The sequence below is a fragment of the Desulfovibrionales bacterium genome, assembly GCA_028715605.1.
In the GTDB taxonomy this organism is placed as follows: Bacteria; Desulfobacterota; QYQD01; order QYQD01; family QYQD01; genus QYQD01.
This window is the reverse complement of sequence record JAQURM010000007.1, coordinates 57672-115342: the sequence shown is the minus strand read 5'-3', so window position 1 is coordinate 115342 and position 57671 is coordinate 57672. Positions and strand designations below refer to the sequence as shown.

Annotated in this window: 58 protein-coding genes (1 of these 58 only partly in view); 17 read left to right on the top strand and 41 right to left on the bottom strand. The window is 51.0% G+C overall.

Annotated features, from left to right (window positions below):
• The 3 genes from fusA to PHT49_08705 form a co-directional block, all read left to right on the top strand.
• A protein-coding gene (gene fusA / locus PHT49_08715) for an elongation factor G (protein ID MDD5451959.1) crosses the window boundary here: on the top strand, nucleotides 1–1830 show its 3' portion. The gene continues 255 nt to the left of window position 1, outside the view; 1830 of the gene's 2085 nt are visible here — the last part of the coding sequence; its start codon lies off the left edge, out of view; its stop codon occupies nucleotides 1828–1830.
• Between the two features lie 101 nt (nucleotides 1831–1931).
• The gene (locus PHT49_08710) at nucleotides 1932–2369 is read left to right on the top strand and encodes a hypothetical protein (protein MDD5451958.1); all 438 of its coding nucleotides are present in this window, start codon (nucleotides 1932–1934) and stop codon (nucleotides 2367–2369) included.
• Nucleotides 2370–2425: 56 nt separating this feature from the next.
• The gene (locus PHT49_08705; protein MDD5451957.1) at nucleotides 2426–2914 is read left to right on the top strand and encodes a MogA/MoaB family molybdenum cofactor biosynthesis protein; all 489 of its coding nucleotides are present in this window, start codon (nucleotides 2426–2428) and stop codon (nucleotides 2912–2914) included.
• Between the two features lie 692 nt (nucleotides 2915–3606).
• On the opposite strand, the gene holA is transcribed toward PHT49_08705, so the two are convergent.
• The 5 genes from holA to PHT49_08680 form a co-directional block, all read right to left on the bottom strand.
• The gene (gene holA / locus PHT49_08700; GenBank protein ID MDD5451956.1) at nucleotides 3607–5010 is read right to left on the bottom strand and encodes a DNA polymerase III subunit delta; all 1404 of its coding nucleotides are present in this window, start codon (nucleotides 5008–5010) and stop codon (nucleotides 3607–3609) included.
• Nucleotides 5011–5098: 88 nt separating this feature from the next.
• Nucleotides 5099–5899, bottom strand: a complete 801-nt coding sequence (locus PHT49_08695; GenBank protein MDD5451955.1) for a L,D-transpeptidase — start codon at nucleotides 5897–5899, stop codon at nucleotides 5099–5101.
• The gene (locus tag PHT49_08690) at nucleotides 5896–6477 is read right to left on the bottom strand and encodes a DUF882 domain-containing protein (GenBank protein MDD5451954.1); all 582 of its coding nucleotides are present in this window, start codon (nucleotides 6475–6477) and stop codon (nucleotides 5896–5898) included. The genes PHT49_08695 and PHT49_08690 overlap by 4 nt, the downstream gene beginning before the upstream one ends.
• 212 nt (nucleotides 6478–6689) lie before the next feature.
• Entirely contained in the window at nucleotides 6690–7175 is a 486-nt protein-coding gene (locus tag PHT49_08685) for a DUF3124 domain-containing protein (GenBank protein ID MDD5451953.1), read from the bottom strand.
• 54 nt (nucleotides 7176–7229) lie between these two features.
• Nucleotides 7230–9197 carry a cation:proton antiporter gene (locus tag PHT49_08680; protein ID MDD5451952.1) on the bottom strand — a complete coding sequence of 656 codons (1968 nt, stop codon included), beginning with the start codon at nucleotides 9195–9197 and terminating at the stop codon, nucleotides 7230–7232.
• A gap of 657 nt (nucleotides 9198–9854) precedes the next feature.
• Between PHT49_08680 and PHT49_08675 the strand changes: the two genes are divergently transcribed.
• Both PHT49_08675 and PHT49_08670 read left to right on the top strand, forming a co-directional pair.
• Nucleotides 9855–10835: a hypothetical protein gene (locus tag PHT49_08675; GenBank protein ID MDD5451951.1), complete on the top strand. Its 981-nt coding sequence runs from the start codon at nucleotides 9855–9857 to the stop codon at nucleotides 10833–10835.
• A 59-nt stretch (nucleotides 10836–10894) separates the two neighbouring features.
• Complete coding sequence (locus PHT49_08670) at nucleotides 10895–11107, top strand: hypothetical protein (protein ID MDD5451950.1); 213 nt, start codon at nucleotides 10895–10897, stop codon at nucleotides 11105–11107.
• A gap of 112 nt (nucleotides 11108–11219) precedes the next feature.
• Here the strand turns inward: PHT49_08670 and PHT49_08665 are convergent, their stop codons facing one another.
• From PHT49_08665 to PHT49_08650, 4 genes are all read right to left on the bottom strand, one after another.
• Nucleotides 11220–11603: a type II toxin-antitoxin system VapC family toxin gene (locus PHT49_08665; protein ID MDD5451949.1), complete on the bottom strand. Its 384-nt coding sequence runs from the start codon at nucleotides 11601–11603 to the stop codon at nucleotides 11220–11222.
• Entirely contained in the window at nucleotides 11600–11824 is a 225-nt protein-coding gene (locus PHT49_08660; protein ID MDD5451948.1) for a type II toxin-antitoxin system Phd/YefM family antitoxin, read from the bottom strand. Before PHT49_08660 ends, PHT49_08665 begins: the two co-directional genes overlap by 4 nt.
• Before the next feature lie 239 nt (nucleotides 11825–12063).
• The gene (locus PHT49_08655) at nucleotides 12064–12249 is read right to left on the bottom strand and encodes a hypothetical protein (GenBank protein ID MDD5451947.1); all 186 of its coding nucleotides are present in this window, start codon (nucleotides 12247–12249) and stop codon (nucleotides 12064–12066) included.
• A 128-nt stretch (nucleotides 12250–12377) separates the two neighbouring features.
• Nucleotides 12378–13301, bottom strand: coding sequence for a bile acid:sodium symporter family protein (locus PHT49_08650; GenBank protein MDD5451946.1), 924 nt, complete (start codon nucleotides 13299–13301; stop codon nucleotides 12378–12380).
• A 561-nt stretch (nucleotides 13302–13862) separates the two neighbouring features.
• On the opposite strand from PHT49_08650, the gene PHT49_08645 reads away from it, so the two are divergent.
• Together PHT49_08645 and PHT49_08640 are read left to right on the top strand one after the other, a co-directional pair.
• Nucleotides 13863–15026, top strand: a complete 1164-nt coding sequence (locus PHT49_08645) for an SPFH domain-containing protein (protein MDD5451945.1) — start codon at nucleotides 13863–13865, stop codon at nucleotides 15024–15026.
• Nucleotides 15027–15210: 184 nt separating this feature from the next.
• Nucleotides 15211–16287, top strand: a complete 1077-nt coding sequence (locus PHT49_08640) for a hypothetical protein (GenBank protein ID MDD5451944.1) — start codon at nucleotides 15211–15213, stop codon at nucleotides 16285–16287.
• A gap of 30 nt (nucleotides 16288–16317) precedes the next feature.
• Here PHT49_08640 and PHT49_08635 read toward each other — a convergent pair whose 3' ends face one another.
• The gene (locus PHT49_08635) at nucleotides 16318–17250 is read right to left on the bottom strand and encodes a DUF1566 domain-containing protein (protein MDD5451943.1); all 933 of its coding nucleotides are present in this window, start codon (nucleotides 17248–17250) and stop codon (nucleotides 16318–16320) included.
• A gap of 433 nt (nucleotides 17251–17683) precedes the next feature.
• Here PHT49_08635 and PHT49_08630 point away from each other — a divergent pair, with 433 nt between their 5' ends.
• Entirely contained in the window at nucleotides 17684–19372 is a 1689-nt protein-coding gene (locus PHT49_08630) for a glutamine--tRNA ligase/YqeY domain fusion protein (protein ID MDD5451942.1), read from the top strand.
• A 29-nt stretch (nucleotides 19373–19401) separates the two neighbouring features.
• Here the strand turns inward: PHT49_08630 and PHT49_08625 are convergent, their stop codons facing one another.
• The 15 genes from PHT49_08625 to PHT49_08555 form a co-directional block, all read right to left on the bottom strand.
• Nucleotides 19402–19728, bottom strand: coding sequence for a type II toxin-antitoxin system RelE/ParE family toxin (locus PHT49_08625; GenBank protein ID MDD5451941.1), 327 nt, complete (start codon nucleotides 19726–19728; stop codon nucleotides 19402–19404).
• Nucleotides 19728–20057 (bottom strand): type II toxin-antitoxin system Phd/YefM family antitoxin, encoded by a 330-nt coding sequence (locus PHT49_08620; GenBank protein MDD5451940.1) that lies wholly within the window; start codon nucleotides 20055–20057, stop codon nucleotides 19728–19730. The genes PHT49_08625 and PHT49_08620 overlap by 1 nt, the downstream gene beginning before the upstream one ends.
• Before the next feature lie 313 nt (nucleotides 20058–20370).
• Nucleotides 20371–20649 (bottom strand): hypothetical protein, encoded by a 279-nt coding sequence (locus PHT49_08615; GenBank protein ID MDD5451939.1) that lies wholly within the window; start codon nucleotides 20647–20649, stop codon nucleotides 20371–20373.
• Nucleotide 20650: 1 nt separating this feature from the next.
• Nucleotides 20651–20935 carry a BrnT family toxin gene (locus PHT49_08610; protein ID MDD5451938.1) on the bottom strand — a complete coding sequence of 95 codons (285 nt, stop codon included), beginning with the start codon at nucleotides 20933–20935 and terminating at the stop codon, nucleotides 20651–20653.
• 80 nt (nucleotides 20936–21015) lie between these two features.
• Nucleotides 21016–21252, bottom strand: a complete 237-nt coding sequence (locus PHT49_08605) for a hypothetical protein (protein MDD5451937.1) — start codon at nucleotides 21250–21252, stop codon at nucleotides 21016–21018.
• A gap of 283 nt (nucleotides 21253–21535) precedes the next feature.
• Nucleotides 21536–21844, bottom strand: a complete 309-nt coding sequence (locus PHT49_08600) for an antitoxin (GenBank protein MDD5451936.1) — start codon at nucleotides 21842–21844, stop codon at nucleotides 21536–21538.
• Nucleotides 21845–21846: 2 nt separating this feature from the next.
• Nucleotides 21847–22119, bottom strand: coding sequence for a BrnT family toxin (locus PHT49_08595; GenBank protein ID MDD5451935.1), 273 nt, complete (start codon nucleotides 22117–22119; stop codon nucleotides 21847–21849).
• A gap of 164 nt (nucleotides 22120–22283) precedes the next feature.
• The gene (locus PHT49_08590) at nucleotides 22284–22619 is read right to left on the bottom strand and encodes a HigA family addiction module antitoxin (GenBank protein ID MDD5451934.1); all 336 of its coding nucleotides are present in this window, start codon (nucleotides 22617–22619) and stop codon (nucleotides 22284–22286) included.
• A gap of 12 nt (nucleotides 22620–22631) precedes the next feature.
• Nucleotides 22632–22910 (bottom strand): type II toxin-antitoxin system RelE/ParE family toxin, encoded by a 279-nt coding sequence (locus PHT49_08585; protein MDD5451933.1) that lies wholly within the window; start codon nucleotides 22908–22910, stop codon nucleotides 22632–22634.
• 225 nt (nucleotides 22911–23135) lie between these two features.
• Entirely contained in the window at nucleotides 23136–23390 is a 255-nt protein-coding gene (locus PHT49_08580; GenBank protein ID MDD5451932.1) for a hypothetical protein, read from the bottom strand.
• Nucleotides 23391–23503: 113 nt separating this feature from the next.
• On the bottom strand, nucleotides 23504–23791 hold the full coding sequence (locus PHT49_08575) for a hypothetical protein (GenBank protein MDD5451931.1): 288 nt from the start codon (nucleotides 23789–23791) through the stop codon (nucleotides 23504–23506).
• A 1-nt stretch (nucleotide 23792) separates the two neighbouring features.
• On the bottom strand, nucleotides 23793–24077 hold the full coding sequence (locus tag PHT49_08570) for a BrnT family toxin (GenBank protein MDD5451930.1): 285 nt from the start codon (nucleotides 24075–24077) through the stop codon (nucleotides 23793–23795).
• A gap of 127 nt (nucleotides 24078–24204) precedes the next feature.
• Entirely contained in the window at nucleotides 24205–25248 is a 1044-nt protein-coding gene (locus tag PHT49_08565; GenBank protein ID MDD5451929.1) for a rod shape-determining protein, read from the bottom strand.
• Nucleotides 25249–25593: 345 nt separating this feature from the next.
• Nucleotides 25594–26010, bottom strand: coding sequence for a nucleoside diphosphate kinase regulator (gene rnk, locus PHT49_08560; GenBank protein MDD5451928.1), 417 nt, complete (start codon nucleotides 26008–26010; stop codon nucleotides 25594–25596).
• A gap of 225 nt (nucleotides 26011–26235) precedes the next feature.
• The gene (locus PHT49_08555) at nucleotides 26236–26457 is read right to left on the bottom strand and encodes a hypothetical protein (protein ID MDD5451927.1); all 222 of its coding nucleotides are present in this window, start codon (nucleotides 26455–26457) and stop codon (nucleotides 26236–26238) included.
• Between the two features lie 193 nt (nucleotides 26458–26650).
• On the opposite strand from PHT49_08555, the gene PHT49_08550 reads away from it, so the two are divergent.
• From PHT49_08550 to PHT49_08510, 9 genes are all read left to right on the top strand, one after another.
• Nucleotides 26651–29629 (top strand): phosphoribosylformylglycinamidine synthase subunit PurS, encoded by a 2979-nt coding sequence (locus tag PHT49_08550; protein MDD5451926.1) that lies wholly within the window; start codon nucleotides 26651–26653, stop codon nucleotides 29627–29629.
• Between the two features lie 5 nt (nucleotides 29630–29634).
• On the top strand, nucleotides 29635–30711 hold the full coding sequence (locus PHT49_08545) for an HD domain-containing protein (GenBank protein ID MDD5451925.1): 1077 nt from the start codon (nucleotides 29635–29637) through the stop codon (nucleotides 30709–30711).
• A 1-nt stretch (nucleotide 30712) separates the two neighbouring features.
• Nucleotides 30713–31699: a DNA polymerase III subunit delta' gene (gene holB / locus PHT49_08540; protein ID MDD5451924.1), complete on the top strand. Its 987-nt coding sequence runs from the start codon at nucleotides 30713–30715 to the stop codon at nucleotides 31697–31699.
• Nucleotides 31700–31710: 11 nt separating this feature from the next.
• Nucleotides 31711–32547 carry a regulatory iron-sulfur-containing complex subunit RicT gene (gene ricT, locus PHT49_08535; GenBank protein ID MDD5451923.1) on the top strand — a complete coding sequence of 279 codons (837 nt, stop codon included), beginning with the start codon at nucleotides 31711–31713 and terminating at the stop codon, nucleotides 32545–32547.
• Entirely contained in the window at nucleotides 32541–34445 is a 1905-nt protein-coding gene (metG, locus tag PHT49_08530) for a methionine--tRNA ligase (GenBank protein MDD5451922.1), read from the top strand. The genes ricT and metG overlap by 7 nt, the downstream gene beginning before the upstream one ends.
• A 166-nt stretch (nucleotides 34446–34611) precedes the next feature.
• On the top strand, nucleotides 34612–35022 hold the full coding sequence (locus PHT49_08525) for an EamA family transporter (GenBank protein MDD5451921.1): 411 nt from the start codon (nucleotides 34612–34614) through the stop codon (nucleotides 35020–35022).
• A gap of 187 nt (nucleotides 35023–35209) precedes the next feature.
• On the top strand, nucleotides 35210–35656 hold the full coding sequence (locus tag PHT49_08520) for a hypothetical protein (GenBank protein ID MDD5451920.1): 447 nt from the start codon (nucleotides 35210–35212) through the stop codon (nucleotides 35654–35656).
• Nucleotides 35644–37452 (top strand): RiPP maturation radical SAM C-methyltransferase, encoded by a 1809-nt coding sequence (locus PHT49_08515; protein ID MDD5451919.1) that lies wholly within the window; start codon nucleotides 35644–35646, stop codon nucleotides 37450–37452. The genes PHT49_08520 and PHT49_08515 overlap by 13 nt, the downstream gene beginning before the upstream one ends.
• A complete protein-coding gene (locus tag PHT49_08510; protein MDD5451918.1) occupies nucleotides 37449–38237 on the top strand; it encodes a hypothetical protein in 789 nt (262 codons plus the stop codon). The genes PHT49_08515 and PHT49_08510 overlap by 4 nt, the downstream gene beginning before the upstream one ends.
• Before the next feature lie 115 nt (nucleotides 38238–38352).
• On the opposite strand, the gene PHT49_08505 is transcribed toward PHT49_08510, so the two are convergent.
• The 16 genes from PHT49_08505 to PHT49_08430 form a co-directional block, all read right to left on the bottom strand.
• Nucleotides 38353–39948 carry a glycogen/starch synthase gene (locus tag PHT49_08505; protein ID MDD5451917.1) on the bottom strand — a complete coding sequence of 532 codons (1596 nt, stop codon included), beginning with the start codon at nucleotides 39946–39948 and terminating at the stop codon, nucleotides 38353–38355.
• A 312-nt stretch (nucleotides 39949–40260) separates the two neighbouring features.
• Entirely contained in the window at nucleotides 40261–40677 is a 417-nt protein-coding gene (locus PHT49_08500; GenBank protein MDD5451916.1) for a (Fe-S)-binding protein, read from the bottom strand.
• Between the two features lie 114 nt (nucleotides 40678–40791).
• Nucleotides 40792–41511: a 4Fe-4S dicluster domain-containing protein gene (locus tag PHT49_08495; protein MDD5451915.1), complete on the bottom strand. Its 720-nt coding sequence runs from the start codon at nucleotides 41509–41511 to the stop codon at nucleotides 40792–40794.
• Between the two features lie 42 nt (nucleotides 41512–41553).
• Nucleotides 41554–42480, bottom strand: coding sequence for a methylenetetrahydrofolate reductase (locus PHT49_08490; protein ID MDD5451914.1), 927 nt, complete (start codon nucleotides 42478–42480; stop codon nucleotides 41554–41556).
• A complete protein-coding gene (locus tag PHT49_08485) occupies nucleotides 42477–43151 on the bottom strand; it encodes a methylenetetrahydrofolate reductase C-terminal domain-containing protein (GenBank protein MDD5451913.1) in 675 nt (224 codons plus the stop codon). Before PHT49_08485 ends, PHT49_08490 begins: the two co-directional genes overlap by 4 nt.
• Nucleotides 43152–43159: 8 nt before the next feature.
• Nucleotides 43160–43600 (bottom strand): hydrogenase iron-sulfur subunit, encoded by a 441-nt coding sequence (locus PHT49_08480; GenBank protein ID MDD5451912.1) that lies wholly within the window; start codon nucleotides 43598–43600, stop codon nucleotides 43160–43162.
• A gap of 42 nt (nucleotides 43601–43642) precedes the next feature.
• Complete coding sequence (locus tag PHT49_08475; protein ID MDD5451911.1) at nucleotides 43643–46705, bottom strand: FAD-dependent oxidoreductase; 3063 nt, start codon at nucleotides 46703–46705, stop codon at nucleotides 43643–43645.
• 6 nt (nucleotides 46706–46711) lie between these two features.
• Complete coding sequence (locus PHT49_08470; protein MDD5451910.1) at nucleotides 46712–49342, bottom strand: hypothetical protein; 2631 nt, start codon at nucleotides 49340–49342, stop codon at nucleotides 46712–46714.
• Between the two features lie 208 nt (nucleotides 49343–49550).
• The gene (locus PHT49_08465; protein ID MDD5451909.1) at nucleotides 49551–51068 is read right to left on the bottom strand and encodes a glutamate synthase-related protein; all 1518 of its coding nucleotides are present in this window, start codon (nucleotides 51066–51068) and stop codon (nucleotides 49551–49553) included.
• Between the two features lie 14 nt (nucleotides 51069–51082).
• The gene (locus PHT49_08460) at nucleotides 51083–52492 is read right to left on the bottom strand and encodes a glutamate synthase-related protein (protein MDD5451908.1); all 1410 of its coding nucleotides are present in this window, start codon (nucleotides 52490–52492) and stop codon (nucleotides 51083–51085) included.
• 11 nt (nucleotides 52493–52503) lie between these two features.
• Nucleotides 52504–52905, bottom strand: a complete 402-nt coding sequence (locus PHT49_08455) for a hydrogenase iron-sulfur subunit (protein MDD5451907.1) — start codon at nucleotides 52903–52905, stop codon at nucleotides 52504–52506.
• Nucleotides 52906–53302: 397 nt separating this feature from the next.
• Nucleotides 53303–53983 (bottom strand): glycerophosphodiester phosphodiesterase family protein, encoded by a 681-nt coding sequence (locus PHT49_08450; protein ID MDD5451906.1) that lies wholly within the window; start codon nucleotides 53981–53983, stop codon nucleotides 53303–53305.
• Nucleotides 53984–54063: 80 nt separating this feature from the next.
• Nucleotides 54064–54732 (bottom strand): TIGR00153 family protein, encoded by a 669-nt coding sequence (locus PHT49_08445; protein MDD5451905.1) that lies wholly within the window; start codon nucleotides 54730–54732, stop codon nucleotides 54064–54066.
• 12 nt (nucleotides 54733–54744) lie between these two features.
• Nucleotides 54745–55974, bottom strand: a complete 1230-nt coding sequence (locus tag PHT49_08440) for an inorganic phosphate transporter (GenBank protein ID MDD5451904.1) — start codon at nucleotides 55972–55974, stop codon at nucleotides 54745–54747.
• Between the two features lie 27 nt (nucleotides 55975–56001).
• On the bottom strand, nucleotides 56002–56580 hold the full coding sequence (locus PHT49_08435; protein MDD5451903.1) for an HAD-IA family hydrolase: 579 nt from the start codon (nucleotides 56578–56580) through the stop codon (nucleotides 56002–56004).
• 337 nt (nucleotides 56581–56917) lie between these two features.
• Nucleotides 56918–57583 carry an MBL fold metallo-hydrolase gene (locus tag PHT49_08430; protein MDD5451902.1) on the bottom strand — a complete coding sequence of 222 codons (666 nt, stop codon included), beginning with the start codon at nucleotides 57581–57583 and terminating at the stop codon, nucleotides 56918–56920.
• Nucleotides 57584–57671: the final 88 nt, after the last annotated feature.

Below are 57671 nucleotides of genomic sequence, written 5' to 3'. Positions count from 1 at the left end.
TTCCTCAATGATACCAGGATGTCCCTGCAGGTGGCAGACAGCGCCGTATTCGTAATCGATGCCATTGACGGGGCCAAACCCTTAACCCGGAAGATATGGAACCTGGCCGGGGAGTTCCATCTGCCCCGTATTATTTTCATTAATAAAATGGACCGGGAAAGGGCGGATTTTTACAGGACATTAGACGGCATTTCCACCACCCTCAACGCCCGCTGCGTGCCTGTTCAACTTCCTATCGGCGCAGAAGATAAGTTCACCGGAGTGGTGGACCTCATAAATGAAAAGGCCTTCGTATTCGCCGGCGATCAAAGCGGCCAGTACAAGGAATGTCCTATCCCCGAAGACATGAAAGATTCTGTTAAAAAAAACCGGGAAAGTCTCCAGGAATACGCTGCGGAGGCAGACGACGCCCTGGTGGAAAAATTTCTGGAGGAAGGAACCCTGACGGTGGCCGAAATAGAAAAAGGACTGGCCGGCGGTATGACTGCGGGACGATTTGTCCTGATATGCTGTGGCTCAGCTACACGCAATATCGGTGTCACCACCCTTATGGAGGCCGTCAATCAATATCTTCCTTCCCCTCTGGATAAGGGGGCAAAAATGGCCTTAAATGCCAGGAGCAAGGAACCGGTCGAAATAGCCCCCGCTCCCGATGCGTCGTTGACGGCTCTGGTCTTTAAGACCCTGTCTGATCCGTATGCCGGACGGCTCTCTATCTTGCGCATTTACTCCGGCACACTGAAACCGGACACCACCCTCTACAACTCAAATAAGCAGACCACGGAGCGTATCGGCCAGCTTCTGTCCCTGGAAGGTAAGGCACAAAAATCCGTTGAAGGTGTGGGACCGGGAGAATTAGTCGCAGTCGCTAAATTAAGGGACACTGTGACCGGTGATACCCTCTGTACTGAAGGATCGCCGGTCATCATTGAGGCCCTGCAACCGCCGCCGCCGGTTATTTCCTACGCCTTAAAACCAAAAACCAAGGCCGATGAAGAGAAGATATCCGCGGCCCTGGGAAAACTCAAAGAAGAAGACAATGCCATCCTGGTTACCCGTAATGAGGCGACCAGGGAAACCATTCTTTCCGGCATGGGACAAATCCATATCGAGGTTGTAGCAGAAAAGTTAAAAAGAAAATACAATGTTGACGTCAACCTTACCCTGCCCAAGGTCCCTTATAAAGAGGCCATCAAAAAAACCAAACAGGGTGTTGTCTACCGGCATAAGAAACAGACCGGCGGGGCCGGGCAGTTTGCCGAGGTTCACTTTGATATCAGTCCCCTGCCACAGGGGGGCAGCTTTGAGTTTGAAAATGCCCTGACCGGAATGAATGTGCCCCGCAATTTTGTTCCTGCAGTGGAAAAGGGCATTCAGGAGGCTATGCAGGCCGGCCCCCTGGCCGGCTATCCGGTCGTGGGCGTTAAAGTCAGATTTTATGACGGTAAGTCGCATGAGGTTGATTCATCGGAGACAGCCTTCAAGATTGCAGCCATCCAGTGCTTCAAGAAAGGCATGCTGGAGGCTATGCCTATCTTGCTGGAACCGATCATGTCTATGACTATTCTGGTCCCGGACGACTGCATGGGTGATGTTATCGGGGACATAAACAGCCGCCGGGGAAAGGTAATAGGGGTAGAGACCCGATCCGGGGTGCAGGCCATCCTGGCCCATGTGCCCATGGTCGAGGTGCTGCGTTACGCCTCCGAGCTCACCTCGATGACTGCCGGACGCGGTACATTCAGCATGGAATTCTTGCGCTACGAAGAAGTTCCGGCTCACTTGACTGAAAAGATTGTCGCTGCGGCTAAAAAGGAAGGCGAGGCTTAGGCTTAGAGACCAGAGGAAATTATAACCGTTCACCGAAAAGACGTTCCTCGCGCTTTTCAGGTTCTTACGGTCAACGGTGAACGATTACGGGAAACCTAATATTGACCAACGAAGAACCGGATAAAGAAAGCCTGTCTCTATCCCAGAAGATAGCCCGGATGAACGTCGCCGAGAAGATCAAGCTGGCCATGACTGGCGACAAAGAGTCCCGAGGCATCCTAATCCGCGACGGGAACAAGATGGTCCAGGGAGCCGTAGTACAGAATGCGCGTCTTACCGATGCCGAGGCAGTCCAGATAGCCAAGATGCGCACTATGGACGAAGGCGTTATCCGGCATCTGGCCACTGAACGCAAGTGGCTGAAGGTCTATCCGGTTAAAGTGGAGCTGGTTAAAAACCCGAAGACGCCCCTTATGCTGGCCATAAGGTTGCTGCCGCTTCTGCGCGAAGCAGATTTGCGAGATATAGCCAAAAGCAAAGATGTCCTGAAGACTATTTCTTCACAGGCCCTGCGCCTGCTCAGTCAAAAAAAACAGTAACCAGTCTGCCTCCAGCCTTCGGTCGACTTGGGGCCGGCGTATAACTTAAAAAACCTATGTACACAGCAGCCATAGTCACTATAAGCGATAAGGGATCCGAGGGAAAACGGGAGGATCTGAGCGGCCCGGAACTGAAAAAGATATTAAGTAAGGCCGGTTACCGTATCGCCGCCTATACCATCATCCCTGATGATCTAACCGTTATTGTCAACACCTTAGTGCGCTTGGTAGATGTGGAAAAAGCAGATATGATCGTGACCACAGGCGGTACAGGACTTTCCCCGCGAGATGTGACTCCGGAGGCCACGGCCATGGTTATTGAACGGGAAGTCCCGGGCATGGCCGAGGCCATGCGCACCGCCAGCCTGCAAAAAACGCCGCATGCCATGCTCTCACGGGCCTTAGCCGGGATAAGGAAAGAGACCCTGATTATTAATCTGCCGGGCAGCCCGAAAGGCGCCCGTGAAAATTTAACCACCCTCCTGCCTGCTCTCCCCCATGCCCTGGCCAAAATCAAGGACGATCCCTCGGAATGTGCCCGGTAGTCACTGTTTAATAATCATCAGCCCGGCGCAAGTGAAATGACCGCTGAAAGTGATGATCCAAACAGAAATAACTAATACCGTAACACATTAGTTGCTTGAAACCGTCCTACATTCAGAAAAGGCTATTAATCTGGAACTCACGAACTCATGAAAGAACAGAGCAACCAGAAGTCGAACTGCTGAAAATCAATTTCTCAAAAATACTTTCCTGATTTTCTGAGTTCCTGATTCAAACGTCTTCCTGAATTCTTTCAAGCCCCTTTCTTCCTAATTTCCCGATTTGATATGTTTCTTTGCAATTTTTATCATGCAGTTTCAAAATGCTAAATTGTTACCTAATACCTAATAATATACATTATATATCATCATTATCTAATTGAAATCATGTATATTTATATGTATAATTTAATTTTGATTAAAGTTACCGGGCTATGCCGCCGATAAGAAAATCATAACATACAGCTTCCTGGGTTGTGCGTGATTTGAGCGTCGGCCGAGTCTAATAACTAAAAAAGTAAAAGCGATCCTCATCTGCGGCAGATGCCCGGTAATGGATGGCAAAACTTAAAAAGAGAGCACTTCGAGCTCGACGGCTCTAAACGGCATTCCGGGATAGACAAAAAGATAAGGTGGTCGGTCAACCTAACTACCTAACCCCGAACCCCCGGAGGGCGGAACCCCTCCGGGGTTTTTTATTTGGCAGATCGACCGGCAGTCTCAGGATTAAAAACCAGGCATTTCAGGATCAAGTCTTCCAGTAAAAGCTTAGGCGCTATCCCGCCGGATTTGAGGGCCATATCGACCTTAAGGAGTTCGGACATACACTGAACAAGATGCTCAATTTGAAAACCCCTGGCCTGTTTTAAAAGCAAGAAAAGCGGGTACGGTGAAAGTTTTTCCAGCTCCTTAGGTATCTTTCCTTCTTTCTTAAGCCCCGGCAGTCCCTGCTGAAGGCCTTGATACGTGACATCCCCTTTTCCCAAAAAATCCAGACTCGTATCCAACGCCCACCTGGCCAGGAGGAGGCGGCGAATCTGTTTGGTGAGGGCAGCCAGTATCTGGAGCGGCACATAACCCTGGTCAAGGAGCAGACTCAGGGAAGAAAGGGCCTTCTCGGCATCCCGGTCACCGAATGCCCCGGTCAGTTCATAAATCGGCTCTTCCCTTTCCCGTTTCACTACCGCGTCAATATCTTTCAGGGTGATGGTCTTTCTTTCACCGCTGTAACTGACCAGTTTTTCTAATGCGGCGGCCAGGGAAGCCGGATTAAACCCTATCCTTTCGATAAGATCGGATGCCGCGCGCGGCTCCATGGCCTTTCCATGGCGTGTGAGTATATCCTTCATCAAGTCCTTGAGCACCGTATCCTGACTGCGTTTTGCCGCGGCGGTAATTCCTTTATCAACCGCGAAGCTCACAACCACACCCATCTTTTCTATCAGCCGGTAGAGAGACTTGCGTCTGTCCACAGTATCTGTAAGCAAGATCAGATGGTTGGAAGCCGGTATGCCTTTGGCCAGGTTCTCTTCCAGAATATCCCCTCCACCAACGGCAGGGGCTGATTCTTCCTGTCCAGCCTGTATGGCGAAGTTGGTCACTTCATTCAGCCAGGTAATATCCTCCCCACTCTTCGGGGCGCTGAATATCTTTTCCCACGTACCATCCGGGATCTTCTCCCATCCCCCGTCCCTGACATCCTCAATGGTCAGACCGGATGAGGAAATGGCCTGCACGAGGCTCCGGGCCGCCGCCTGAAGGTCGCCTTTTATAAAGTACTCGTGGCTTTTAGCCAAAAGTGGTTCGGCCGTACTTTTGGAATGGAAGAGACGGGTGTCCTTTACCACAAAAACCTGCCTCCCGGGGAAAAGGGGCAGGGTCTGCAATTCCTCTACCAGACGATAGACGTCTTCATTAGCCCCGTCTATCACCCGGAGGTTGGTGCCGCGTTTTTTTTCAGGAAGGAGGGCGGCAATAAGCTCTTCATAGGCCGCCTGGTAGAGATATCGTTCACCCCACAGGAGATATACGGGCGCTACGTCGCCCTTTGCTATGGCCTTCAGCAGGCTTTTAAAGTTAGTTCTCTCGTAAGCTGGCATTTTTATAAAACCTTCCCGCTCTCAGTTTTCAGCGGTCAGCCCTAATCGTTATACTGATGGCTGATCGCTGAGCGCTGATAGCTATTAATTACGGCGCCTCGCCTACAATCAGCACCCGGGGGCCTTCTTCGAGCGCCCGAAATCCTTCTTCATCAGGAAGCGGAGCGATAACCCACTCGTAAAGTATCCTGGCATCTTCCAGTACAGGATCCTTCGGGTATCTGTAGTATTTTTTCTGCATCGGTTCATCATAAAGCCCGATACAACCATGGGAGGCCGGATACCCGGGAACATCACGTCCATGAATCCAGTACGCCACCCCAGCTTTGGTAACGTAAAAAAGGAGGGCGTAATTCATGGGATAGGGAATCATGGTTTTTTCGATGAAATATAATGATGATTTCCGGTGACGGTCAACTGCCGTTATCCTGAATTCTCCGGCCGGGGTCTCATTACCCCTCTCGCCAGTAGTCACAGGAGCAGAGAAAACCAGGCGGCCGTATTCATACGCCCCCAGAAATTGCTCTGATAAATCTATCAGAATAAATTTTGCTTCAGTCTCTGCCGGTGGATAATACAAAGGTAAGGGCGTAAAGTCCTTAATCTCTCCGAGCCCCTTGGGGACCTTTAGAGGAAACCCCTGGCGGACATGGCGCCGGTCTATGCGGTTAAAGCGAAGCACGTCCTTCCACTGCTCCCCGAAGAGGGACTCCAGTGTCTCGCCCGGCCTAAGACTCCGGCACTCCCATTCCACTGTTGCATCGCCGGGATGACTAATCTTACACGGAGAGCGTGGGTTCTTTGCATCGGCGCTCCACACGTCTTCAGACGCTGAAAGCGAGAAAAAAACGATAAGGAAGAATGTCAGCAAGTACCGGGAGATATTCACCAGGTCCTGAATCTCCCGGAGTCTATATGAACAAAACCGGACTTGGGATAATAACCCACGCCGCCATAGCCCAGGCTTACGGCAGTTTTTCTCAGGGCATCCAGATCCACCCGCGGGATGGATATGTCTATGGCCTTCCCGGACAGATGCATGCTGTTCTTCACAACCCCCCTGCCCTCCCGCCTGAGCAGGTCATTGTACTCCGGCGACCTGTAACCGGAGATAATGTGTATTTCGTTACCTCCACCCAGGCCCTTATCCACGGCATTCAGAAATTCAATTACGTCGATATCCATTTCCTTTACTTCACGGGTATAATGACACCGGAGGATATAATTGAGGTCACTGAGGGCCCCGGGATCGTAAGCGCCCCATAGATCTCTGTAAGTCACCTTCAGTCTTTCGTCTGTATGGACATTATAGAGTGACAGCTTTCCCTCTGGCCGTCCAGGTCCTCCCCTGGCGGGAAGGGCCGGCATTATCAGCTCCTTCGCAAAGACCCGCCCGCTGAAAAGCGCAAAGGCCCCGGCCAGTGAGGCCTTGAGAAAGGTCCTTCTACTCCAAAACTGACCGAACAATTTCCACCTCTGATTAGTTATTCGTTATTGGCCGGTGACTAATGACTAATGTAAAAGTCTTCGGGAGATTAGCACAAAAGGTTGAATAAAGTCAATTTCCCCGGTTCTTATCACATGTAGGGATAGATATACTTATTTAGATAGTCCGGCTCGCAGTTGTCAGCGGCAGGGCTGAAGCGCAGCGCAAGCTTATATGGCTTTTTGCCAGATGGTTACTTGGATTCCTCTTTGATCACCTGGCCACGGGAGTTAAAGGAGATCCCTTGCTGTCTTTGTGTGCCAATCATCACTGATTCGATTATCGGTACATTGACATCATGGTACGACCTCCACTTAACGATGAAGTTCGCTCCCGAACCACCGCTTTTATCTGATTCTTTTATGACATAGCGGGTCGAAGCCATGGCACTGATTTGAACCGGGCTTTTTACGTGTTGTTTTAGCAAGTTGCCATCTGAATCGTAATAATTTACCTCAAGGATTGTTATGGGATGCTTTGGATCGGTGTTCCTAATACTAAGTGTCACCGCCAGATAGAAAGGATACTCTCGGTCGCCGCTATATATATGAGAATAAACCGGTACGTAAACGGTTTGTCCCCTCGATAGCTTTACCAGAGAGTCTGCTTCTGATCGAGCCTGTGGCCATAACATGGAGAAGATACAAAGAACCAGTAAAGCGATTGCGATCTTAGCCATTCGTCTGTTTCGAGCCATTTTTTCTACCTCCTCGTCAATTCCTGCAATAGTGATTCAATTAGTAACCGGTTTCGCTAACGCTTCGAAAGCAGCACGCTCATGAGGTTCGCCTATGACTGCTACCAGATCACCGTCAGCAAAACTATATTCGGCGTCGGGATTGGGATAAAACACTCCCTTCCGTATAACTCCCACAACAGAAGCGCCCGTCTGACTGCGTATGCCTAACTCTCGAATATTCCGCCCATTCAGGGGACTGCCCGGGGACAGATTCATCCAGGTCAGTTCCAACAGGTCCCCGGCATTTTGGAGTTGAACAATTGTACGATAATCATAATGTGTCTGATAGAGGGGGGCGTATAATTCATGGCGTACCGCGTCAGTATATCGCTGTATTTCGGTGACAGGAATGCGGAGATGGAGCAACGCCTGTCGCGTAATTTCCAAACCAGCCTCAAACTCCGGCTGAACCACCTCATAGACGCCGCTGCCATACAATGCTTTCATTTGTTCTATTCCTTCAGCCCTGGCGACGATATGGAGGGACGAATTAAGTTGACGAGCCTGGTGAACGATGGATTGTGAAACAACGATCGCGGGGACCGTGATCAGCAGCAAGCGTGCTTGCTCAATTTGGGCTGCTTCCAAAACGATTGCCTGGCTCGCGTCCCCATAAATTACGGGTAAATGGGCGGCCTTGGCCTGTTCAACCCGACGGTAATCCATCTCTATAATTACAAATGCTAAATCCAGACGACGCAAAACCTGAGCCACATGCCGCCCAACTCGGCCTCTACCGACGATAACCACGTGGTCTCGGAGTCCTGTTTGGGGAAGATTGATAGTTTGTAGCGGCTCATGTTTGAACCAACGCCTCCGGAGGGCGTACAGCGGGGCAGTCAGTCCCGAGGCAAAGGGGGTCAGAATCATAGTCACCATAGCCGTAGTAAGGATCAAAGAATACACTTCGCTTCCAATTGAATTCGTCTGGACGCCCATCCGAACCAGCACGAAAGAGAACTCTCCTACCTGGAAAAGTCCCAGCCCAACGGCTAGGGGGACTACATTGCCATAGCCGAAGAGTCTGGTCAATGTGGCGAAAATCAATCCCTTACCCACCGCTACAAGCAGCACCAAGGTCAACACCTTGCCTATGTTGGCAATTAGAAAAGCCGGGTCCAGCAACATGCCAACCGAAGCGAAAAAAAGCAGGCCGAACAGATCCCTCAGGGGAGTGATGTCGCTTAACGCCTGATGACTATAATCCGACTCACTCAGAACCATACCGGCCACAAAGGCTCCAAAAGCAAACGAAAGTCCGAAGAGGTAAGTGGCGTAGCCAACCCCCAGGCCGGCGGCAGCGATTGCGAGAAGAAATAGCTCACGTGAGTTCCAGCGGGCGATGTGGCTTATCAGGCGCGGAAGGAGCCGTGTCCCCAAGAAAATCATCAACACAAGAAATAGGGCAGCTTTCAGCGCAGCTATTCCCAGCGCCGGGAGTCCGGTTTTCGGATTATTCAACTGCGGCAATATGATCATCATGGGCACGACCGCCAGATCCTGGACAATCAGCATTCCAATCATCACTCGACTTGAGAGTGTGCCCAGCCATCCCTGATTCATCAGAGTTTTCAAGATGACCATCGTACTGGATAGGGAGATCAGCGCTCCCAGCCAAAGCGAGGGGATCCACTCCCAACCTAGGTACCACCCAATCGCAAACCCATAGGCCATGGTCAGGAGAATCTGAATAGGCGTACCGATTAAGGCAACGTTACGCACCGGTTTCAATTTTTTAACCGAAAACTCTAACCCCAAAGCAAAAAGCAAAAGCGCAACGCCAATCTCCGCCAGCCGTTCGATCTCATGGATGCCTGAAACGGTTACCCCAACGGTATAAGGGCCGACCAATACACCAGACAGAATGTAACCCAAAATCAAAGGCAGTCTTAGTTTGTGGGCAATCAAACCACCAATTAAGGCAGCCACTACGATGATAATAATATCAGATGCTATCCCCATCGGGACATGTTCTCCTTATGAGAATGATCTTTCCGGTACATTTTTCAGCTTTCGTTCATGGATTCTCAATATGGGTTCACATATGTCGATATGGGTCTGATCATTAGAATTCCTCATAAATGGAGTTGCAAAACGAATGACAGTTTTTACGGCGCGAAGCCACCCGTGAAAAGTCGAGTTAGACTGAACCGCTTATTACACGGGTTAACTTCTAAATCACTGCCGCTTGAACAGGCTGCTTTTCATAGCGAAAGGCGTAATAAGTACCACGCTTCACAAAGGCTGGCTTCTCAATCTTGCCTTCGAGAACCTGAAATGAGCGTTGAAAAACAGGCAACGTTTTAAAAAAGAGTTTAATTATAATATCACAATGGCCTAACGTACTGCTCACCTGCCGTCGTATAGCGCCAGCGAAACACCGGTCAGCGTGCAGCAGATGGTATACGCCCGGCATGGGCGTGAACTTATGGGGTGCAAACGTGAACCCCGCTCATGTAGCGATACGTTAGCAGAACTACTAGCCGAAGGCAAGGGCGGAATCGTCTTAAATCCACTACCTACAAACTAGGGTGGTGTATTTGGGGTCCGGCTCGCAGTTGTCAAAAGGCAGGTAATATGCTTATAATGTTACAATAAAAAAGATATGTTGGAGGGCCTATGGACAAGATTCAAAAAGTGGAGACCAAGGAAGACGCCTTAAGGCTTTTAAACATCGCCCTGGAGCACGAATGGGCCGTAAGCTTTGAATATACGATCCATGCCTACTCCATGCCGAAGGGCAAGTTTTTCTATGAAGACCCCATTATGAAGAATAGAACCGATATCCGCGCCCAGATGATTCAGATCGGCATCGATGAGATGTACCATTCCATTCAGCTTGCCGTCATTATTACCCAGATGGGCGGGGTTCCCTCTTTTAAAACCGATGAGGTCATGCGCTACCCTCGAATTATGGATAATCTTAACAGAGACAAAATGACGGAAGACCTAGTCACGAATCTCTACCAGTCGGCAAAGTTTCCCGAAGGCGCTTTCCCAAAGATTCAGAACATGGTCCTGAATATCTCTTATGATGAGGTGCGCCACTCGAACCAGTTTGCGGCCATGATGGACGTCCTGAAGGCACAGGGAGCTGAAGATGCCCTCTGCTACCCATCAAACCCGGAAAATATCAACCGGGAAGAAGTACAGCTTCTCCACGAAATCATGCGTCTGGAAAATGAACTCACGCACCGCTACTTAAAATACGTGTTTCTCTTCAGTGAGCACCAGGATCTCAGTCAGCGTCTCTTTAAAAACTCCATCGATCACATGAGGCACTGGGATAAAAACTCCGGCACCTTAATCAAATGGGGAGACGTCATTCAGATCGAAAATGCCAAAAAGGATGCAAACGGAGTAGAAATGAGCAGAAACCCCATGCCTTCTATCTATTTAGGGGAAGACCGGCTTTCTGTCCTGAAAGCTCTCATCCCGGTCGAAGAAACCCTGATCTCCAGGTACGAAAGGCTTATCTCCCTGGTCCCTGATGGCGAGATCAAAGATCAACTCAGGCTTCACCTGGGCCTTAATAGAGAACACCTCTTTACCCAGAACTGGCTCCTCAAAAACGTCCAAAAGATAACGGGACTGAAATAGACGGAAAGTCCGGTGAACGAAGAACTTGATACGCGGTTGAAACAACTAGAAAAGCGGGTTTGCCATACTTTCACTACGAAGGATATGTCACCCCCGAACGCCGTCCTACCCCGGCACTCCGGGCCGGTGTCTCAGTTGCGACCCCGTTAAATCTTCAATTCCTGGGCAGGACCTCGTTATCTGTAACCTATCCTGCCTTGATCAAGGCATATTATGGCGACAGACAGGTCGCCCAGGCCTATTTCAATTTAGAGATTACCGGAAAACAATAGATTAATCCCCTTGACGACCGTACTAATAATCCTTGGATTGGTGAATTCACCCTTCCTGTCGCCCATCCGCTTGGAATAACTTGTTAGCCCAGGAGGTACGAAAGGGGTTCTTCTACCAGATCACCTTGACCGGATAATTTGTGAAGACCGAGTCTTTGCTGACGAGAACCACATCTTCCACAGCTGATTGTGCCAACAACAATCGGTCAAACGGATCCTTGTGGTGAACCGGCAATGCGTCTAAAGCCAAAACGTGATCGAGCACTATCGGCAAAACCTCGAGCGCATTGGTCTCCCGCTGACCTTCTATCAGGTCGGATAAGGGCATGTGTAGCTTGAGCCTGCCAAGCTGTAGCTTAACCTGAATCTCCCATGCGCTTACTACGCTGAGCAGCAGAGTGTTTTCCCGATCTTGGCATAGAGCTAAAACCCGTGGCGAGAGCTTCGCCGCGCTGTCCCACCAGATAAAGACATGTGTGTCAAGTAGTAACCTCATGTATTTCCCATCCAAAACTCGTCTGGTAGGGGCTCATCGAAATCTTCACTTATCCAGATTGCACCAGAGTGGAGTCCCGCCACACGCTTCCCGATGGGCACTAAACGAGCAAGCGGTGTATCGCCTTCCGTGAGTACAACCTCGGTTCCTTCAGCCACAAGTGATAGTAAGCCTTTTAAGTCTGGCGGTGCCTTCCTTACGTCTATGGTCTGTATTGACATTGCATTCTCCTATACTTACAGTTAATCGGTATCTTAAACCAAAAGCAGAAATATGTGAAGGGAATAGGAAGGAAATTCCGGGCTAACATTATTTTTTATGCTTACGTGCTTCTTTTAATGAATTTTAGGTAATTTTGCGGGGTAATTCAAGAAATATCTGTAGGAGCGTCTTTTAAACACCTTGAAAAATAATGATCTTTCGTAAACTGGAAAAGTAGAGGGCGTCCCCATTTACTACGCTATTTATATGTTTTTGAAAGTATTTTAGCTTCGTCAATACTGATTTTATGTCCAACCTGATACTTGTATCTTTCTGAGTCAGGGAAATTCGAAGAATAAGAAAACTGAATAGTTAGAAGAAGACCGGCATTCCCCGAAGTTACTGCTTCTAGTAGTTTTGGAGCGTATTCTTTATTCAGCCGCATAAAACTCCAGACTCCTGTCTGGAGATGTAGCGGCTATCCAGACGAGGGGGTTTCTGATAAGATGGGGCATGAAATTTCGAAAGAGTGCCCACGCTGCAAGCAGCGGGGAATGCGCTCGCTATGCATGTTCAGCCCGGCTTTTTCGTACTGGACCAGATTTGCACCAGAAAGGAGGTGCTGAATATACAGATAAAAATAAAAACGACCGCGGGCAGGGCCACTTTCTCATTAAAATGTTTCAAGGCCAGCACGCTGCCCAGACCGGCATTTTGCATGCCGACTTCAATGGATAGGGCCCGTTTTTTCAGGATATCAAAACCAAATGTCTTCCCCGTCATGTAGCCCAGGAACAGCCCCAGGAGATTTAACAGAATCGCCGCCATAAAAATCCAGGCGTTTACTTTCATAAGGTATTCCTTATTAAGGGCTATGACCAGCGCGCAGATAAAGGCTATGAATGTGGTGGAAATCGCGGGGAAGACTTTGGAGAGGTGCTCCACTTTGTCAGAGAAAATGCTTTTTACGGTTATGCCCAGAAGCAGTGGAATAACAACCATGTTAAAGACGCTGACAAACATGTCCCAAAAGGGGATTTCCAGTATGGTATGGGCTAACAGCAGGGTTAAAAGTGGGGTAAGTACCGGCGCCAGGAGGGTGGATACAGTGGTCAACGATACCGAATAGGCGACATCGGCACCGGCGAGATAGCTCAGTACGTTACTGGCCATGGCACCCGGCGCTGATCCGGTCAAAATCAGGCCCAGGGAAAACTCTTTTGATAATGAAAAAAGCCTGGCAACGAAAAAGGCCGATAGTGGCATGATCGTAAATTGAGCAGCCGTGCCAATCACCACTACCTTGATGTTTTTAAAGATATTTATGAAGTCTATGGGTTTTAAGACCATTCCGATGCCGAACATGGTTATGGCAAAGAATAATTCCATATGTTTTTTTAATGGGATGAAGATGGCCGGAAAATAGAAGGCAGCAATTCCGGCCAGGATAATCCAGAGAACAAACAGGCGATTGAATATGTTCAGTATTCGATTCAAGGGTTGATTCCTTTTTACTGGATAGGAATTAAGTCGGGATAGGTCCGGTGAGCTGCCAAACGTTTCCTGATCGGATGGGAGAAATTCTAAGGGCGGCCAGTCTGGTCTGACGAAGCATAGGGCTTCTTATCATAGACTTATATTCCTGTAAAGCGAAAGAAGGACCAGGACTTTCCCCAAAAATCTCAACAGATTATGCCAACGTGTTGATTTTTATCCAATTTTTGTATTTTAGAAATGTAAGCCGTCATTCCTTCGCTTCACGGCTTGCGCAGTGACCCTTTCGGGACTCGCAGGTGGGGAAGGTTTACCCCTTCCAGCCTCTAAAGGGCTGGCTTTCCCCTTCCTGCTCGCCCTCGAAGGGTGCCCCACTGCTTCAGCAAGTTACACTCAGGAACAATGGCTTCCATAAAAATGTGGGGAAAGTCCACAAAGAAGTACATCCTGCCCTTTTTTGTGTCCCGGGCGTATCAGAGGTTGAGAACTGTTACCGTCATTCGGGCGGGCAGTCATGGTCAAGAGATTAATCCGCAAACTTCGGGTTAAAGCTTCATCGCCATAATGACGAAAGAAAGAAGAAGACTGGCAACGGAAAGGATTACGACTGTGGGGACAGACAACATTATATTTTTAGAGGTTATCGAGTGGTTTGACGAAACCGGCAAGGCAATGGTCCACAGGATTCCCGAGAAGGGCTCCGGAGAAATAAAATATGGGGCCCAACTCATTGTAAGAGAGAGCCAATCCGCCGTTTTCTTCTATAACGGGAAGGCCTACGATGCATTTCGGCCAGGTCGGCATACACTCGCTACCGGTAATATTCCTATCATCACCAAGGTGCTGAGCCTGCCCTGGGGTTTGACAAGCCCGCTCAGGGCCGAGGTCTATTTCGTAAACCTGAAGGTCTTTCCAAACCTGAAGTGGGGAACAAGGGATCCGGTAGCCTTCAAGGATTCCGAGTTGGGATTGATTCGCCTCCGGGCCTTCGGGGTCTTTAATATCAGGGTCATCCAGCCCGTCCTTTTTATCAATACCCTGGTAGGAACCCAGCACATTTATACCACCGAAGAAATCGAAGAATATCTGAGCCGGGTAATCGTTTCACGCTTTAATGATTACCTGGGAGAGAATCTTGATTCCATGCTTAAGCTGCCTGGACAATACGATTCCATATCGGAAGGGCTCAAAAGACGTTTGCAGCAGGATTTGAGCCACTACGGCCTTGGGCTTTCAGATCTTTATATCAATTCTATTACCCCGCCGCCGGAGGTCCAACAGGCCATAGACGATAAAAGCCGGCTGGGCGTGTTCGACGACTTGAACCAGCTATTAAAGATGAAGGCGGCCATGGCGATGGAAAGCGCAGCGACGTCACAAGGCGAGGCAGGAGCGGGTCTGGGGATGGGTCTCGGTTTCATTATGCCGGGCATGTTCGCGGATATTCTGAGAAACGGACAGGCCCAAAAGGAGCAGGATGCCTTTAAATGTCCTGATTGCCGGAACTCCGTGGCCGGCGACGCAAAATTCTGTCCTTCCTGCGGTCACCAGTTACTCGTTTTCCAGCAGTGTGCGGGGTGCGGCAAAAACCTGCCTCCCCACGCCAGGTTCTGCCCGCGCTGTGGAAGGCCGGCGGAACAGAAGCCTGTCCCCCGGAAATGCCGTCATTGTGCGACAGAAAATTTGCCCGATTCCATCTACTGCAATCAGTGCGGTGAAAAACTGTAGAAAGCCCTAAGAATTGCTGAAAATCGCACACCAATGCCCGCAGTGCGGGGCCCCTGCCACCCTGGAGGAGACTGACCGGATTTTCTCCTGTTCTTTTTGTCGGGTGAAATTATACCTGCTCCCCCATGGTCATTTCAGATACTGTTTGTCCCCTGCCCCATCCGCCGGAAAGGATGTCATTTTTGTGCCGTACTGGCGCTTCCGGGGGATGCTTTTTTCCTGTGAGCCATACCGGGTGTGCCAGAGAGTAGTCGATACCACTCTTTTGGCCTTGAATGATACATCGTTGCCCGTCTCCCTCGGTCTCCGGCCGCAGGCCCTGAAACTAAAATTTGCCGCGGCTATGGAGGACGCAAGATTCCTAAGACCGCATCTCTCATTCGAACAGTTCTTCTCAGGGATGAACCGGCCGGAGATGTTGGCTGATGACCTGGCGCAGACATGCACCGAGTTTCACAGGGCGTTCATCGGTGAAGTAGGAAGCCTGGTTTACTCCCCGATTTTTATTCATAATAATGTCATTTATGACGCGATCCTCGATAGACCCATTGCGACGGATGCCGGGAATGTGGCCGACGATGAGCGTTTCTCCTTTGAAGAGAGGCCGGATTGGAGGATAAAGTTTCTTCCTACCTTATGTCCCAATTGCGGGTGGACTCTTGCGGGCGAGAGGGAAAGCTGGGCGCTCCATTGCAGCAATTGTGATTCTGTGTGGGGGATCTTCGGGCAAGACCTGAGGAGGATAGACTTCGGGGTCGTCTCCGATGGAGGAAATACTGAGAGCGCCATATACTTGCCGTTCTGGAGGATAAGACCCAGGATGGAAGGGCTTAGCTTACGATCCTATGCCGATCTGGTGCGTCTTGCTAATCTGCCAAAGGCCATAAGGAAGGAATGGGATGATCTTGGCTTCTACTTCTGGTCCCCGGCCTTCAAGATTCAACCCGCACATTTCCTGAGACTGGCCCGGCAAATGACTCTTTCTCAGCCCACGAAGAACCTCGAAGGACACCTCCCCAAGTCCCCGCTATACCCTGTTACACTGCCCATGAGCGATGCCGCGGACGGCCTGAAAATCGTGTTGGCGCAGACTGCCATGGACAAGAAAAGTCTTTTCCCCAGGCTCGGAGAAATCCACATTCAGGCGGAGGAATTCCTGTTGGTCTACTTCCCCTTTGCGGCAAATTCCACTGAGTTCATCCAGTCGCAGCTTCAGTGCAGCATCCAGAGGAGCGCCCTCAGTTTTGCGAGAACTCTTTAGTGGTCCTGACCGCAGATGGCTCTAAACAGGCTATAGGCTCCGGCAGACCCGGCCAAAGGCGCCCCGTATGCCCGACCCCCAGAAGACGGTGGCCTGCTTATAGTCGACGAACCAGTAGCCGCCGGATTTGCGCTGATCGGCCAGAATGATGAAAGGCTGCAACTTGGAGAAACAGGGATGCAGATGGAGACCGTTTCCGCTTGGCGCGGGCTCCATAAGCGATAAAGCCTCTTCCATGGTCGGCAGCCGCCAGTCATTAAACCGGGCGAAACTATGTTCATTCAGTGCCACCACATATCTCTGGATGCTGGGCATGGCGGCGATATCGCATCCGCCCCGTTGCCACTGGATGCCGGTCTTCAAATCTGTCACCGTGAGGCCGTCGCCGTTGTCGACGAGGTGATTGGCAAAATCCCCGGACGCATTGTGGTAGCTGTCGTAGAACCCGTTCCGGCGTATGATGTCCGGTACCTCATCTTCGCTGATAACGGCCGGTTCAGACCGCAGCGTTACCGGCTCGATTGCAGGTTGCGGTTCATCTTTTCCCGGAAGGCCTGTTTCCAGTGGCTCCTCCACCAATTCGCTCTCCAGAGGGAGCACCTTTGACGTATCGTGGGCCTCAATGACATTGGCCTGCAGCCAGCTTCGCAAGGCGTCATCAATGGCATAACTCCGGTCGGTTTCGCCTCTACCCTGACCGGCCACGCAGGCGTCGACCATGTCCTGGGGGGCATCGATCCGGGCCAGGATCCGGGCATGCTTCACCCCGCGCTCCATCAGAAGAAGCTGTGGAGGCGTTTTCCAGCCGTCGATGTAAAAATAGTAGTACCGTTCCTTGTTGCTGCGGACGTGTATCTTGCCGCCCCAGCTTTCGAAAATGCCGAAGGTATCTGCCGGGGTGATGTCCCAGGCAATGCTCAATGGCTCGTCACTGCTTAACCCAAGCTTTTCGCGAATACCCATACCATATACCCCCCTTTTTATGATAAAAAATTTCGAGAGATTGGCCCTAAGTATTTCTTTACAATATGCGATGAGCTATTTCATTCTAGACCATCACTCATTTGTTATTAAATTAATCCTGGCCAGTACCTGTGTCAAGCCTTTGAAACCTATACCCTCCCCTTCATCCTTACCCTTTATCGAATCAATTGAAATAAGCAAAAAATTAGGATATAGATATCATACTGACAGCGCACAACGCATCTTGAGAACTGGAATCAATCTCGATCTGTCTAAAAAAAATTTAAAATCTCCTCTGACCCCTCTTTTCCAAAGAGGGGGTTAACGGTATTTTCCCCCTTTGAAAAGGGGGATCAAGGGGGATTTGAAGGCCACAGCACGTGAATCAGCAATTTGGACAGCAATGATGTTTTTATAGAAGGAACTGGTAAACATGACCACTATTGACGCAAAGCCTACACCCAATTTTATCCGTAATATCATCGAGGAAGACCTGAAGGCCAACAAGAACCAGGGGCGGGTCCACACCCGGTTCCCACCGGAGCCGAACGGCTATCTGCACATCGGGCATGCCAAATCTATCTGCCTCAATTTCGGTCTGGCCGCCGAATACAAAGGCCTTTGCAATCTGCGCTTCGATGACACCAATCCCACCAAAGAGGAAATTGAATACGTAGAATCGATCAAGGCAGACGTCCGGTGGCTGGGATTTGATTGGGCTGACCGGCTGTTCTACGCCTCAGACTACTTTGAACAACTCTACCGGTACGCCGTGCAGTTAATCAAGGTTGGTAAGGCGTATGTTTGCGACCTGAGTGCGGAGGAGATCCGGGAGTACCGTGGTACTTTGACCGCGCCCGGCAAGGATAGTCCGTATCGAAAACGTTCGGTCGAAGAGAACATGGACTTATTCGAGCGCATGCGGGCCGGGGCGTTTGAGGACGGTTCCCGGGTTCTTCGCGCCAAAATCGATATGGCCTCCGGCAACTTAAATATGCGGGACCCGGTCATGTACCGTATTCTCCGGGCCACACACCACCGGACCGGCGATAAGTGGCGCATTTATCCGATGTACGACTTTGCCCACTGTTTTTCGGATTCCATCGAGGGGATCACCCATTCCATCTGTACGCTGGAATTTGAAGACCATCGGCCGCTCTATGACTGGTTCCTCGATCAATTAGGCGTCCATCATCCGCAGCAGATCGAGTTTGCCCGTCTTAATCTCAGCTACACCGTGCTCAGTAAGCGAAAGCTCGTGCAATTGGTGGAAGGAGGGCATGTCACCGGCTGGGATGATCCGCGCATGCCTACCCTGGCCGGTGTGCGGAGACGCGGCTACACGCCCGAGTCCATCCAAAACTTTTGTGAACGCATCGGGGTAGCCAAGAGGGATAGCACAGTTGATATGGCCCTGATCGAGCACTGCCTCCGCGAAGATCTAAACAAACGCGCCCCGCGGGTCATGGGGGTATTGCGGCCACTCCGGGTGGTAATTGACAACTACCCGGAAGGCCAAGTGGAAGAACTGGAGGCCGTGAACAACCCGGAGGATCCCGGCATGGGGTCACGCAAGGTCCCTTTTTCCCGTGTGCTGTACATTGAACAAGAGGACTTTCGTGAAGACCCACCCAAAAAATTCTACCGTCTGGCCCCGGGCCGGGAGGTACGGCTGCGTTATGCGTACTTTATCACCTGTGTGGGGGTGGTTAAGGACGAACAGACCGGCGAAGTGGTGGAACTGCACTGCACCTATGACCCGGAGACGCGCGGCGGGGACTCTCCGGACGGGCGCAAGGTCAAGGCCACGCTGCACTGGGTCTCGGCTGCCCACGCGCTGGAGGCCGAGGTGCGCCTGTACGATCATCTTTTCCTGAAGCCGGAGCCGGGCGAGGATGGTCAGGATTTCAGGACTGATTTAAACCCGAACTCGTTGGAAATATTGACCTCGTGCCGGGTCGAACCGGGTCTGGCCGGCGCCGTTCCCGGAAACCGGTACCAGTTCGAGCGGCAGGGCTATTTCTGTGTGGATTCCGTGGATTCGTCTAATCAAAGACTGGTATTTAACCGAACCGTGTCCTTACGTGATTCCTGGGCCAAGGTAGAAAAGGCGCAGAAGTAGTGAACAAGAATCCATTCCGGCGCTGTGCATTACGCGTCTAGCAATCGCCGCTGCAACAGCGTCTGCATATCACGGCGGCCATCGGCGATCAGCAGAACATAGACGTTCTTGTCCATGACTCGGTAAATGATACGGTAGGGTTTGAAAAAAACCTCGCGGTATTCCCGAATCCCCAGCGCCAGCAGTTCTTTCGGATAGGCGCCCCGCTCGGGGAATTCGGACAGCCTGGAGAAGGCTTTCTCGATCTGCTTCAAAACGTAGTCCGCTTTTTGAGGCGCATCGTGCCGGGCGATATAGCCATAAAGCTCGTCGAGGTCACGTGCTGCGTCATTGGTCAGCAAAACCGCGAACGGCATCAGCGAGTCTCCCGTCGCTCGCGTAAGCGTTTGATCACATCCTCAGCGGGCTGGACCTTGCCTTCCTCGATCTGACGGGTCCCGAGTGCCAGTATTTTTAGGAGAGCCATGGTTTCCTGGGTTTGTTCGTAGCTTTCAATGTCCTGAATGACCACCTTGGCTTCGCCGTTCTGGGTAATGACCAGCGGCTCCCGCTGCTCACCCAGCTTCCTTACGATTTCGGCGGCATGGGCCTTCAGGTAACTGATGGGCCTAATCCGGCTGGACAGTTTCATGGGTTGCCTCCCTTTCTTTCGTATGACTAAATATAGTCCATAAACAGGTCGCATGTCAAGATTTATGACGGCCTGCTCAACGCTTTTGCAAGGACACCCGATCGTCCTTTTTCATTTGCGTGAGAGGTGGAACATAGATGGGCTGACAATAGAAAGGATTTAGATTACACCCGAAAATCTCCCTGTATCTCCCTTTTCCAAAGGGGGATTTCAATATTTCCACCCTTTAGCAAAAAAGGGGGGGTGGGGGGATTTGGCAGTTTCCGGATGAAAACAAAAACAATTTAGATTACCCCTATTAATGGCATCGGGGTAACACCGTCAAGGAGATTTAAAAATTCCCGTCCGCATTGGTTGCTGCGACTTGTCAGGCCTTTTTCGCCTTTGCCCTGCGCTTTTGGGGCAGCAGTGGAATTAAACACCGCAAAGCCCTATTCACAGATTCCGAGTCTGGGAAATACGCGCGAATATCTGGCGCCAGAACAACCGCGCCCTCTTTTGGCATCACGTCCTTAGTAATAGTGGTGCCATCCGCCTTATGAATAGTAATCGTATACCCATCTTGCATGGCTCTGTAATGCTTGCCACGCACTCCTCCTTTAAAATCGTATTCAGCACGCATATTGTTCTCCTCCATTAGTACCATTTTAGTTACTTCCTTCCTGATAAAGTTTCCGCTCTGATAGGGCTGCCTTACGACTACTGATAATACGTATGTTCGAGCCTCGTTCGGTATAAACCACTACCAGTACATGGCCCTTATCAGAACTACCAATATCAATATACCGCTGCTCCTCCACTGAATGGTCTGGGTCAGAGATCGTAATTGAAAAGGGATCAAAGAAAACCGTTGTGGCTTCATCAAAACTGACTTTATGCTTTTTGAGATTCGCTTTGGCTTTCTCTTCATCCCACTCAAAGTTCAGTTTCATTATCTCCCCTTTGAACCATAGCGTATCGTTTAAGCTTAACGGACATCCTTCTCCAAGCTGATGTTCGGCACAGGTTCAAATTATGACGCCCTAAGTAACGACTCTTCAATCGATTGAGGAACTTGGATGGGAACAAAATAGGAAGAAGGGTACAAATAATCTTCTCCGCTCTCATCAATAATTCGAATATCCCCTTCGGCAGCAACATCTTCATCTGGAAGCACACGGTAAATTTTATGAAGTTCTAATGATGCCGGATAATCTATGTTATTGATACAAACCACAAATTCCGGTAAAACTTGTTTTGATTTTTTCATAGCTTACTCCATAACCACCTTCTTCTGCTTCATGAACAATTACTTTTAGCTTCATAAAACCACCTCACATTATTTTCATGAGCGCATAACATTATATTTTAGCTGTCTTTTCCATAGTCATAGAGGCTCATTATAGGGCAATTGAAGCTCCCCGCAGCCCGCCTTGCGGCGGACGGAGAATCTCCGTATGCAAGGTAAAATACATCGTATTCGCTCGCTATGCATGTTCAGAAGGACGGCTATAAAATTATGATCTTCTCAATCAAACACGTAAAGAATTGCATTATTTCATGGCTGTCCCCGATTTCCCAACTCTCTTTTTCTCTGTTAAATAGCCGGATACGTATTTATGTATAATGCTGGATATGAGTGTTTGGTAAGGAATGCCTTCTTGAGCAGCAATGACCTGTACCTGATCCAGATCCTTGGATGACATCCGGATATTTATTCTCTTGTCTTTTTGAAGTGTATTCTTCGCATATTCACGGAGTTTTATTATTTCCTGCTTTTGATTTTTTACAGTCCGCCATTCTCCACGTTCATATGATTCTAAAATATCTTTCTCTTCAGCGTCTAAGATCGTCTTTTTCATTTTTATGACCTCACATATTTCTTTGTAGCTTTTCGGCTGGGAATAATGGTTTTTAAAAATATCTCTTCGCTTTCCTGTATATAAGGAACGAGATAAGCATAATTATCAATACTGACTATTGCAATTTTCTGACCCGGATACTTATCTTGATTTGGGTGTTCAATTGTTTCAAGAACATATTCCCGTTCCATCAATATTACGACTTCTTCAAAACAAACTCCTCTATTTTGCTTCAACCATTCATTTTTCTCATTATCCCATCGAAAAACTTTCATATTATATGATTATTACAATGTGTGCCTATTGTCAACATTATTATTTCGGCTCAACGGCCCAGTTTGATAAGGACGAAAAAATCCTGCGGACATGGATGGCTTTAGACTTCAGGAGGACGGCTATAAAATTATGATCTTCTCAATCAAGCACGTAGAGAATTGCATTATTTCATGGCTGTCCCCGATTTCCTCAGTTTTGGCTGGGCCGCATAGGCAGACCAAGGTTTGATCTTCTTTAGCGATGGGCCAAGAGTGCGCTCTGCAACCTCCGTATCGTGAGCAGCCTGAGCTCTCAACCAATAGCCGTTGGACAGACCAAAGAACCGGCACAACCGTAAATCTGTATCGGCTGTGATCGCACGCTTACCTGCGACAATCTCACTGATACGCTGAGCGGGAACGCCAATTTCCTTGGCCAAACGGTACTGGCTAAGTCCCATAGGTTTTAGAAACTCTTCCAAGAGGATCTCGCCGGGAGTAATAGGTTCGAGCTTGCTCATAATGGACTCTCCTCAGTGGTAATCGACAATTTCCACATCTTCTGCACCCGCATCCGTCCAACGAAAGCAGACACGCCACTGATCGTTAATACGAATGCTGTATTGACCGGAACGATCACCCTTGAGTGCTTCAAGGTGATTGCCGGGTGGCACCCTCAGATCATCAAGTTGACCGGCGATCTCGATCTGTCTAAGCTTACGCCGCGCCACCTTAGCGATATTCACAAACTGCCTGACACGCCGGCCTTTTGAGAGCGCTTCGGTGTATTCACACTTGAATGATCTGATCATGTCGTCACATAATAACGCATCTCGTGAATAACGTCAAGCGTGATTATAGAGGCCCGATCGGGATAGGGATTTAAAACTCACTGTGTTCGCAGAAGACTAAAGTGATATGATCTTCTCAATTACCGCGTAACATTATATATATTTTAGCGGTCAACTGTCTTTTTCATAGTCCAGCAGCTTTGGTGGGCAAAGCCCACCCTACATGGCTAAAGTCCCCCCATGACTTCATAGCCGATCCAGATCAAGCGGATCTGTCTTGCCTCTTCGCTTTTCGCGAATAGCCTCCTCAGCGAGCCTTTCCAAAACATCTTCCGATTCGGCAAAGGACTTTGCCCAGGCCCTTTCTGAATGCAGTTCGTCCAAGACCCACTTGGCTAATGCGTTCTGGTCCATATCAGGGAGTTTGGAAGCCTCCTTAAAGGCTTTCTCAAGCAACTTCGTCACTTGCTTCACCTCTTTTCTTATATTACCGCGTAACATTATATTTTAGCTGTCAACTGTCTTTTTCATAGTCATAGAGAAACATTATAGGGCAGTTCAGAAGGACGGCTATGAAATTGTGATCTTCTCAATCAAGCACGTAGAGAATTGCATTATTTCATGGCTGTCCCCAATTTTCCCTTCCTGCGCTTTTTGGGTAGCAGTGGAATTAAACAACGCAAAGCCCTATTTACAGATTCCGAGTCTGGGAAATACGCGCGAATATCTGGCGCTAGAACAACTGCGCCCTCTTTTGGCATCACGTCCTTAGTAATAGTGGTGCCATCCGCCTTATGAATAGTAATCGTATACCCATCTTGCATGGCTCTGTAATGCTTGCCACGCACTCCTCCTTTAAAATCGTATTCAGCACGCATATTGTTCTCCTCCATTAGTACCATTTTAGTTACTTCCTTCTTGATAAAGTTTTCGCTCCGATAGGGTCGCCTTACGACTACTGATAATACGTATGTTCGAGCCTCGTTCGGTGTAAACCACTACCAGTACATGGCCCTTATCAGAACTACCAATATCAATATACCGTTGCTCCTCCACTGAATGGTCTGGGTCAGAGATCGTAATTGAAAAGGGATCAAGGAAAACCGTTATGGCTTCATCAAAACTGACTCTATGCTTTTTGAGATTCGCTTTGGCTTTCTCTTCATCCCACTCAAAGTTCAGTTTCATTATCTCCCCTTTGAACCCTTCAATAATTCAGCATTTCATGTGACCCATATCCACAACACATTGTCATTTGTTTTGGTGGGCAAAGCCCCTACATGGCTATGATATGACGCTAACATTTTGACATTATTCATGTTGACAACTTGGGCCAAACAACATTTTCCCACCAGTTTTTCTTCCCATTCCAAAAATTCAATATTTGAATTGCACCATTTATCACTGCGTGTATTGGGTCAGATGCTATTCTAACTTCCATGTTGGTTCTAAATGCTATTAACCTATCAATTCCTTCAATGCAAGCTCCGCCACCTGTCAGACAAATTCCTGATTCTAATATTTCGCAATATATTTTTTCAGGAACTCTTTTTAAACTGATTTCAATCATTTTGATTATTTTACTCACCACTGGCTCTAAGGCATTGATAATATCTTTTTTCTTCACGCAACAAATTACTTTACGCCTCTTGATAATATCAATACCAGCAATATCAAATGATTCACAATTGTGCTCTTGACTCTTCAGAATTGATGAAATTTCATTTGTTAACCGCTCAGTAGAATCATCATATATCTGTATTTTGTATTTCGTCATAACTGCAGAACGAATAGCTCTCTGGAGATCACTGCATGCCATTCGGACCGATGAGGAGTAAATCATGCGACCATCGCGAAATACCGCCATGTCTGTTACTCCATCACCTATATCTATAAGTAACTGTGCACTTGGATGAGTTATGTCCATTCCCGCACCGACTGCAGCAGCCCAAACTTCGGGGATTATTGACACGTGAGATGCCCCAGCATTAATAATCGCTTTACGAAGAAGATCACGTTCATATTCTGTAGTATCTGTTGGAGCGCTGGCCAATGATATCGGAGACAATAAAAATCTTCTGGATTTTTTTAGTAATGGTTTTAATAACTTTATGGAATTTTTGAGGTCAACAATTACGCCACCGCGAAGTGGCTTTGTAACAAGTCTATTATTATTAATGTATTCCAAATATTCGTCTGAAATATTATTTGTTTTTCTACCAGTAAGGCTTACTAAAGAAGGCCTTACTGTAATTTCTCCATTCAGAGAGGCATAAATGCGAGTATTCGCTGTGCCAAGATCCACAGCTATACTTGGTAGTGATATAATCTGTGATAAGTTAGATAATATATATTTCACTATTGTTTTGTCTTATTGTTTACAGAAACATTCCACTTTGTTCTCTTCGAAGCCCAACGAGTCTGTAGAAAAACCCCTCGGAATTGTTTGATGGGTGAAATTAGGAGGTGCAAAAAACCCCTCCCGATAGGGAGATCGTCGATCATTGGGCATTCTGTGAAGCCGATTTTTTCCAGGGCTCATCTTTGAAGTTCTCAACGGACTTATTCTACAGGCTCAAGGCTGGGCATAAGCGGCGGGCGGGTTGGAATGGAGAAAGGTCAATAACCTACCACGCTGATTACTTCGATAACCCACAGAAAAATCGCGGTATCCAGCCCGTCCGTCTTCATGCCGTGGTTGGCACTATAGATGATAATCGCCGGCCGCTTCGGGCTGGTAAAGAACTTCTTCGATGCAAATACGGCGTATTCCAGATGGAACCGGCCATTCAATAATATCTCCTTTGGCATAACCCAGAATCGCCGTTCCCACAGGTGCGAGGATTGAGATAGCTCCCGTATCGATGTTCGCATCGCTGGGAAATACTAAAATATAAGTCATTTTCTCAGAAGTGCTTAAATCACGAAGAACGACCTTCGAGTTCATGGTCACCACGTCGGGTGGTATGTCTTTGGAGGACACGATCTCCGCTTGATCCAACTCTTCTGCCAAAGAATCTAAATCTTTCCTGTCATGACCGCCGAACTCATCAGCCACCGCAATGAGTTCCTCGAGTCGCGCTTTATCAAATTCGGTGATGTATATATTTCTTTCTGGCATGATATCCTCCTGTCATTAGGCCCAATATTATATTTTAGCTGTCGACTGTCTTTTTCATAGTCATAGAGAAAAAAGATAGTGGCGTCAAGCAAAAAGGGAGATTTTGGGGGCAACGTAGCTGTCTTTATAAGGTAAAATAGGCGCAGAGGCAAGGAATGTCGCCTAAGTATATGGAAAAATAAGCAGATATCAGGATGTTTGTATCGAAAACAACTTTAGGAGGGTTCAAACTCCCCTGACCTCGTGAACGATCTTCTCTATTTCTTTCATCGAATATCTTGGAATTTTCTTTCTGGAAATCAACTGTGCTGTATAGTCGTAAATTCCTTCCTGGCCTGGCTCAGGGAAAACAATAACCTCAACCTCTGTTCCGGGTGGATAGGGAAGCCCTCTAAGCCGGATAATACCCTGGCTACCAACCTTCATTTTTTTTCTTAACGCCTGCATGATGACAAACCCTCCTTCCATATAGAATCAACCATAGGGCAAAAGAGGCTCTTTCGCAAGGGTTTTTATAAAAACGCGGCCCTTGCTTCGCGCCTTACCCGGGCGTGTATCCTGGACAGCAAAAGACCCTGGTGGATTTTGAATCGGGGAAAGTGTTTGAAAAGAAAAATAGAGTCTGTTATAGTTACCGCCTATGGTTCATCGCATCGAAGTAATGCTCAAAAAATCACTGCGTGACGCCTTTGGTGAGAAGATCCGAAAGAGGATCAACGAGGATATTCACCTCCCTGTTCGTTCCGTGCGGACTATCAAGGTATTTACGATTGATACCGAGGTTGCCTCCACTCTGGTAGAAGAATTGGCCGGCCAGCTCTTTTGTGACTCTATCAGCCAGGAATATTCCATTGACCGTCCTCTGGCCGATGCATTTGATTGGCTTATCGAGGTGGGGTTCAGGCCGGGTGTGACTGATAATGAGGGGAAAACGGCCCGGGAATCCCTTGAACTGGCCATCGGACGGAAATTGAACAGGGGCGAAGGGGTTTATACCTCTACACAGTATGCCCTCACCGGTGATCTGTCCCTGAAAGACGTAGAACGCATAGCCACCGGCCTCCTGGCCAACACCCTTATCCAGAGTTTCCGCATCAAGGATCGATCTGAATGGGATAAGACCACGGGGATGCCGCCTCTTGTTCCCAGGGTAGTCGCCGATACACGTCCCGGTGTTGAGGAGATTGATCTTGCGGTGAGTGACGAAAGACTTCTGGCCATAAGCCGCGAGCGGGTACTGGCCCTTAACCTTGCTGAGATGAAGGTCATTCGGGATTACATCACCTCTCCGGAGACTCTGGCCCATCGCCGGAGTCTCGGCCTGAGCGAAAAGGTCACGGATGTGGAGTTGGAATGCCTGGCCCAAACCTGGTCCGAACACTGTAAGCATAAGATATTTAACGGCCGTATCCACTATACGGACGAAACCGGTGATACCAGGATTATTAACAGCCTTTTTGATACTTATATAAAAGACTCTACCCGGCTCATCCGTGAGGCCAAAGGAGAAAACGACTTCTGCCTTTCCGTCTTCCGTGATAACGCCGGGGTGATCAAGTTTAACGATGAATGGAGCCTGGCCTTTAAAGTTGAGACCCACAACAGTCCCTCGGCCCTTGATCCTTACGGCGGGGCCCTTACCGGCATAGTCGGGGTTAATCGCGACCCTTTCGGCACCGGCAAGGGGGCCAAGCTCATCTTCAATACCGATGTCTTCTGCTTTGCGCCCCCGGATTACGATAAGCCCCTGCCCCCCCGGCTCCTCCACCCCAAACGCATCTTTGAGGGCGTGCGGGAAGGCGTGGAACACGGCGGGAACAAAAGCGGCATCCCCACCGTAAACGGCTGCCTCATATTTGACGAACGCTATCTGGGTAAACCGCTGGTCTTCTGCGGGACAGGCGGCATCATGCCTGCCGTCGTATGCGGCGGGCCTTCGCATATCAAAAAGGCCGAGCCGGGAGATTTTATCGTCATGACCGGCGGCCGCATCGGTAAAGACGGCATACATGGGGCCACGTTTTCTTCCGAGGAATTGCATGAAGGATCACCGGCCACGGCAGTGCAGATCGGAGACCCCATCACCCAGAAAAAGATGACGGATTTTCTCCTGGCAGCCCGCGACCGGTGTCTTTACCGGAGCATAACCGATAACGGGGCCGGAGGCCTTTCGTCCTCCGTAGGCGAGATGGCCCAGGACTGCGGGGGCTTTGAGCTTCAACTGGAGAAGGCCCCGCTCAAGTATGCCGGTCTTAACCCCTGGGAGATATTTCTCTCCGAGGCCCAGGAGCGCATGACCCTGGCCGTGTCCCCGGATAATAAAGACGCCTTCCTGGCCCTGGCCGAAAAAATGGGCGTGGAGGCCACGGTTCTGGGCCGGTTTAATGACAACGGGAAGTTTCTGGTCACCTATGAGGGAAAGACAGTGGCCTGCCTGGATATGGAATTTGTCCACAACGGGCTGCCCCAAATGGAACTGGTGGCCATCTGGACGCCTCCAAAACACCCTGAACCGGACATTCCGGAGGCAGAAGACCTCACTTCCACCCTGGAGACCATGCTCGGCCGCCTGAATATATGCAGTAAAGAATACGTGGTCCGGCAGTACGATCATGAGGTACAGGGCGGAGGCGTTATCAAGCCCCTTTCCGGGCGAAATGGTGATGGCCCCAGCGATGCCGCGGTCATCAGGCCGGTGCTCTCGTCTTTTGAAGGGATTGTGGTAGCCAACGGCATCTGTCCCCGCTACAGTGATATAGACACCTATCACATGATGGCCTGTGCCATTGATGAGGCCGTACGCAACGCCATAGCCTCCGGCGGAAATCTCGGGCATCTGGCCGGACTGGATAACTTCTGCTGGTGTGATCCCATTCAATCCGAAAAGACGCCGGACGGCCGCTACAAACTGGCCCAACTGGTCCGCGCCAATCAGGCCCTGTACGATTACACCACGGCCTATGGCGTGCCGTGCATCTCCGGCAAGGACAGCATGAAAAACGACTACCTCGTGGAGAATACAAAGATATCCATCCCGCCCACGGTGCTCTTTTCCGTCTTGGGAAAGATTGACGATGTCCGCCGGGTGCAGACCATGGACGCCAAGGCGCCGGGCGACCTGGTATATGTCATAGGTCTCACTAAACCGGAGATGGGCGGCTCGGAATACTTCGCCCTGCATGACTACATCGGAAACGAAGTCCCAAGGGTAGAGGCCGCAGCCGCGAAACTGACCTACGAAAAGCTTGCCAGGGCCATCAAAGAAGGACTTGTCGCCTCCTGCCATGACTGTTCGGACGGGGGGTTAGGGGTAGCCCTGGCGGAAACGGCCTTCGCCGGCGGGTTGGGCATGAAGATCGACCTGGCCGCTGTACCCGGAGAGGATATCGAACGCGATGACTTCCTCCTCTTTTCCGAATCCCAGAGCCGTTTTGTGGTGACTGTTCACCCGGACAGAGAAGAGGCGTTTAGCGCCGCCATGCAGGGTACAACCCTGGCCCGCATAGGCCGGGTGACTGAAGAGCCGGTCCTGATTTGTAACGGCCTGAGAGGTGATATAGTGGTATCGGCGGCCATAGCCCGGCTCAAAGAGGCCTGGCAAAGACCCCTGCGCTGGTAGAATATATGCAGAAAAAAGGTATTTACATAAAGGATATCCGGCCTAATAACCCGGTGCGCGGGATATTTCTGGTCAAGGGGAAGACCTCCGCTTTGACCAAAAATGGCGCATTTTATCTGGCCGTTACCTTGGCGGACAAGACCGGTGAGATAGAGGCCCGCGTCTGGGAAAGGGGCGAGGAAAGGGACGGCCTTTTTAAAAAAGGGGATTATATCTCTATAGAGGCCCAGGCCGAATCCTACCGTGACCAGACCCAGTTGAACATAATGCACCTTACCCCGTGCAGTCCGGAGACCGTGGAGGCCACGGCCTTTCTGCCCTCTTCATCCAGAGACAGCGAAGAGATGTGGCGGGAATTAAAGGAATTAGCCAAAAAGGTCCGTGACCCTCATTTGACGCTGCTATTAAACGGCTTTTTTCACGACAAAAAGTTTCGGCAGCGTTTCAGTGTGGCTCCCGCGGCCAAACGTATGCATCATGCCTATCTGGGCGGCCTTCTGGAACACACCTTGTCCGTGACTACTTTAGTAACCGGCGCGGTAAAAAATTACCCGGAACTTGATAAAGACCTCCTCGTCACCGGAAGCATTCTTCACGACATCGGCAAGATAACAGAATTCACTTACCCGCCGGAGTACAGTTTTTTTGATTATACGGATGAGGGCCGGCTGGTCGGCCATCTGGTGATCGGGGCCCAGATGGTGCAGGAAAAGATCGAGGCCATACCCCACTTTCCCGAAGATAAGGCCATGCTCTTGAAACACCTCATCCTCAGCCATCACGGGGAATACGAAACCGGATCGCCGAAGCGGCCCAAGACGGCCGAGGCCTTCGTCTTGCACCTTTTAGACGACCTGGACGCCAAGGTCAACGCCATAAAAAGCCTTAAGAAGGCGCAGTTGGAACCCTCGGCCCGCTGGAGCGGTTTTTTCCGCCCTCTGGATCGCTATATCTATTTTGGGGAGGAAGGCCTTGAAAAAACGCCGGAGCCTCCTCAGGAAGGAAAGACCGCCGCTTCGCCGCGGCGAACGGCCGGAGAGACCTACAGCCTGTTGGACAGATTGAAGACCGGAGATAAATAGTATGTCGTTTGCGGGGATATTGGGACAGGACCCGGCCATTAAATTGCTGAAAAACTCCCTTGAGAGAGGCAAGGTGGCCCACGCCTATCTCTTTTACGGGATCGAAGGCATCGGCAAGGAAAAGACCGCCCGCGCCCTGGCCCGGGCCCTCAATTGTCTATCACCGCAGGGCGTCGAGGCCTGTGCTGGTAAATGCCGCTCATGTCTAAAGATGGAAAGCGGCGCCCATCCGGACCTTGTCGTCATCAAACCAAGCGGGGCCTTTATAAGGATCGAACAAATAAGGTCTTTACAAAGGCAGTTAAGATACAAACCCCTGGAAGGACGTTACCGCATCATTATCATAACCAATGCCGATCTGTTAAATAAAGAATCGGCCAACTGCCTTCTCAAGACCCTGGAGGAACCGCCGGATGCCTCCATTATTATCCTGATGGCTACGGATATAAATGAACTCCTGCCCACCATCGTCTCCCGTTGCCAGGCCGTCCCCTTCCGCCCTCTCTCGCCGGAGGTGATCGGCGAATATCTCTGCTCCTATGGAGATAACAGGTTTCCCCCTGCCCAGGCTGCCCTTCTGGCCTCCCTCTCCGGGGGCAGCCTGGGCAGGGCCGTCAGACTGGCCGATTCTCCGCTTATGGAGATGCGGCGGGATGTCTGCATACAATTAATCTCTCTTTCCAGGCAGGACATGCAAGGCCTGCTGCTCCTGGCCGAAGATCTGGCCGGACGGAAAGAGGAGCTCCCGGAGATTATCGCCATGCTCAGTACCTGCCTCCGGGACTCGTTGTTCTTACGGCAGGGGCTGGATGAGAGACACCTCATGAATAAAGACCTGAGAGAGGTTCTTTTTGAGGGCGCCCGGCAATGGACAGAGAAAGAGATTATACATGGCCTGGAACTCCTGCACAGCGCTGAGCAGGCCGTTACCAGGAATTATAACCGGCAATTGATATTAGAAAATCTATTTTTGCAGCTAGCCCATTAATGGAGAAAACAGTGAAGCTGATCCCGGTTCGTTTCCGAGAGAATACTCGGGGAATACATGCTGACGCCGGCCCTTTTGATCTGAAAAAAGGCGATACGGTTATGGTTATAACCGAACATGGTCATGAACCAGGGATGGTTATAGACCAGCCGTTAAGCATAGAAAGGGAGACCCCGCCGGAGGGAATCCCCAAAGTAGAACGGCTGGCCACAGAGGAAGAGATCATCCGGTATAAAGACAATCTTTTGAAAGAAAAAGAGGCCCGGGACTTCTGTCTGGAACAAATCCGGAAGACGAATCTCCCTATGAAGCTGATAGTCACGGAGAGATTCTTTGACGGCAGCAAGATAATTTTTTATTTTACCTCCGAAGGACGGGTTGATTTCCGGGAATTAGTGAAAACCATGGTGCAAAAATATCATACACGCATAGAAATGAGGCAGATTGGCGTGCGAAATGAGGCCAAATTTCTGGGCGGTATGGGCCACTGCGGTCTTCCGTTATGCTGCGCATCTTTTCTTTCCGAATTTGAGCCCATCTCCATCCGTATGGCCAAGGAACAGGACCTGCCCCTGAATCCCGCCAAGATATCCGGGGCCTGTGGCCGCCTCCTCTGCTGCCTGGCTTATGAATGTAAGACCTATGCCGAACTTAAGAAAGGCCTGCCTAAAATAGGCAGAAAAATTCAAACACAACAAGGTGAGGGAAGAGTCATAAGGCACAACACCCTCCGCAGTACTATAGTTGTCTTCCTGGCCGACGGCAGCGAGTTGGAAGTCTCGCCTGCGGATATAGAAACCGGAGTGGAAAAAGGACGCAAGGCCCGGGATGAGGCGCCTGCATCATGACGTTTTATATAACCACGCCCATCTATTACGTGAATGCCGAGCCGCACATAGGACACACCTATACTACTCTGGTTGCCGATGCGGCTACACGTTTTCACCGCCTGGCCGGAGACGAGGCCTTTTTCCTTACGGGCACGGATGAACATGGAGATAAGGTGGCCGAGGCCGCTGCCGGGCGTAATATGTCTCCAAAGGAATATGCCGACCACATAAGCAGCATCTTCCGTTCTACCTGGCCCAGATTAAATGTCGCCCCCGACCATTTCATTCGTACCACAGACCCGGCCCATATACGGGCGGTTCAGCATATCCTGAATAAGGTATATGAGAAAGGTGATATCTATTTCGGCGAGTACGGCGGCCTTTATTGTACGGGGTGTGAACGCTTCTATCTGGAACGGGAGCTGATAGGCGGAAAATGTCCGGATCACCAGGTAACGCCGGTATTTGTCAAGGAAAAGAACTACTTCTTCCGTATGAGCCGGTATCAGGACTGGCTGATCGATCATATCAAAAACCACCCTGAGTTTATCACGCCGGAGCGCTATCGGAATGAAGCGCTGTCATTTTTAAGCGAGCCTCTGGAAGACCTCTGTATCTCCAGGCCGCGCTCACGCCTGGAATGGGGGATCCCCCTGCCCTTTGATGACCAGTTTGTCACTTATGTCTGGTTTGATGCCCTCATAAACTATATTTCCGGCCTCGGCTGGCCGGACAGCGCTAATTTTCAGAAGTTCTGGCCCGCGGCAGAACACATCATAGCCAAAGACATACTCAAACCCCATGCCATCTACTGGCCGACCATGCTTAAATCCGCCGGGATTCAGCCTTATCAGCGCCTTCATGTCCACGGGTACTGGAACATAAATGAGAGCAAGATGTCCAAGAGCCTGGGGAACGTGATACGGCCCCTTGATTTATCAGAGACCTACGGCGTGGATACGGTGCGCTACTTTCTCCTGCGGGAAATGGTCTTCGGACTCGACGCCACCTTCAGTGAAGAGGCCCTTATCGCCCGCCGAAACTCCGACCTGGCCAATGACCTGGGCAACCTCTTCAGCCGGGCCCTGACTATGCTTGAGAAATACTGCAACGGCGTTATTCCGCAACCGGGACCCAACGAAGAGATAGACGATATACTGAAACAGCGGACTCTCGAGGCCTCCGGACACTATGGCCGGCACATAAAAGAGTTCGCCTTTCATAAGGCCCTGGCAGAGATATGGGAAGTAATCAATCACGCCAACAAATATATTGTCCGGACCGCCCCCTGGGAATTGGCTAAAGATGAAAAAGATAGAGGGCGGCTGCACACCGTGCTTTATAACCTTACGGAAACGCTCCGTGTGATTGCTATCCAGCTTTCACCGTTTCTCCCGGAGACAGCGGGTAAGATGAGGACGGCCCTGGGCTATCAGGAAACGGAGCGTCCGGCCTATGCAGACAGCATGACCTGGGGTTTATTTTCTCCCGGTCGGACCCTGAAAAAGGGAGACCCTCTTTTCCCGCGCATCGAGACCACAAAGAAGGTAGTGAAAGACACAGCCAAAGAGGATCCTAAAGTGAATAACGAGACGGCCATGATAGATTTTCCGGATTTCCAAAAAGTTGACCTTCGGGTGGCGGAAGTAATCTCCGCTGAGCCGGTTCCGAAGTCCAAAAAACTTTTAAAACTAAAAGTGCTGGCGGACCGGGAGCGTACAGTCGTAGCCGGTATCGCCGAATTCTATAAACCGGAAGAGGTCATTGGCAAGAAGGTTATTATCGTGGCTAATCTAAAGCCGGCCAGGCTGATGGGTGTAGAGTCGGAAGGCATGGTCCTGGCTGCCAAGGATGCCTCCGGACTCCGGGTACTGACCGTTGACGGTGAGGCAGAGGCAGGCACCAGGGTGTCGTGAGGGGAGCCAGAGGCTAAAAGCTGAAGGCTGAAAGCTCAATGGTAAACCGTACAAATTTTCATGCTCGCATAAGCACTCTCGAACGATGAAAATCCCCCCTTACCCCCCTTTGGCAAAGGGGGGCTGGGGGGATTTTAAAAGAATATTCTGAGTAAACAACCTATATATGCATAACTGGTTCTCGCCATCTATCGCTTGCTTAATCCTCTGGGGTATATGGGGCTTTTTCCCAAAACTGGCCACAAATTACCTGCCTCCCAGGAGCGTGTTTATTTACCAGGCCATTGGGACCCTTATAGTAATCTTCTCCGTACTTATATCTATAGACTTCCGCCCTGAGATAAATACCCGGGGGATCATCTTTAGCATACTGGCCGGACTGGCCGCTGCCCTGGGTACGGTCTTTTTTCTGCTGGCCCTGGCTAAAGGCAAGGCATCGGTGGTGGTCACTATGACCGCCCTTTATCCCCTGATTACCCTCTTACTGAGCGCCATATTTCTAAAAGAGACCTTAACCCTGAAACAGGCCCTGGGCGTACTCTTCTCTCTGGCAGCCCTCCTGTTGTTCTCTTTGTAAAAATGCAAAAGTTTTATAAAAATAACCACAGAGTGCACGGAGAGAACCAAAGAGAATAGAAGACAGAATACAGGAGTCAAGATAAAATCTACTGAATTCTGTATTCTGACTCATAATGTATTTTGGACAGGTATGATTTTACTTTCTCTGTGTTCTCTGTGGTTAGGTTTTAAAGGACGGGGACATAGTGGCAACAAAATCTGAGTCTCTTAACCCTATCTGGACTACACGGGATAAGATCATTGTGGCCGTTTGCGCCTTAGGCTGGTTTTTCATTGCCCTGCGTTATTACCCCGGAGACGTTGGCCGCTCTATGTGCGAAACCGGAATAAAGATTTTCTGGTCTTCAGGCCTGGCTGCGATTTTTACCCGGCTTCTGGTCAGACTCCTTGTCTGGATCGAAAAGACAAGGCCATCCTGGCCACGGATCATCAAGATATTTCTGGTCTTAGCCATCGCCTTTGGCCTCATGCTGGCTATTGAAGATTACAGGATGCATTATAAACAGCCGGATAAAAAGTTCCCCGTCCGGAAGGTCTCATCATCGTTAAGCCATATTGAAGCCCCCCCGCAGCAAGCAACGGGGAATGCGCTCGCTATGCATGTTCATGTTGACAGGAAATGTTCCGGATAGCCCTGATTTCCATGCCCTGGCCGCTATTTAACCGGCCCTCCATACAACTCGGTGCGCTTAAATCTTACCTTGCAGCGCAGGATGATGCCCTCGATATCTCCACTTACCCGATTTATCTGGAAATCGCCGCCCGGATCGGTTTTGAACTCTACCACGAGATTTCAAAACATAGCTGGATTACCGAGGCTATCTATGCCTCACTCCTCTTTCCGGAAAAAAATACATCGATTCATTCCTTAATAAACAAACAAAAAAGGTCTAAAAAATATAAACTTCATTTTGATCTCTCCGCTCTTAAGTCTAAACTCAGCGATCACCATGAAGCTTTTATACGGTCGAGGGATTGGAGGCAGTTCAACCTAATAGGCTTCTCTATCTGCCTTAATCAGCTTACATCTTCACTCTACGCCATACGTACCCTGAAGGCGAAATTTCCAGAGATAACCATTGTAGCCGGCGGTTCAAGCTGTTCTGGCGAGATGGGACGGGCCATTCTCTCCAGCTTGCCGGAGATAGAGTTTGTCATCTCCGGTGAAGGCGAAAAACCCCTCTTATCCATTGTACGTCTTCTTAAGGGGGAGGTCGATAAACCGGGCCCCGGGGTCTTTTACCGTAACAGCCATGGTGTGGTGTCAGGGGAAAGCTATGACGAGATCGACAATCTAAGCTCACTTCCGCCGCCGGATTATGGAGATTATTTTAACCTCCTACAGGATATATCCCCCCGGATTCCATTCCTGCCTATCCTGCCGGTAGAGTTTTCACGCGGCTGCTGGTGGCGGAAATGCCGCTTTTGTAACCTTAACCTCCAATGGCACAGCTATAGAAAGAAATCTGTACCTCAGATGGTAGGGGAGATCAAGGATTTGACCGATCGCTATCCGTCCATTGATCTGGCCTTCACCGACAATGCGCTGCCGCCTCATCAGGGGCCGGAGCTCTTTACCGCCCTCACCACATTGGAAAAAGACCTTGGCATCTTCGCCGAGCTGCGCGCCGGACAATCTGCCCAAGCCCTGGCCTTAATGCGTGAAGGTGGGCTGAAAACGGTACAGATCGGCATCGAGGCATTAAGTTCTTCTCTGCTAAAGCGAATGGGCAAAGGAACCACAGCCCTCCAGAATATAGAGACCATGAGGCACTGCGAAGAGATGGGCATTATTCAATCCGGCAACCTGATCACGATGTTTCCGGGCAGCACACCGGCTGAAGTGAAGGAGACACTGGACGCCCTTGACTTCGTATGGCCTTTTTATCCATTAAAAATGGCGTCCTTCTGGTTGGGCTACGGCAGTCCGGTCTTTTGTACCGCCGGAAAATCCGGGATTAAGCGGACAGGCAATCACCACCTGTATAAATCGTTTCTGTCAAAAGACCTCTTTGACCGATTAATACTCATACAGCAGGCTTATCGGGGCGATAGATCCCGACAATATGCCTTATGGAGACCGGTAGCGAAAAAGGTGGAAATGTGGCGGAAAAACTATTTTCTTCTGCGAAACCGATATCCGTCTCAACCCCTTCTCTCTTATCGGGATGGGGGCAGGTTTCTCAGCATACGACAGGTAAGATCAGATGGTAGTGTTAAAATCCATAGACTCCACGGTCACTCCCGCAGTATATATCTCTACTGTACGACCATAAAATCACTCAAGGATATAAAAGGAAGATTTCCTGGCTGCTTGCTGGAGTCTTTACAAAAGTTTTTTAATGAATTAGTACAAAAACGTATTATGTTGAAAGAAAATGATCAATATCTCAGCCTGGCGGTCAGAGAAGGAGGACTCAGGGAGTGACCAATAAGAAGTCGGCCCGCAATAACTGGTTTGAAGAACACAAAGACATCTTCGTCCGAAATGCCATACGTGACTTTCTAAAAACCTTAAAATTTTTTGAACAACTATACAAGACATATAATGAGAGCGCGGAGATGTCCTTTAAAAATATGGACTACTGGGTCGGCACCGAGGTGCGGAAGGGGCCCCTGTGGCAGTTCAAAGACCTCTGTCATGCGGTGTGGGGCGATGAGGAGCAAATGGACGTCGAGTGCGCCCTTCTGGATTGGCTCGTTGGCTCTATCTTCCACGAGGGCATGAAGCTCAAAGAAAATATTTACTTATTGCAACACTACAAACCGGCTTATGAAAAAATGATCTATCAACATAAGAAATTTACAGAAAATCAAGGTATGGATGATTATCTGGAACTTTTTGAAAAAACAACCGAAGAGGTCAACCTGGCGATGAGCCATCTGAATCGCCTCTTTTTAAGGGCAGCCGGACAATTGCATAAAGTCCTGCTGAAATACCCGGATAACCACCTTGTGCTCCGTCTATTAATAGAAAACGAGCCTGAATTTGACCGGATATGGGGGATAAATTCCATACCCCGGCTTTTTGAGGAGATGTTTTCCGGTCAGAAGGAAAGAGGTTACTGCCTGGCTGCCGAAAGTTATCGAAAAGGAAACTGGATGGAAAAAGCCCTGGATACATATCAAAAGGCCATGGACATTAACCCGGACAGTAAAGAGGTCCAACAGGGCATGCAGGCTATAAGGGATATTATAAAAAGCAGCCCTTAAGAAGTCGGGAGTCGAGGGTTGGGGGTCAAAAAACGTTTGAAACGTCTGACAGGCTCGAACGACTCGAACAAATCAAACCTTGAACGCCCAATATCTATTAATATTTTACTTAAAGTTATCCAATTAATTTACTCATATTCTGTGCTTTTTTATAAAGACTTTTATAGCGACCCAGTACTCTGTCCCAGGTATAATGGCTATCTATAGTTTCCACGGCCTTACGCTGTATTTGCCGTAAAACTGCCGGGGTGTCCCGATAAATAGCCAGGGCCGTTCTGATAGTTTGAACCAGGGCTTCCGGGTTATGATCTGAATAACCAAAGCCGGTCTGCCCGTCGATAACCTTAACCAGACCGCCGGTCAGATGGACAATGGGGACGTTACCCATTAACTGGGCCATAAAATCGGTAAGTCCACAGGGTTCATATTGTGAAGGAATGACGAAAAAGTCTCCTGCCGCATAAATCTGGTTGGCCAATACCGGATCATAGCCAAAGAGAACCGCTATACGCCCCCTATTCTCCGGCAGGCCGGCCAGGGTGGCCAGAGAGTTCTCTATATGCCTGGAGCCGCTACCCAGGATCAGCGCCTGAAACTCTTTGTCTTTTGGCATCAGCATCTGTAAGGCCCGAACCAGGATGTCCACGCCTTTTTGTTCTGTCAGCCGGCCCACCATGGTCAAAAGAGGTTTGCCTGCCGCATAATCAATCCGGCCGATGGCGTTTACTTTCTCAAACTTACGCCTATTTATATCCTCGATAAGGGTCTTCTTGCAGATTTCTTTGCCCTGAAAATCGTCCTTTAATGGGCTGAAGGCCGCCGGGATACCCAGCTCATCCGGTTTTTCCGGATCAAAATCCTCCGGGTCAATGCCATTCGTTACACCCTCAAGGACTATTCCCCTGGACTTCAAGCTATGGCCCAGCCAACCGGTAAGACGATCTGCCTCCGTTTCCTGAAGCTCCCGCGCATAGTTTTCGCTCACCGTATTTATAACTGCATATCGCGCTGCCGCAATAAAAGGGTCAAAGGCATTATGAAGCAAGGAATGTTCAATGACATATCCAGGCAACCCGGTAATAGCCCTGGCAAAAGACAGGTCGCCCACCTCCTGGTGATAACCGACCCCCGCATTATGTACCGTAACCAGGGCGCCCGTCCCTGCAAAATAGGCCCGGTATCCATCGACTTCGCGGATTATGGCCGGCATAATAGCCGTATGCCCGTCCTGACAGTGGATGATTTCAGGCCTTTCATCCATATAGATCATCAGTTCGAGGGCTGCTTTTTGCAGCAAGACATTCATGGCAAAATAGTCATAATGGCCTGCGCCCTGTTTATGGCTGGGATCCTGCGCCTCTTCCTCGGCGGTATAAGTATAAACGCCTTTCTTTTCGCGGAAACGGGCGCTATCCACAAATAAAATCCGGACCTTGCCCTGCGTCAGTTTCCAGATACGCACCTCTTCCTGCCGCTCTTCACCGGTATAATCCATTCTTACGTTGAAGGAATAAGACGTCGGCTTCAGATTTAATCTGTCCTTATTCATCATCCCGTAAAGCGGCATGACCACCGTAATCTTAATCCCGGCACGGGCCAGGGCATGGGAGAGTTGTTTGCATACGTCCTTTACCCCCCCGGCGCCCGCCAGTCCATCGTATTCACGTGTAACCATCCACACGTTTTTGATTTCACTGTTTTTCCTGGCCATAAAGGCGCCTCCTTGTGCATCAAAAGACAATCTCTTAAATCTTTTCGATTCTTATGCGAATTAACTTTAAAAATCGCCGTTGATTATGACATGAACAAAGGGATTTTGGAAAGTGAAATAAGCAGAGTTTTCTGAGTTTTTAGGGAACCTTTGTATTTCTGAGCGAAACTTGCTGGAGCAGGGGGGACCCATCGAGGGCACGCGGGAAGGGGAAAGCCAGCCCTTTACTGGCTGGAAGGGGTGAGTATTCCCCAACTGCGAGCCCCGAAAGGGTCGCTGCGCAAGCCGTGAAGCGAAGAAACCATGGGTTCCCTAAAGAGGTGTTGCCGTGGACTTGCGGACCATCGCCTTAACAATCAGGCTCCAGAGATGTACAGCCTGATACTTGCCGCCGTACACCTGGCCTATATCCGTTATCTGCGAACGGCAATTATGGCAGGGCGTCACCACGATATCAGCGTCGGTGGCCTGTATCTGATCAAATTTAATCCTTCCAAAGGCCCGGCGTTTCTCGACAAATCCTGACTGGAGATAACCGCCGCCGCCGCCGCAGCAGTAGTTGTTGGATTTGTTCGGCCACATATCCACAAAATTCTCTTCTCCCACGACCTGTTTGATGACAAAACGCAGGTCATCCGCCACGCCGTCACCCAGACCCTTTCGTACCAGGTTACAGGGGTCCTGGCAGGTCACTTTAATGCCTTCTTTATTCCAGGATGGATCTATCACGAGACTGCCATCACGAATCCATGCGGCGTACAGGGTAATTATACTTTCAAACTTCCAGTTATGAGGAATGTTGAATCGCTGCAGTCCAGCCTGGACCGCGTAAAATGCGTGGCCTCACTCGGTATTTATAAGCGTCTTACAGCCCAGGTCGTCCACTATTTCGGACTGTCTCCTGACTACCGCCTCCCAGTCCCGGTCATCCCCGGAAAACATGCAATAATTCACGGCATCCCATTGTTCGGATGAATACGTCCAATCAATGCCCACCTCATGGAGTATCTTCCACAAGGGTATCATCTCCTCGGGTTCAACCGTGGGTTCTTTGGCGTTCTGGTTGAGATAATACGCAGCCCCTTTTTTATCCATGGGAGCCGGCAAATCCTTCCAGTCCTCTTCCTGCTGTCTGGTCTCCTCAACCAAATCCGCACAAAGTGAAACCCAATCTTCCCTGCGAATTCCCGTGCTGTTACCAAACTCGAGGTGTAAATCACATGACTTCTGAATCCCTTTCGGTGTGTTCTCCCGCGACCATTGCTGACGGGCCATGAACACCAGCGCTCCAATATCCACGCCCATGGGACAGGCGCGCTTGCATCTCTGGCACATAGAACACCACCAGATCCAGGGAGTCTGGAGAACCTCTTCGTCCAGTCCGAGGAGCACCATCCTCAGGAACTTCCTGGGATCCATATCGCTGATGCCTGAGGCCGGACAACCGTTAACACAAGAACTGCAAGTAAGACAGAGGTCCAGATTGCCCCCTCCGGGGATCGCGGCCTGTGCCAGTTCCTTAAATCTGGATTTACGTTTTCCTATGACAATTGGTTGAGACATCCGGTTAAAAATCCTCCCGCCGGCTAAATGCTCCCGGTACGGCTAGTCCCTTGCTCGCGCCGTCTCCAGGCCGCTTTCCTTAATTAGTTCAGGGATCACTTCTTCCCGCCCCGCGCTCATGATATGAACACCCTGAACACCTTTCATCTCTTTGAGGGCCTGCATCTGCTCGGCACAGATTCTAAGCCCTTCCCGCGCCTGCTCCGGCTCCGGCACGCCTTCCAGACGGGTCATAATGTCCTGGGAAATCTCAACGCCACGTCTCTTCTCATGAATCGCCCGGGCCTCACGCGCGGACCGGAGCGGCATTACCGTAGCCAGGATGAAGCACTTTTCAATAAGGCCTTCTTCTCTCGCCAGTCGCACCCAATGCCCGAACTTCTCCGGATCGAAAACAGGTTGGGACTGAATAAAATCCGCTCCAGCCCTCACTTTTTGACCCAGGCGAAGGATCATAAAATCGGCCGGATCACCGAACGGGTTGGCTGCCGCGCCTACGAAGAATGGCCCCGCCTTATCACACACCGCCCCTCCCAGCAGTTTCCCGCTGCCGGACAGTCCTCTCACCGCGTTCACGAGTTGCACGGAGTCGATATCATAGACGTTCAGGGCCTCAGGGTGATCTCCAAATTTCTGATGTTCGCCGGTGGTACAGAAGACATTTCGAATGCCCAGGAGCGAGGCCCCCAGGAGGTCACTCTGCAGGGCGATGCGGTTCCGGTCACGCGTGACCAAAGACATGATCGGTTCCAGACCCAGGTCCAGGAGCGCCCTGGATACCGCCCAGCTCGCCGTACCTACCACGGCGCCCATATTGTCCGCCACGTTTACGGCATCCACATGACCTTTAAAGTAACGGGCCTGCCGTTCAATTAACCCCCGGTCTCCCGTCGCGGGCGGGACAAATTCGGCAGTGATCGTAAACTGGCCGCTTCTCAAGAGCCTTTCGAGGTTGCTTCCTGCCTTCATAGCGTTAAGTCCTCCCGCACAACCCTGCGCACGCCCCCGCTCCAGTAGCCGGACCAGTCCTTGGCCGGCTTCAGGGCCTTGAGTTTCTCAATCTGGCCGAGATTCTTCATACGCTGATAAATGAGATGCCATATGCAATCCACTTCCGGGCGCACCTCACATTTACTCCCCGACGATCCCGCGCACGGACCATGCAAGAGTCCTTTGGAACACCGGGTAATGGGGCATAGGCCTCCAAAATTGTGTATCCCGCAATTACCACAGGCCCGGCAAAACTCGGCCCAGACCCCGTGCTCAAGCGTTCCCCCGATGAACTTGGTGTTCAATGCCGGCATAACGGCCACCCTGTCAAACCGTTCCGCGATATATTGCGGCCCCACGCTGCAGGCCGCAGACATAACCGCCGTATAGCCCTTTTCCCGTAAGGGTTCCTCCAGCCAGGAGATAAACTCCGGCTCACACTGCCGGTCCAGCGTCATCTCATCAATCCCGATCGGTCTCCCCTGCCGCCTCCGGGCAATACGGAGGGCCGAGGCCAGTACACCGACCTCTCTTACCCCGCCCGCATTACATACCGTCACGCACCCCTTACATCCCACCAGGAGCACATGGTCGTGCCCGACGAGCATCTCAAGCAATTCCTTAATCGGCTTCCGTTCTGCGATAATCATTATGACACCTATAATTCCTCAGACATCTTCTCGGTCTTTGTCGACAGGGGGTTTGGGCCCAACGCCCTGATCGTTTCGGTCATCATCCTGGCCGCCTCAGCAAAACCCGGCCCATCCGAGGCCGCGATATTGAACATCCTCACCCGCGCGTCCTCTACGCCGGCCTCATGCAGAATTCTCTGCACGTAGGCCACCCGCTTCTTGGCCTTGAAATTCCCCTCCAGAAAATGGCAGTCTCCTTCCAGGCAACCGGCCACACAGACGCCATCCGCACCATCCTCAATCGTTCTCAGGATATGGAGCGGATCGACACGGCCCGTACACGGAACGAGCACCACTTTAACATTGGGTGGATAGGAAAGCCTCATAGAGCCTGCCAGATCTGCGGCCGAATACGAACAATATTGGCAACAAAAGGCTACAATGCGTGGTTCAAAGTTCTCAGACATGGCTGTGCGCTCTCATTAGTTAGTCCTTTTTCCCCACCCTTATTATTTAAACAGGGCCCCCACCTTCGCCGCGATCTCCTCATCCGTAAAGTGATGCATCGTTATCGCGCTCGCGGGACATTCAGATGCGCAACACCCGCAGCCCTGGCACTTCGCGGCATCGATTTCAGACACTCCGTGGCGGTTAATAAACGGAACGTGATAAGGACAGGTGCGGACACACGTCAGGCAGGCCGCGCAGTTCTCCTGGTCCACCTCGGCCACCACCCCGCCCGCGATGGTCTCATCTTTGGACAAAATAGTCATGGCCCTGGCGGCTACAGCCTGGGCCTGAGCTATGGTTTCATCTATGGGTTTAGGGTAGTGTGCCAGCCCGCAGACAAACAGGCCTTCAGTGGCAAAGTCCACCGGGCGCAGCTTCATGTGCGCTTCGAAGAAGAATCCCTCCGCGTTCGTAGGGACCTTGAAGACTTTCGCCAGTTCCTCGTGGCCGGACGGAATGATGGCGGTCATCAGGGTGATGAAATCAGGCCTGATGACCAGCGGCCTCCCCAGTACATGGTCAGTCACCGTAACCCTGAGTTCTCCATCGACTTCCTCAACCAGCGGCTTATTCTCAAGGCCGTAGCGGACAAACAGCACTCCTTTCCGCCGCGCCTCACGGTATATATCCTCACGGGCGCCGTAGGTCCTGATATCCCGATAGAGGATAAAAACATCCATCTCCGGATTCATCTCTTTTAACCGCAGGGCGCTGGTTACGGCGTGCGTGCAACAGATCTTGCTGCAATATGGTCTCTCAGAGTCTCTTGATCCGACGCATTGGATGAAGACCGCCGTCCGCGCGTTTTTCACCCGCTCCGGGGCTGCTGCCATCATGTGGTCGAGATCGAACCAGCAAAGGACATTCGGGTTCTGTCCATAAAGGTATTCAGAGGTGGAGAACGGTCGTCCGCCGGTGGCCAGAACGGCCACTCCGTGGGTCAGCTTCGAGGAATGCAGTTCCGGACCCTTGCTCACCAGTGTGGTAGTGAAGTTGCCCGCCGTGCCTGAGGTAAAGCGCACCTCGGTATTGAGGAAGACCTTAACCTTTGGATGCCGGGTAACGGCATCGATCAGCCCCTCCAGGTACGCCTCTACCGATTCACCCTTCCAGGTCCTCGAAAGATTACGGGCCTGCCCGCCGAGGCTATCACTTTTTTCCACCAGACAGGCAGAAAACCCCTGCTCCGCAAGGCTCAGCGCGCTCACCATCCCGGCCACGCCTCCTCCGACCACAAGGGCGGACTTGGTCACCGGAACATGCTTGGGGTAAAGAGGCTTCGCCAGCGCCACCTTGGCTACCGCCATGCGCACAAGATCTTTGGCCTTTGCGGTCGCTTCTTCCGGCCGGCTCTGATGCACCCAGGTATTCTGATCCCGGATATTTGCCATTTCAATCAGGAAGGGATTGAGACCCGCCTCCCGGATGGTAGACCGGAAGAGCGGTTCATGGGTCCTGGGTGAGCACGATGCCACCACTACCCGGTTTATTCTCTTTTCGCGAATTATCCGCCTAATGCGTTCCTGCGTATCCTGCGAGCAAGTGAAGAGGTTTTCTTCCGCGTGCACCACCCCCCGGAGGGTAGCGGCATAGGCGGTTACGGCCGGCACGTCGGCAATTCCTCCGATGTTGATCCCACAATTACAGACAAACACGCCGACCCTTGCTTCCTGCCTGAGTACGTGTGTTTCATGCGGCAGCATCTTGGAAAGCGTCTTGGTATGTCGGGCGCCCGCCAGCGCCTGTGAGGCGGCACAGGCAGCCGCGCTGGCTTCCATTACGGAGCCGGGGATATCCTTGGGTTCACGGAAGGCCCCGCAGACGTACACGCCGGACCGGGACGTCCGGGCCGGGGCAAAACTGGAGGTCTCTGCAAACTGATATCCGTCCAAGTGTACATCGAGTCTTTTGGCCAGGTTCACGGTGGCTTCCGACATCCTCATCCCGACGGAGAGGACCACCATATCAAATACCTCTCTCACCACTTCCCCGGCCTCTGTCGCGTATCTTATACTCAAGTCATCCGTACCCGGAACACGTTCGACGGAATGGACCCGGCTGCGGATAAACCGCACCCCCTTTTCCTGCTCCGCCCTTTGATAATACTTTTCAAATTCTTTCCCGTAGGTACGCATGTCCATATAGAATATGGCGGTATCAAGTTCCCCCTTGCTGTGTTCCTTGGCGATAACCGCTTCTTTAACGGCGTACATACAGCACACTGCCGAGCAGTATCCATTCCGGCAGCGGTTCATATCCCTGGAACCCACGCACTGGAGCCAGGCGATCCTTTTCGGCTCCCTCTGGTCGGACGGACGGACCAGGTGTCCGCGGAAGGGACCGGAAGCGCTGAGCATCCGTTCCAGGGCAACGCTCGTCACCACGTTGGGAAGCGTGCCGTAACCATAGGTGTCAAACTCACCGGGATCAAACGGTTCAAATCCCGGCGACAGGATAACCGAGCCTACTGCGAGCTCCAGCGCCTCTTCTTTCTGATCAAAATCTATGGCCTTATTCTCACAGTATTTCAGACAGGCCATACACCGGCCCTGTTTGCCGGCCTCAAGGCTCCTGAAATATATGCAGTTCTGGCGGTCAATGGTGTACTTCATGGGTACGGCCTGGGGATATGGCACGTAGATGGCCTTACGTTTATCCAGGCCGGAATTGAATTCGTTTTTTACCTCTTTGGGGCACTTTGATGCGCAAACACCGCAACCCACACATTTATCTTCATCAACATACCGCGGACGCTTTATTACCCTAACCTTCAGGTTTCCTTCTTCGCCGTGGATACCGTCAACCTCCGCGCAGGTAATCAGCCGTATATTAAGGTGTTGTCCACATTCTACGAGCTTCGGGCTCAGGATGCACATTGAGCAGTCGTTCGTGGGGAAGGTCTTATCCAATTGGGGCATCGTCCCCCCTATGGCCGGAGACCTCTCCACCAGATACACATAGTATCCCGAATTCGCGAGGTCCAGGGCGGCCTGTATCCCTGCGATACCGCCGCCTACCACCATCACTGCGCCCACAGGCTCTTTTTTCCCTTGATCAGACATGTTTGACTACTGGTCCTTTTCCTTCACTGTAGTTGCCACCAGGGTTTTAAGTCTCACCGCCCCGATCTTCCGGTAAACCTCCTCGGGAGACTTTCTCTCTCCATCCACCGTCAGGAGGTCCCGCTCAATGGAGATACCAAAAAGCCGCTCATTCTCTTCCAGATAGGGCAGGATAAGCCGCCAGTCTTCTCTTGTCATATCCATGAATATCCCGCCGTTCAATTGCTCATCAACGAGCAGTCTGTGGGGGTCCCGGACGTAAATCGCCCCCCCGGAGGCCAGGGAAAAGATATTTGAGCCGGGGTATGGTGTGGCCTGGGCACGGATCGCGCCGTCATCATCGAACCCCACGCCATTGACAATGACAAAACCACCGCCTTTGTGAGGATCACCGGCCATGAAAGACTCCGCGAGGTAGTCCAGGGCCGTGCCATTAATTACCACCCGCGGACGCCCCACGCCATTGATGAGCGGCCGGCCGGCGGCATTGCCCATTATATAGACCTCTCCCCCTTTGGCTCCGTACATGAAGGTCTGGCCCACATCGCCATACACCACCAGCTTCCCGGTTTTGAGTATCTGACCGATCTGGTCCTGCGCGTTCCCGTGGACGTAGATGCTCATGCCGTCGATTCCCGATGCCAGGTAATCACCGCAGCTCCCGTAGACATCGATTCGAACATCCTGTGTGTCCGGCCCCAATCCACTTCCCAGGAAACGCTGTCCCCGGTACCCATAACAGATGAAGCGGCGCCACCCTAAAGTATAGGCGCTACAAACGAGACGGGCATCGCAACTGTCTCCTTCGGGCGGGAAATCCCCCGCGTTCAGGACCAGCGCCTTCTCTCCGTCCTTTGGCGGACGAAGAAGATTCCTGGTCTCCGCCTTTATCAAACGGTAAACACTATGTGAATTACTTCCAATCGGCGCAATGCCCTCCAGGATCGTCTCCAGAGTCTCTCGCACAATACGGAGCACAGAACTCCGTTTCAGAGACCCGGTAGGATAACGAAGGTCATTCAGGAGCGTAAGCGCCTCGATAGCCGTCTCACGATGCCCGTCACTCCGGGATGCCTGTTCGCTTATAACTTCACAGCACCAGCGGAATGGGGCAAACTCTCCACGGAGAAGGACTCCCCTGAGTTCTTCGCAAAGAAGGTTCGTCTTTCCCCCTTCCAGGCACCCGGAAATAGCAGCGACAAGGGACTCCGCATCCTCCGGGGCCTCAATGGCAAGGCTCAAATCGCAATGTTTCCGGCTCTCCGGCAGCCTGATCCGGTGTCCGAACTTGTCCGTGCAGACGATTCTCTTCCTTCCCTGATTATCCGGATCATCGGCCAGCGTAAAGATAAAGGCCCCTCCGTCCGTGTGGCTCCCCCCCCGGGCATTCCAGTATTTATCAGCCACACTGGAGATACGGCTATCCTCGGCCGCCAGCCCCGCCAACGTGGCGTCAATGGCCTGTTTCTCCGAGCAAATAAGCCCTACCTGCACGTCACCGTCGTGAAAGGCAAAGACCTGGGGCCGCAGCATGGCTGTGTCCGTGATGCCTATCAATTGAAACTGTTTCCGGTAAAAATCGTTCCGCGCAATGATGAAGAACCACGGGCCGTCAGGAGATCCGTGGATATGGGTAGTCTGAATAAGACGGTAGATATCCTGCTTTTCCGGTGAAAGCTGATCGAAGTCCATCTCGGAGGTGGGCGCCAAGGCCTCAATAATATATTCGAGAGGATACCCGTACACCCGGTTCAGGAGATCAAAAATGAGCACTGAAACTTCCGTATCCGTCTGGAAGTGTGGATAGAGATTCCATTGCCTCAGGTATTCCGTAACCGAATAGTAATTAGCGAAGTCGCCGTTATGCACGAGCGCCTCGTCGAGGCCCACAAAGGGATGCGCGCCCGCTGGATGCCAGACTCGCCCCTTGGTGGGGTAACGCTGATGGGCGATCCAGGCATGGGCTTTGAAGTCCTCCAACCGATAGTAACGAGCCACATCTTCGGCATAGCCGACTACCTTAAGCACCATCATATCCCGGCCGTGCGAGAGCACAAAGGCGTGCTTCACCCCTTGAGTCTCGTAGAAAGTCCGGTTGAGGCGGATTGAATTCTGATAGATAAACTCGTCTTCCGCCCGCATCGGGGCCATGTTTTCGAACCCGTTTTTTTCTATGAACGACTTAAGGACCTCAGGCTTCACGCGTACAAAATAGCGCCATACATCCGGCGGCCTTATCTCCAGGCTCCCAATCTCGCGGTAGTCGTCAACTGTAGAAACGCACCGAGAAAAATCCACGTTCATAAAGGGAGTAATACACTTATCCTCCACCGTCCGCCGAACCTCCGGATCGAGAAGGGCAACCTGAAGGAGGTAATTATTATCCAGAATCTCCCGCGAGACACCCACATCTTCGGGAACAAGACCCACGGCGGCGATACCGCCCCCCTTGCCGTTACCCCGGTTGTGCATAAGACGGGACGGCTCCAGGATGTGTTTCCCGCCTACCGGTATGCTGCAGACAAATCCGGTGACACCGCATCCGCCTTCCTCATCGGCCTTGTAGCGTATCTGCGGAGGCGTCGGATAAAGGCTTCTTCTCGATTGAATTATGGCGTCGCTGAATAATTTATTCATAAAGGCAACCAACAGCCTGTCTTATTCGTAACAATTTAGCGTTTTAAAAATGCATGATAAAAAGTGCAAAGAAACATATCAAATCTGGAAATCAGGAACTCAGAGAAGTGCAACCCCAAATAAAGAGGGTCTATCTTTTCCTGATTTTATGAGTTCCAGATTAATAGCCTTTTCTGTAGGACTGTTTAAAACACCTAACGTGTTACCCTTATTCATAGTCTAGGTGTTTCAAACAATCGGTTCTTCCCACCAGTTCTCGAATATCTCGCATCCCCAGTTTTCTAAGGATCTCTATCAACTGGCGTCTCCAGGCGGCAAAGAGGTTTATCAGCCTCTGAGTGGCCCAGTCTTCATCGATCAATTTGGAAAGCTCGGGATCGGTAGTAGCGATTCCTCTGGCACAGCCCCGGCCGCTTTCGCAGGCCGCACAGCGAATACATTCCACCGCCACCATCTCGGAGGTCCCCACCACCACACCGTCCGCACCGAGTGCAATGGCCTTCGCCACATCGTACGCGGTACGAATGCCGCCGCTCACAATCAAAGTCATCTCATCCCGAATCCCTTCTTCCTTGAGGAAGTTGTGCACTTTCACGATCGCGTATTCGATCGGCATCGCAATATTCTTCTTGGCAATGTCCGGAGCAGCGCCCGTCCCCCCGTAACTTCCGTCCAAATGGATGATATTGGCGCCGGCATGGTAACTACCCACCGCGACCATGTCCACGTCGGTAGGAGTGGACACCTTTACAGACACCAACGCCCTGGGATTGATATGTTTAATCCAGTCCACGTGTTTTTTGTGATCTTCCACGGAATAGACACTGTGGAATGGGAACGGTGAAAACAGGGCGTTCCCCGGCACCGCCTCACGCATCTTGGCCACGGCAGGCGTCACTTTGTCACCCAGGAGGTGGCCCCCCAACCCCGGCTTCGCCCCCTGGGCGTATTTGAACTCTACGATGCGCACCCGCTGGATGGTATCTTCCCGCACGCCAAACAGACCGGTGGCCACCTGGGTAATCACGTGGTCATCGTAGGGGTAAAGCTCCTCCGGATACCCCCCCTCGCCCGTGCAGGTAAAGGAGTTCCATGCCTGGTACGCCCTGGCCCGCGCGATCATGACGGACAGACTGATCGACCCATACGACATGCCGCCTCCGTACACCGGCATATCAATCTCTACCTCCGGACGACCGTCCTTGCGTCTATTTAACGGGATACGAAGGGAAACCTCGTCATCCGGGACCGCGTCCGGTTCCCTCCCGGAAGGAAAGCAGAACTCGATACGGTCAAAACCGCCCCCGGAATCTCCTGTTTTATACTCGATATCCCCCGGAGGTACCTCGCCGGTCTCCGCCATATACCAGGTGCTAATAAGGAGTTCAGGCGTCCACCTTTTATCGCCGAGTACTTCCAGTATCGGATTCAACCGGACGGAAAGGGCGTTCTGCGGGCACTGACGAACACAGTAGAAATCATTATTCTCACAGGCGGCCCCGATACAGCGATAATCTTTAGGACGCGCCATCGTCTTGCCGGCGAATTCATGCACGCCGTACGGGCAAATCTCGGCACACTTGCCACACGCTATACACTCCTTACTCCGGCGGACTATGTACTTACCGATGGCATTTCGGAAGCGTGACGGCGTAACCCTTACCTCCGGCCTGCCAACGTGAGCAGTCCCCTCCGGTCCGGTTTCTGATTGCAAGGCTGCGTTCATATTTCGAATGGAACTCAATTGCCTACACTCTCTCTTTTCTTTCTCTTGCCGAAAAGTCTCCCGAAGGTCTCCCTCTCGAGATCATCAAAAAACATAGCCCGGCCGACCTCTCCCCGCAGGCGTCGTATCTCCCGGATCCCCATGGCGCCGAGCACCTCGATCAACTGGTTCCGCCAGGCCGCAATAAGATTAAGAATGCGGTTCTTTCCCCATTCCGGATGAATATTCTCCACCTCTACCGGACATGACAGTCCCGCTTCACAGCGGAAACAGAGGCGGCACTCAAGGGCCAGCAAAAGGGGAATATCTACGGCCACGGCATCCGCCCCGACGATAATACCCTTGGCCACGTGCTCAGCCATGGCAATCCCGCCGCTCGCAAAAAGGGTAATCTCGTTCCGGCAGCCCGCCTCGACCAGTCTCATGTGTACGGAACGGACCACGTCCTTGACAAATCGGATCCCATTTCCGGACTCCACGTTACCATCCCTGTCTGCGCAAAGATGCAAAATATCCGCACCAACCCGGGTAAGCGCTAAGGCCTCTTCCCCGCTGCGTTCACCGAGCCGCATCCTCACCATAATGAGCACGTCCGGATAAGCAGCTCTAATCCGGGAAACCCGCGCCTCTGTTACGTCGGAAAGCTGGATTTCTATAATCCGCACGCCCCGGATGAGTTCCCCGTGCGTGTCAATCTCCGCCTCCGTCAACAAGGGGATAAGGTGCGTTTTATAAGGCTCGATGTAAGGTTTCCATCCCTTAACCGGAGCTATCATGAATGTATCCATAGCCTGCGCCGCTTCGGCCATGGCCAGAAAGACGCTTTCACTCAGACTCCCCAGGGGCAGGTCCTTAAGTATGATGGGGATAGGTATCTCGATCTTTTCGGGCGCATCCCTAACCACGTGCCCCGCCGCGTCAAACCGGAGATAACGAAGTGATCTTCCCAGGTCAACGACCGTATTGATGTACTCACGTCCATGGATACCGTCGCGGGTGGGACGGACAATCTCTGACATATCCGTCCACATATCATCAAACCCCGGCCCCGAAAAAGGCCCTCCATACCCCGCCCCGGACACCGGTATTCTCCCGGTTTCCGCCTGAAACCACTGCATGCGTATGATATCCGGCGTCCAGTAACTGTTTCCCATGCGTTTATATTCTGCATTGACGACCTTGGTGATGACTTGTCCCGGGCATGATTGCACGCACCGCAAACAATTCTTACACAGCGAATCGATGGTATCGGTCATCTGTCGTACATCAAATGTACGCTCATTATATACGTCATAGATACACTGGCGTTTGACGCACTTAAAACATCGAAGGCAGCCGCCCTCCCAGTCTAAAATAGTGGACTTCCCGATAGGAGTAAATCGTGGGGGTGATGTCTTTGTCGGTATACTGTATTTCTTAGGCAACTTCGACCCCTTTATTCGCCTTTTAGTTCCAGGGCTTCTATCCTGCGGACCATCGTTCCCACTGCCTGTTCCATACACTCGCAGCCCGGTGTTTCGAGGTGAAATATCTCCAGCCTTTCACCGCCGATACCAATCTCATCCAACAATCTTTTCGTATAGTTGACCAATTTCCCGGCCCTGCGGCACCCGTCCACGAGCGAACAGTCATCCTCCCTGCACCCCAGGACAAAGACACCATCTGCGCCGGACTCAAAGGCCTTTATGAGGGCAAGCATATCGGCCTTGCTGCTGCACGGCAATACGGACACTTTGACGGTCGATTGACTTTGCAGCCAATCCTTGCCGGTCAACTCCTTCTCCTTGTTGAGCGCATGCTCGCAGCAAAAACCTATGATTTTACAGGGGGGCGCCAACGCAAGACACCGCCTTTCCGTAACACAAGATATGGTCGAAATGAATTACAGTGACACAAAAAAGGAATACTCCCTTTCCGTGTCTCCCCTCGACTTCTTTGTGTATTGGATCAGACGGCTTTGTCGTTACCTTCGGGGGTTAGCAGATGATTCCTTCTTGTCAACACACATACAAGAAAAACCCGCATAACACAAAAACGCTTTTTTTGTGTCTCCATCAACTTCATTGTGTGTCGGCTAGACGGCTTTGTCTTGACCTTTGGAGAGTTAATTCGGAGAGATAATTATATTTTGAAGAATTTTTAACATACGACCATGCGCTTGTCAATGAAAGTGAAAATTTTCTTTTTCGTAAGGAAAGCGGGCAGAAAAAAATAGCAGTTCCTCCGGGCCTGGGCTATACTGATTTGAAATACTCTACCAGTATGCGCGGGTCATTACTGCCGATGCCGTCAACCCCCATGTCAAGATACGGTTTCAGCATATCCCGATTATCGATGTTCCATATAAAGACCTTTAGACCCTCCTGGTGCGCCTTATCGACAAGCCCTTTGCTTACAAAGGCGTAGTTCATGACCAGTGCGTCCGCTGAAGCGCTTCTGGCGATACAGGCGTCCACCGGGCAGCCGACCAGGAGCACGCCGGTCTTAATACGGCTGTCCATCTCCTTTACTCTCTTTACCGCCATGTGCCAGAAGGAAATAACATAAACGCCGCCATAGAGGCTATGTTTATTTATGAGCCCAACAATCTTATCTTCTATCCCCTCTTCTTTTAATTCGATGATGAGCTTTACCCTGCCCTTTACAAGCCCGACCGCCTCTTCGAGGGTCGGTATCCGCTCACCCTTACCGGCATCCAGCTTTTTTATCTCCTCAAGCGTATAACTCCCTACCGGGCCCTTTCCATTTGTAGTGCGGTCCACCGTTGAGTCATGGATAACGACAACCTCCTTGTCTTTGGTCAGATGGACGTCGATTTCCACGGCATCAACCCCGATCTCCATGGCCCGCCTTATAGAAAGCAGGGTATTCTCAGGTTCTAAAGCCTTGGCCCCTCGATGTCCCATAATCATCATATCTGTTTATCTTTCGCCTCCGTGTTTATAAATGTTCGAAACGTTCGAACATCGAACGACTCAAACGCCGACACGTAGCCTTACTTGGCAATCATGGCCCGCATCCTGTCCCCGGCATTTTCCACATGATCCGCGATCTCGCCGAGCATTTCCACCAACCGGATCAGATGAAAGATGGTTACCGCATCTATCTCCTTGGCAAAAATATCGTGTTTGAGTGTGGCTTCGAGTACGTCGGCCTGCCCTTCTTTCTTTCGCAATTCCCGGACGTGTTCCTTTACAATCTTCCGGTCTTCTTCGGAAAAAGTCTTAAAGTACCGCCGCGCGTCTATAAGCATCTCATTAAGCCTATCAATTGGATTAAGGACAGAATCTACCAGAAAAAACAGATCCCCCCGGAAATATTCCGGAATCTTATCAGCGGGTCTAAATGCCAGCCAATCCAGCACATGTTCAAAACAATCGATTACCTTGTCCTGTTCTTTCAGGTAGCTGAAAATCTGAAATTTATCTACAGGCAGCAGGGTCCCTTTGGGAAGATGACCCCTGATGCGTCTCTTCACTGCATCGGCCTGATGTTCCAGATCCGACACCTCTTGCCTGGCCCGTTCAAAAGACTCGCACTCAGCGCTTAAGTAACACTTTACCGCAATACGGAACATTGCGGCCCCGTCTCTGACCTTCTCCGCATGTTCCTGAAGTCCTTCAAAGGGTGAAGTCATAAACATGGATAAAATAGGTATGCGCATAAGCCCTCCGCTTTAGAAAAATATCAAACATAGTATCTTATAAATAACCATACTGGTAATCGCGGCAATGGGGACCGTGATGAACCAGTAAAGCATAATCTGGCCTACTATCCGAAAATTCACCGCCTCGATACCTCTGGCCAGACCCACTCCGATCACGGAGCCGACCGCGGCGTGGGTGGTGGAGACGGGAAGCCCCATCTTCGAGGCCAGAAGGACTGTCGTAGCCGCGCCAAATTCAACAGAAAATCCACGTGTGTTTGTCAGGGTGGTGATTTTATGTCCCATGGTCTCGATAACCCGATGCCCCCACATGGCTATACCGGCGGCGATGCCCACTCCTCCAAACAACAGGAGGGTGATGGGAACCTCAATCTGACCGCCGATAGACCCGTTACTGACGAAAAAATAGATAAGCGCCAGCGGACCGATGGCATTGGCCACGTCATTGGCCCCCTGAGAAAGCGCCATATAGCAGGCGGTAACCAGTTGCAGGTGACGAAAGGTATGTTCAACACCTTCCGCACCGGTTTTCTTCGTATGCCGCTTAAGCAGGTATTTTCCCGCATATCCCATCAGAGCGGCAATGGCCAGGGATAACCCGGTGGAGGTGATGGTATCCAGCGCCATTCTTTTTCCTAATGGCGTCTTACACAGGAAAGACATGATTACCACAAAAAATGTGGTGCCGATGAAGTATGGAGATAATCCAAACGCCCTGGCCATCAGATCCTTCTGCGTCAATATAAATCGATAAATGATCTTGAAAACAAGGAATGATAGTACCATGCTAAAGATAGGCGAGATGATCCAGCTCGCCACTATGCCCGCCAGCTTCCACCAATTGACTGAGGAAAAGCCGCCCACCATGATGCCGAAACCGACCATGGCGCCGACGATGGCATGAGTGGTGGAGACGGGAAGGGCCCTCCATGTGGCAAAGAATACCCACAGCGCGGCCGCGATGAGTGCGGAAAGGGCCCCCACGATTGCCACTTTTGGATCGGTCAGGGCCTCGGGAGAAACAATCCCCTTACTTATGGTGTCAACCACGTGAGATCCTACAAAAACTGCGCCCACGAAATTCAGAATACCGGCGACAAACACTGCCTGCCGCAGGGTAATGGCCTTAGCGCCGACGCTTGAGGCCATGGCATTGGCGGCATCGTTGGCCCCGATGTTCCAGGCCATATAAAGTCCAAAAATGTAACCCAGGATTAGAATCGTATATTCAAAGGTCATGATTACCCCAGATCGGGTTAATTGATTTTAATCCGGAATCATGCGGCGTCCGAGGATCTGTTCAAGTTCTACAAGGAAAGGGTCTTGATCCCGGTAGAGAATGGTCTTTAATCCCCGCCGGCTCGCACGCTCAATATTGCCTGGATGGTCATCCACGAACAGCGTCTCCGGCGGTGAGACGCCAAGCGTCCGTATAACATCGTCAAATATGGTTAGATCCTTTTTGCCCTTGCCCAGATAGTAACTGTTAAACACCCGATCAAACTCCTGAAAAAAATGGTCTCTCTCGTTCAGGATGTCCAGCCAGTTGGTCTGGTCGCTGAGGATACCGGTAACAAAGTTGTCACGGCGCAGGGTGCGCGCCACCTCGATCATTTTCGGCCGCAGGACAAAGCGTTGCAGGATCTCCCGGGTAAGTTCTGCGTCGCTCCCGCTAAGGCCGGAACGCCGGCGCATCATATCCCAGAATTCTGACTCGCTACCCCGGCCGGTTACATATCCGGATTCATAGATCGCCTCAACCGCCAGACGATGCAAGACTGCCGGATCAATCCCGTTTTGCCGGGCAATGGCCTTAAGCCCTTCGCGAAAACCTTCTTCCGCCATTACCCCGCCGTAATCAAATAGTACTGCCCGTATTGGCAAGCCCGCGTCGATGGCTTCACCTCCAGCTTATGATTATGGCAGACTTATAAAGGAAAAAAGGGGAAAGGACAAGTTATTAATACAGCGGGCTGGTCTAGTCTTTGGACTTGCTTCAGAACCGATATGTCATCCCAGCCGCTCCGGGCAATACCCGTTCTCTCAAGGCGTCCGCAACGGCATGCTCTCCGGTGCAGTGGCAAGGAATAACCATATCCGGCTCCGGGGATCTCAGTGCGGCCAGAGTCTGATCGATACGTTGACTGCTCGCGGTGAGCAGGTGGAAGCCGCCAATGACGGCTCATACCCTCGACCCCTTATTCAGGCGTCGAACGTGGTTCAGTGTATTCACCAATCCCGCATGGCAGCACCCGACACAGATGACCAAACCATCTTCCGTCTGAACCCACAGTGCTAGATCATCGTCAATCGGATCTACGCGTCTTCCCTCCGGATCGAGAAAAAACGGCCCGCCCGTATCCTCGTAGCTTGTCTGGCGGGGAATGGGACCGGTAATGCCGATTCTCTCGGACAGCAACAACGGTTGTGAAACCCAGTGGAGACGTTGCGCGGGCAGCTTGTTAATGGACACTATGGATTCGCGCGGCATCTGAATCGGTTTTGGCGTCCCATCCCGGATGGCGTATCGGGGCTGCACTACTCCAGGATGGCAATAGGCCTCAACCTTTTTATTGACCTTCAGGAGTTGAGGAATTCCGCCGGTATGGTCGTAATGCCCGTGGCTCAACACAAGGATGTCGATTTCACTCAGGTCCACGCCAAGTACCGAGGCATTTGCGGCCAGCGCACTCCCTTGTCCCGTATCGAAAAGGATGCGCTTGTCTTCAGCTTCAATCCATAACGAAAGGCCATGCTCAGACATCAGCCCGGGGGCGGCCTGATTATCGACCAATATCGTTATCCGAAATCGATGCGCATTCATTGAGGAGGTCTTTTCTATATGCATTTTGCCTCGGCCCACGTTATGATAGGCTTGATAATGGCCCGCATGATTTCCGCTTCAGAAAATCGCCTTCAGTGCATTGACTATTCTT

What these genes read in the sequence shown, in the direction of transcription:
- PHT49_08665 (MDD5451949.1), bottom strand. Translation starts at nt 11,603, where the DNA reads ATGAGGTTACTACTTGACACACATGTCTTTATCTGGTGGGACAGCGCG.
- PHT49_08605 (MDD5451937.1), bottom strand. Translation starts at nt 21,252, where the DNA reads ATGAAAAAATCAAAACAAGTTTTACCGGAATTTGTGGTTTGTATCAAT.
- PHT49_08610 (MDD5451938.1), bottom strand. Translation starts at nt 20,935, where the DNA reads ATGAAACTGAACTTTGAGTGGGATGAAGAGAAAGCCAAAGCGAATCTC.
- PHT49_08545 (MDD5451925.1), top strand. Translation starts at nt 29,635, where the DNA reads ATGCAGAAAAAAGGTATTTACATAAAGGATATCCGGCCTAATAACCCG.
- PHT49_08485 (MDD5451913.1), bottom strand. Translation starts at nt 43,151, where the DNA reads ATGATTATCGCAGAACGGAAGCCGATTAAGGAATTGCTTGAGATGCTC.
- PHT49_08575 (MDD5451931.1), bottom strand. Translation starts at nt 23,791, where the DNA reads ATGGTACTAATGGAGGAGAACAATATGCGTGCTGAATACGATTTTAAA.
- PHT49_08570 (MDD5451930.1), bottom strand. Translation starts at nt 24,077, where the DNA reads ATGAAACTGAACTTTGAGTGGGATGAAGAGAAAGCCAAAGCGAATCTC.
- PHT49_08705 (MDD5451957.1), top strand. Translation starts at nt 2,426, where the DNA reads ATGTACACAGCAGCCATAGTCACTATAAGCGATAAGGGATCCGAGGGA.
- PHT49_08655 (MDD5451947.1), bottom strand. Translation starts at nt 12,249, where the DNA reads ATGCGGCTGAATAAAGAATACGCTCCAAAACTACTAGAAGCAGTAACT.
- PHT49_08490 (MDD5451914.1), bottom strand. Translation starts at nt 42,480, where the DNA reads ATGAAGGCAGGAAGCAACCTCGAAAGGCTCTTGAGAAGCGGCCAGTTT.
- PHT49_08550 (MDD5451926.1), top strand. Translation starts at nt 26,651, where the DNA reads ATGGTTCATCGCATCGAAGTAATGCTCAAAAAATCACTGCGTGACGCC.
- holA (MDD5451956.1), bottom strand. Translation starts at nt 5,010, where the DNA reads ATGCCAGCTTACGAGAGAACTAACTTTAAAAGCCTGCTGAAGGCCATA.
- PHT49_08555 (MDD5451927.1), bottom strand. Translation starts at nt 26,457, where the DNA reads ATGCAGGCGTTAAGAAAAAAAATGAAGGTTGGTAGCCAGGGTATTATC.
- PHT49_08635 (MDD5451943.1), bottom strand. Translation starts at nt 17,250, where the DNA reads ATGGGTATTCGCGAAAAGCTTGGGTTAAGCAGTGACGAGCCATTGAGC.
- PHT49_08495 (MDD5451915.1), bottom strand. Translation starts at nt 41,511, where the DNA reads ATGTCTCAACCAATTGTCATAGGAAAACGTAAATCCAGATTTAAGGAA.
- PHT49_08505 (MDD5451917.1), bottom strand. Translation starts at nt 39,948, where the DNA reads ATGGCCAGGAAAAACAGTGAAATCAAAAACGTGTGGATGGTTACACGT.
- PHT49_08470 (MDD5451910.1), bottom strand. Translation starts at nt 49,342, where the DNA reads ATGAATAAATTATTCAGCGACGCCATAATTCAATCGAGAAGAAGCCTT.
- PHT49_08660 (MDD5451948.1), bottom strand. Translation starts at nt 11,824, where the DNA reads ATGTCAATACAGACCATAGACGTAAGGAAGGCACCGCCAGACTTAAAA.
- PHT49_08625 (MDD5451941.1), bottom strand. Translation starts at nt 19,728, where the DNA reads ATGCCGTTCGCGGTTTTGCTGACCAATGACGCAGCACGTGACCTCGAC.
- PHT49_08450 (MDD5451906.1), bottom strand. Translation starts at nt 53,983, where the DNA reads ATGATGATTATGGGACATCGAGGGGCCAAGGCTTTAGAACCTGAGAAT.
- PHT49_08435 (MDD5451903.1), bottom strand. Translation starts at nt 56,580, where the DNA reads ATGGCGGAAGAAGGTTTTCGCGAAGGGCTTAAGGCCATTGCCCGGCAA.
- PHT49_08430 (MDD5451902.1), bottom strand. Translation starts at nt 57,583, where the DNA reads ATGCATATAGAAAAGACCTCCTCAATGAATGCGCATCGATTTCGGATA.
- PHT49_08630 (MDD5451942.1), top strand. Translation starts at nt 17,684, where the DNA reads ATGACCACTATTGACGCAAAGCCTACACCCAATTTTATCCGTAATATC.
- PHT49_08680 (MDD5451952.1), bottom strand. Translation starts at nt 9,197, where the DNA reads ATGGGGATAGCATCTGATATTATTATCATCGTAGTGGCTGCCTTAATT.
- holB (MDD5451924.1), top strand. Translation starts at nt 30,713, where the DNA reads ATGTCGTTTGCGGGGATATTGGGACAGGACCCGGCCATTAAATTGCTG.
- PHT49_08685 (MDD5451953.1), bottom strand. Translation starts at nt 7,175, where the DNA reads ATGGCTAAGATCGCAATCGCTTTACTGGTTCTTTGTATCTTCTCCATG.
- PHT49_08620 (MDD5451940.1), bottom strand. Translation starts at nt 20,057, where the DNA reads ATGCGACCTGTTTATGGACTATATTTAGTCATACGAAAGAAAGGGAGG.
- PHT49_08445 (MDD5451905.1), bottom strand. Translation starts at nt 54,732, where the DNA reads ATGCGCATACCTATTTTATCCATGTTTATGACTTCACCCTTTGAAGGA.
- PHT49_08525 (MDD5451921.1), top strand. Translation starts at nt 34,612, where the DNA reads ATGCATAACTGGTTCTCGCCATCTATCGCTTGCTTAATCCTCTGGGGT.
- PHT49_08585 (MDD5451933.1), bottom strand. Translation starts at nt 22,910, where the DNA reads ATGATCAGATCATTCAAGTGTGAATACACCGAAGCGCTCTCAAAAGGC.
- PHT49_08465 (MDD5451909.1), bottom strand. Translation starts at nt 51,068, where the DNA reads ATGAACGCAGCCTTGCAATCAGAAACCGGACCGGAGGGGACTGCTCAC.
- PHT49_08475 (MDD5451911.1), bottom strand. Translation starts at nt 46,705, where the DNA reads ATGTCTGATCAAGGGAAAAAAGAGCCTGTGGGCGCAGTGATGGTGGTA.
- PHT49_08615 (MDD5451939.1), bottom strand. Translation starts at nt 20,649, where the DNA reads ATGGTACTAATGGAGGAGAACAATATGCGTGCTGAATACGATTTTAAA.
- PHT49_08600 (MDD5451936.1), bottom strand. Translation starts at nt 21,844, where the DNA reads ATGAAAAAGACGATCTTAGACGCTGAAGAGAAAGATATTTTAGAATCA.
- rnk (MDD5451928.1), bottom strand. Translation starts at nt 26,010, where the DNA reads ATGCCAGAAAGAAATATATACATCACCGAATTTGATAAAGCGCGACTC.
- PHT49_08580 (MDD5451932.1), bottom strand. Translation starts at nt 23,390, where the DNA reads ATGTTACGCGGTAATATAAGAAAAGAGGTGAAGCAAGTGACGAAGTTG.
- PHT49_08645 (MDD5451945.1), top strand. Translation starts at nt 13,863, where the DNA reads ATGACGAAAGAAAGAAGAAGACTGGCAACGGAAAGGATTACGACTGTG.
- PHT49_08480 (MDD5451912.1), bottom strand. Translation starts at nt 43,600, where the DNA reads ATGTCTGAGAACTTTGAACCACGCATTGTAGCCTTTTGTTGCCAATAT.
- PHT49_08595 (MDD5451935.1), bottom strand. Translation starts at nt 22,119, where the DNA reads ATGAAAGTTTTTCGATGGGATAATGAGAAAAATGAATGGTTGAAGCAA.
- PHT49_08515 (MDD5451919.1), top strand. Translation starts at nt 35,644, where the DNA reads ATGTTCCGGATAGCCCTGATTTCCATGCCCTGGCCGCTATTTAACCGG.
- PHT49_08675 (MDD5451951.1), top strand. Translation starts at nt 9,855, where the DNA reads ATGGACAAGATTCAAAAAGTGGAGACCAAGGAAGACGCCTTAAGGCTT.
- PHT49_08440 (MDD5451904.1), bottom strand. Translation starts at nt 55,974, where the DNA reads ATGACCTTTGAATATACGATTCTAATCCTGGGTTACATTTTTGGACTT.
- PHT49_08590 (MDD5451934.1), bottom strand. Translation starts at nt 22,619, where the DNA reads ATGAGCAAGCTCGAACCTATTACTCCCGGCGAGATCCTCTTGGAAGAG.